We start from the raw sequence: 57,465 nt of genomic DNA, 5'->3' as shown, positions 1-57,465 counted from the left end.
TTTTTTTATGCAGCCGGCGCCTTTAAAAGGCGCTTGCGGCTCTTTATGTTTCATGGTATGTTGTTACTCGAAATTATAGATAGAGGTGTCAATCATATGAGAATGCGCCATAAACCTTGGGCGAATGATTTTCTGGCAGAAAACGCTGACATCGCCATCAGTGATCCGGCCCAGTATAAAGGGCGGTGGAACACGGTCTTTGGCAATGACAACCCGATCCATATTGAAGTCGGTACGGGAAAAGGGCAGTTCATTTCAGGAATGGCCAAGCAGAATCCGGATATCAACTATATCGGGATCGAACTGTTTAAAAGCGTCATCGTCACTGCCGTCCAAAAAGTAAAGGACAGCGGGGCTCACAATGTCCGTTTGTTAAATATAGACGCGGAAACACTGAATGACGTATTTGAACGGGGCGAAATCAAGCGCGTATATTTAAACTTTTCTGACCCGTGGCCGAAAAACCGTCACGAAAAGCGCCGTTTAACATTTAAAACGTTCTTGAAAAAATACGAAGAAGTGATGGGCGAAACAGGTGAGATTCATTTCAAAACCGATAACCGCGGTTTATTCGAATACTCTCTGAAAAGCTTTTCCGAATACGGCCTGCTTCTGACGGAAGTCAGTCTTGATCTGCACAACAGCGATCCGAAGGGCAATATTATGACAGAATACGAAGAAAAATTCTCCGCGCTCGGCCAGCCGATTTACCGGGCCGAAGTTGAATGGAGAACAAAAGACAGACTCTGATGCGAGTCTGTTTTTTTATGCCGCCATTTGCTACCATTACATCAGGAGGGATCAAGATGGAGACATTGAATATTGGGAATATTTCATTAACATGGCTGGACGGCGGTGTAACGCATATGGACGGCGGAGCGATGTTCGGCGTTGTCCCGAAGCCTTTATGGTCGAGAAAATACCCCGTAAATGACAAAAACCAGATTGAATTAAGAACAGACCCGATTCTGATCAGAACAAACGGCCTGAATCTATTGGTTGACGCGGGTATCGGCAGAGGGAAATTTTCTGATAAACAAAAAAGGAATTACGGTGTAACACAGGAATCCAATTTAAAACACTCTCTTCGTGAACTCGGGCTTTCCTGTGAGGACATTCATATTGCGGCGATGACCCATCTTCATTTTGACCATGCATGCGGCTTGACGGAATACAGCGGAGAGGAGCTTGTCTCTGTTTTCCCGAATGCCCGCATTATCACTTCTGCAACAGAGTGGCGCGAAATGAGAAACCCTAATATCAGATCGAAAAATACATATTGGAGAGAAAATTGGGAGGCGGTACAAGATCAGGTCGAAACCTTTGAGAACGAGTATCAGCTGACAGAAGGCATTACGATGCACCACACCGGCGGCCACAGCGACGGCCACAGCGTCATCGTCTTACAAGACGGCGGGGAGACGGCTGTGCATTTTGCCGACCTGATGCCGACGAATGCGCATAAAAATCCGCTATGGGTGCTGGCATATGATGATTATCCGATGACCTCTATTCCGCAAAAGCAGAAATGGCAGACGTTCGCGGCAGAAAAAGACGCCTGGCTGATCTTCTATCACGATGCGATTTACAGAGCGGTAAAATGGGGAGAAGACGGCGAAGTGGCTGCATCTGTCAGACGGGAGAAAAAATAGGCGGATCAATGATTTACCTGTATGAATTTCGGGAATAAAAGCAAACCTAAGACAAATTGCTTTGAAAGGAAGAGACAGGTGAATCAATTTCAAGTGACGAAAGATGGAGAAATCAAAACAACTCTGCGCGGATTAGAAGTGCTTTCTACGCCTTTTTTAAATAAAGGGGTGGCCTTTACACAGGAGGAAAGAAAGGAACTCGGGCTCGAAGGATTTCTGCCGCCGAAAGTATTGACAATCGAAGAGCAGGCGAGGCGGGCCTACGAACAATTCAGTTCGCAGCCTGATGAGCTGAGCAAAAATGTCTACTTGACCGCTCTCCATGATCGGAATGAAACATTATTTTACAGGCTGTTAAATGATCATTTAGGCGAAATGCTGCCGATCGTATATACGCCGACCGTCGGCACCGCGATCCAGCGTTACAGCCACGAGTACAGAAAACCCCGCGGTCTGTATTTGTCAATAGATGATCCTGAAGGAATGCGCGCCGCATTTCAGCAGTTCGGAAAAAATGAAAACATTGACTTAATCGTTGCGACAGATGCGGAGGGCATTCTGGGAATCGGTGACTGGGGCGTCGGCGGCATCGCCATTTCTGTCGGAAAACTCGCGGTGTATACGGCGGCGGCCGGAATTGATCCGTCACGAGTGCTTGCGGTCGTATTAGATGCCGGGACAAATCAAGAAAGCCTCTTAAATGACCCGCTGTACGTCGGAAACCAGCATTCAAGAGTGCGCGGCGAGAAATATGACCGCTTTATTGATGAGTATGTCTCGCTTGCCCGGGAAACATTCCCGAATGCGCTGCTTCATTGGGAGGATTTCGGTACGGCTAACGCCCGCGGCATATTAAAACGGTATAAAGATAAAGTCTGTACGTTTAACGATGACATTCAAGGAACGGGCGCGGTGTCGCTTGCAGCTGTTTTAGCGTGTGCGAAAGCGTCAAAAGTGCCTTTAAAAGAGCATAAAGTCGTCGTCTTCGGCGCGGGAACGGCTGGTATCGGAATTGCTGAGCAGCTGCGCGAAGCCATGGTGCATGACGGATTAAGCGAAGAAGAATCATACAGCCGCTTTTGGTGTATCGACAGAAACGGATTGTTAACGGATGATATGAAGGATTTGCGTGATTTTCAGGTTCCGTACGCCCGCCCTGCTGATGAAGTGAAAGAGTACGGCCGCAGCGGTGAAGGCGGATCAATTGATCTGGCGGAGACGGTGCGTCAGGCCAAGCCGACGATCCTGATCGGCACATCCACCGTCTCAGGCGCATTTACGGAAGAAATCGTCAAAGAAATGGCCTCACATGTCAAACGGCCGGCTATTTTGCCGATGTCAAATCCGACGACATTATCAGAAGCAAAACCTGAAGATTTAATTAAATGGACGGAAGGCCGCGCGCTTGTCACAACGGGAAGTCCGTTTCCGCCTGTTGCGTATAACGGCGTTACCTACCATATCGGACAGGCGAACAACGCGCTCGTATTCCCGGGACTCGGGCTCGGCACGATTGTGACAAAAGCAAGGCTCATTACGGACAATATGTTCGTTGCCTGCGCGAATGCCATCGCCGGTATGGTGGACGTCGGCAAGCCGGGAGCGCCGATGCTTCCGAAAGTGGAGGATCTCAGGACGGTATCGGCAACCGTGGCGGTAGCCGTAGCTAAAGCTGCGATTCAGGACGGTGTAGCGGAAACGGAACCCGAGGATCTGATCCAAGCGGTGCAGGACGCGATGTGGAACCCCGTATATAAACGAATTCGGCCGATGTAACCGAATAAAGCCCAAAACGCTGATGGTTTTGGGCTTTATTTTTTGCTTGTCCGAATTATGAGGCGACAGAATCAATGACATCGACAATCTGGCCTGTTTTTGCATTGACCATAACTTCATATTGCTCCAGTTCGCCGAATGCCGAACGTGTCACGCCGGTTTTGTATACCTGGATGGTTTCTCCGTTTACCTGGTAGGGCTCGGGCTCTGTGTAAATCCATGATCCGTCTATCGGCCCGCGCTGTTTAAAAGCCGCTTTCACGATACGGAGCGCTTTTTCTGAAGAGATATAAGGTTTCATCGCATACTTTTTCACTGCGATGGCAGCGCATAATCCGACTCCTGCACCTAAGAGAAAATGACGTAATTTCAATATGAAGCACCTCCAATTATGTCGTAGTTTTTATTATACAGAAGATGCCAGACGGTGTTAAGTAAAGCGGCGGTTTTACAGCCCATTCAATCTGAGCGCTTGGAAAACGGTTGTTTTTCTAATAAAATAAAAGCATTACATAGAAATGAGGGGAAAATATGAATGAGGAAACGAAAACGCTTTTCCGGACGCTGACGCAGCTTCCCGGCGCACCGGGAAATGAACATCAGGTCCGCTCCTTTATGAAACGGGAGCTTGCGAAATATGCGGATGACATCGTGCAGGACAGACTCGGAAGTGTTTTCGGAGTAAGGCGCGGCGCTGAAGATGCGCCGACCGTTATGGTAGCCGGGCATATGGACGAAGTCGGGTTTATGGTAACACAGATTACGGATAACGGCATGCTGAGATTTCAGACGCTCGGCGGCTGGTGGAGCCAGGTGCTGCTTGCCCAGCGCGTCGAGGTACAGACGGATAACGGACCGATTATCGGCGTCATCTCAAGCATCCCGCCCCACATTTTAACAGATGCCCAGCGCGCAAAGCCGATGGAGATCAAAAATATGATGATTGATATCGGTGCCGATGACAGAGAGGACGCGGTCAAAATGGGGATCAGACCGGGACAGCAGGTCGTGCCTGTCTGCCCGTTCACCCCGATGGCCAACGAGAAGAAAATATTGTCCAAAGCGTGGGATAACCGCTACGGCTGCGGGTTAAGCATTGAACTATTAAAAGAGCTGCACGGAAAAGACCTGCCGAACAATCTGTACGCCGGGGCCACCGTTCAGGAGGAAGTCGGCTTGAGAGGGGCGCAGACAGCGGCCAACATGATTCAGCCTGATCTCTTCTTCGCGCTTGATGCCAGCCCGGCAAATGATATGAGCGGCGATAAGGAGCTGTTCGGCCGTCTCGGCGAGGGGGTGCTGCTCCGCATTCTCGACAGAACGACGGTCATGCACCGCGGGATGAGAGAGTTCGTCCTTGATATGGCGGAAACGCACAATATCCCTTATCAATATTTCGCTTCAGGCGGAGGAACGGATGCCGGACGGGTCCACATATCAAACAGCGGGGTTCCGTCTGCCGTCATCGGCATTTGTTCAAGATACATTCATACAAATGCCGCCATCATCCATGTCGATGATTATGCAGCGGCGAAAGAAATGCTCATTAAGCTGGTCATGGCGAGTGACAAACAGACGGTTGAAACGATCAGAGAAAATGTGTAAAAAAATAAGCAGTCAATAAGTCCCTTTGAATACTTATTGACTGCTTTGTCTAAATTCTGTTTTAAGTGGAATTATGTAGACAATTATTTGTTTTGAATATAAAAGTAAAGCACATTTAAAATAGAAATATGTAACAAATATTGCTTCTCAGATTATTATCATAAATAAAAAATCTCGAACCTTTATTGCACTGATAAACATAGTGTCACAAGAAGTGCTGAACAGGTTGTGTATTGGGTATCATGATGAACATCTAAATCAATTATTTTTGAGATGGACTACCTAAAACTTTTCAGAGAGAATAAATGAAATACCTTACTTACATGAATGGCTGGTGAATTGAACGTAAAGAGGTTCGATTCACCAGCTTTTTTATATAAAAAAGTTAAAACATATAAAATTCCCGCTATTTGAAATTTTAGAATTGTACCTAGTGTAACTCTAATATTACAGGTAATCCTGCTGAAGTCTTAATGACTATAAGTTCATCTGACTTCCTTAATCTAAGCTACTTCAATACTACTAGTCCTCCTGAAGACTGCGATTTTTAAATGATTGAATGAATAATAAGTCTGTAATCTGAATTTATTTTAAATTAACCTTTCAAAAAATAATTGACAGGTTATGGTTATATGAATTATTATCTTTTTAAGGGAATATATACATAATATTACTTATTGTGGATATAATCCTATTAAAAATACAGGAGTGATTAAGTAATGGAATTAACTAGTGAAAAGTATCATGTAGTATCAGAGGAAGAACTAGAAAGAGTAAGAAAACAGCATTCATGGGTTGCAGATCCTATTATTAAAGCATCAGAAGAAATTCTAAATGAACCGTTTTTCAAATGGTTAGAAAATGTACAGCATGTAAAGGACTTAAAATCAGTTGTTACTCAACTCTGGTATCATTCAGCCACTTTTCCGAAAGTTATGGGCGTTATGCTGGGACTTACATCACTTAAAGAAAATCACATGATGCCTTTCTATGCATTACATATTTATGGAGAAGCAGACCATCATGAAATGCTAATGCAATGGATGTTGAAACAAAATATTTTAGAAAATCGAGAAGAAATAGATAGACATATACCTAGTAATGCTACAAATGCTTGTGTTAATCTAGTTTATCAGTTGGCTATTGAACAAGATCGTTCGAAATGGTTGGCATGTTTGAATTCTGGAATAGAAAGATGCTCAAATCACTTTTTTATTAAAATGTCAGAAAAGTTAGAGGAATTGGGGGCGAATGATCCTTACTTCACTGTCCATGTTGAAGCGGACGAACATCATTCAATTTTAGGATTGGAGCACTTAGAAGAGGACCAAAATGAATTTAGACGTGAAGTGGTTATTCGTAAGGCATTAGAGGGAATTTCATTGTGGGGTTTTATGTTAAATTCATGGATTGGTGTTAATAGAATGCCGGAATTTGATCTGGAAGGTAACGTTTTAAATCAAAAAACATGTTGCAAGCATTAACTTGAAATTGATAGTTGATTTTATTTCGGAGGATTTATATGGTTAAAGTATGTAAATCTCATGTGAAAGACATAGTATGCATATTAGATACTCCTCATGTACAAAGAGTTAAAAATTCCAAAGATCAATGCTCAATTTGTAATAAAGAAGCAGAGTATCATTTCTTTTATAGAAATCCATTACAGGAGTACGTTTTGGCACTTAAGGTAAAAACGAAGAATCAGTTAATTATTTAAAACAGATTACTTAAATGAGGATCAGAAGCTACTATAAACCTTAAACTAGACTTTTAAACCGTCGATATAATACTTTTCCAAAACAATTTAGACAAATCAAAAACACCTTTCTGTTGAATATAGGTATATGATATCTATAAGACAACTTGAAGGTGTTTTTTCTATGGAGAAAAGAGTCAATAATATAGTGAAATGAAATGGTGAAAATATTCCTTGAATGTTTTTTCTATTGGCCTCAAGGAAACCTTCTCCTGTTAAATATAAATTAAGGAGAATGCTCTTTGATTCCGTATAAAAGTGATATTCTTGGTGGTTTTCGGAATCTTTCTTAGAATAACACATCATAAATACGAGTATATATTTCCTTGTTTCTTATAGTTAATTGTCACGATTCCTTACTTTATTTATCTTTTTAGATTATAGTCTATGTTTATCGAGAAACTTCAAGTCTAAAAATTAATATACTGAATTTAAACATAATCACTGGTAAACGGTTACTACAATGCAGATACTGTGTAACTTCATTACGTAGGATCTGCAGATAGCTTCAATATCTAAATGATTAACTTTACTTATAGTTAATCATATATGTTATTATCGGTTTGAAGAGTAGCTATTTCACAAAGTCGAGTGACATTTGCATTTTTTATTTGTTCTGCAAGGAGGTATGATTATGACAAAAAAGACAAACATAAAATTTCCTCTCATCTCTAACAATCTTCCTCTTGATCTGGTTAATACTGAGGTGGTCAGTTATGGTAAACGTCATAATTTGTTAAAGTCAAAAGAGGATCTTTTAGAATGGTTAAGGTTAATGAGTAAAGTAACCCCTTTTTTCAATCAATTAACATTAAAAAAAGCACAAGATGAACTGACTACTGTGATGGTTGAAAAAATACTTGAGTTACGATCAACACTAAGAGAAATTTTTGAGAAAATTGCAGATGGTGAAGAACCTGGAGAATCTTTTATCACTTTTTTAGAAAAAAAGATTGAATTGGCTCCATTTACATATAAGATTCTCGATACTAAACTTGCTCGTATTCCAATTGGAAATATTGATGATGCAATTATTTCGCTCATTGCTTATGATGGCTTATCGCTAATATATACAAAAAAGATTAATTTAATTAAGCGATGTGCTAATGAGGAATGTGTTTTATTATTCATTGATAACACTGGAAGGAGAAAATGGTGTTCAATGAAGATATGTGGTAACAGAGAAAAGGTTTCCCGTCATCTTAAAAAAACATAGAACAAATTTTCTTTATTGTATTGTCGAAATCATCTTGCACTTTACTTTAATTTTGAATAATCACATATAAATAAAAAGTTAATGAACAGCCTTATTTCAATATTCTCTTGAGTAAGGTTGTTTGTCTTTTTTAGAAAAAACAATCAATAAGTAACTTAACGGCTTTTACGGAAAATTAAAATGTCGCTCATAAAACAACCAATTTGCAGCTAAAACCCAGTTGAATTATAAAAAAAGGTTAAAGTAACAAACAGGAAAATGATATTTCAAGCGTTCTTAAAAGATCATTTTTGAATAGAAGAACAATCTTTGAAAGAGAGAAGGATTGTAATTTCAGATTTATAACCCTTTAAAATTAAATTGACAGGTTATTTTAATTGTTTTAAACTTAGTGAAAAGGAGGGGTTATATTGAAGATTGAGCAAACAGCAGAAAATCCACAAAGTAAAAAAGGATATTATTTCAAAAAAATGAAAGGAGGAGGAAAAAGTCCTTTAAAAGTAAATGTTAAAGATGCTTCAACAGGCTTATTAGGTGGTTTTATAACAATTTTAATCTTGTCATTGATAACCTATAAAACTGGATCTCTGTGGCTGATGGCGCCTTTTGGGGCAAGTTGTGTACTGGCTTTCGGAGCGTGGAATGCCCCTTTATCACAACCTAGAAATATTATTGGCGGACACTTCATCTCGACATTGACTGGACTTGTTATATATAATCTTCTTGGTTCTCACCCCTGGACATTGGCTTTAGGAGTGGGGCTAGCTATATTTTTTATGGCGGTTACAAAGACTACTCATCCACCTGCTGGAGCGGACCCTATTGTAGTTATTCAAGGGGCGTATGCTTGGAGCTATTTAGCTTTTCCGGTTTTTGTGGGATCTGTAATTATTGTTGCGGCAGCAGTTATTATTAATAACTTGCGAAATAATCGGCAGTATCCCACTTTTTGGTTTTAATCAATTTCAACGAGCAGCATATGTATCCGTTATTGCGCAGATTTCGCTCTCCTTCCTTACATATAAAGAAAACAATATATAGTTAGTTTGAGGTTGAGTAAAATAATTCATGAATGAAGTGAAGAAAAAGAGGGCTGTGGGAATAATTTATTGCGGACAAATTCTTTTGGATTCGAGAAAAAAGTCTGAAAAGTAAGATCTGATACCATTCTATTGTAAATAGGTAAGCAGGACCGCATAAAGGCGGCCTGCTTATTCTGTTTCAAATAAATAAGAGAGTGCTTTCATCGCTTGATTTACGGTTTCGACCGTGATATTCGCTTTTCCGGAAAGCTCTTTCAGCGGATGATGAAGTTCTTTCGGGCGGATGAGAATGAGCGGCTTTCCTTTTGCGACGGCATAAGAAGCATCCATCGCGGTATTCCACTGTTTATATTTCTCGCCAAACAGGGCGATCACAAAATCGGCTTTTTCCATCAGCACCTCTGTACGGAAATTGTTGATATCAGAAGCTCTGGCGTCTTTTAAAACAGAATCGGGCTGCACGCCCATAATCTCTTCTCCGATATTGTCTGAGCGTTCATGGTTTTCCATCGGACCGACAAACGTAATCGGCAGGTTCAGCGCTTTTGCTTTTTGTTTGATTTCATCCCGCCAATCACTGTGGATTTCACCGGCTAAATACACGACAAACTGCATCTTTTGCCCCTCCTTATGTACATATTCAGAATTTCGTACGGCTACAAGCAAAATGGTAAACGAAACTTGCTTGATAATGCAAATGAAATATGATAATGATATTGCATATAGTTGGTCTTGCCGTAAACAGTCTGGTATGATCCAATTGGACAAACATCAGCATATAAAAAACTCATAATCCAGATGGAGGAATGACAATGAAAAAGATTGAAAGCACGGAAGAATTGCAAAAAGCGGTACAAGACGATTGGGCGGTATTTATGTTTTCAGCGGATTGGTGCCCGGACTGCCGCTTTGTGGAGCCGTTTCTCCCTGAGCTGGAAGCGGACTTTCCTGAATTCACTTATTACTACGTAGACCGCGATCAATTTATTGATACATGCGCGGAATGGGAGATTTACGGCATTCCGAGCTTTGTTGTGTTTAACGGAGGAAAAGAAGTGAACCGCTTCGTCAGCAAAGACCGTAAAACAAAAGAAGAAATTGAGCAATTTTTAACCGATTCCCTTGCTAAAGCATAAAGGAGGCCACGGGCTTTGAAAATGACGTCAAGGAAGCTGGCGGATTTATTAAAACAGCGCCTGCAGCACGAGAACCGATCCTTCTTTTTTGACAGAGAAAAAGACACCCTCCGTGTTGAGGATCAAACGACCAAAAAAGGCATCACATTGGAGCTCCCGCCGATCATTGCGAAATGGGAGACGAAAAAAGAAGAAGCGATCGACGAAATCGTCTACTATGTGTCAGAAGCGATGGAGGCGATGGAAGGCAGCGGACAGGAGATGTCCGGAAAGGAAGCCGGAATCTATCCGGTCATTCGCTCCACGTCATTTCCCGATCAAACGAGCGACGGCATTCCGCTCGTGTATAATGACCATACGGCCGAAACGAGAATCTACTACGCGCTTGATCTCGGTAAGACGTACCGCTTAATTGACAGCCGTATGCTCGAGAAAGAAAACTGGACAAAAGAACGCATCAGGGAGACGGCGTCATTCAATCTCCGCTCTCTTCCTTCGGTCGTGAAACAGGATACGGTTGCGGACAATTATTTTTATTTTTTCAGGGCGAATGACGGCTATGACGCCAGCCGGATTCTCAATGATTCGATTCTTCATGAATACAAGCAGGCCGCTGAAGGCGAATTGGCGATTTCCGTTCCGCATCAAGATGTATTAATACTTGCTGACATTCGAAATGAATCGGGGTATGATATTTTAGGGCAAATGTCCATGAGCTTCTTTGCAAGCGGCACGGTGCCGATTACGGCCCTTTCATTTCTGTATAATGAAGGCAGACTGGAACCTGTGTTTATCATGGCGAAAAGCCGGCCGAAAAAGGATTAGAAAGGATTTTTCTTATGAACGCTTTTTACAATAAAGAAGGTGTGGGAGATACGCTTCTGATCTCTCTTAAAGATGCAGCACGCGAAGAAATCGGCTATGAAAGAGAAGGCGATGTCGTCAGAATCTTTAACAAAGAAACAAAAGAAACGACGGGCTTTAACATTTTTAACGTGTCTTCTTACTTACAGATTGAGGACAACGGCCCCGTCGCTTTGTCTGAGACATTCGTTCAGGATGTGAATGAAATACTGAACAGAAACGGCGTTTCAGAAACGCTGACGGTTGACCTTTCTCCGAAATTTGTTGTCGGTCACGTTGAATCGAAAGAAAAACATCCGAATGCGGATAAACTGAATATCTGCCAAGTGAATGTCGGAGAGGAAACCCTTCAAATCGTTTGCGGCGCGCCGAACGTGGACAAAGGGCAAAAAGTCGTCGTCGCTAAAGTCGGTGCGGTAATGCCGAGCGGACTTGTGATTAAAGACGCTGAATTAAGAGGCGTTCCGTCAAGCGGCATGATCTGCTCCGCGAAAGAACTCGCTTTGCCGGATGCGCCGGCGGAAAAAGGGATTCTTGTTCTTGAAGACAGCCGCGAGGCCGGCGAAGCATTTCAATTCTAACTCCCATAAATAAGCGCACAGAATCGAATGATGTGAGAGAAAGCCGTTAAGCAGGCCTGCTTAACGGCTTTCTTCAGTTGGGAGCTTAATCTTTTCTGAGCCGCCCGGCAATGGTATACTAAATATCGTCCCAGACTACTAAAAAGGGAGTTAGAGAGTGATTAAACATGAGTTGGCTGAATAAATTTTTTGACTTATTTTTAGGTGAAAAAGAAGAAGAGCATGAACGTGAACCGAACACGCATGCCCAAATCCCGAAACAGCACATACCGGATCAGCCAGAAGGCAAATTAACGCGCATGGAAGATCCTAAAATATATTACGAATATCCGAAAGGGAATTTCCGCTTCCCGGTCGTTCCGGACGGCTATAAGCGAACGGAGCAAAACCAAAGACAGCGGGAAAGGCACGAACGCCGCCAGCCGTCCCGGGGTTATGCCGCCGGGAAGGAGCAAACCGAGCGGAAACAGCATACACATAAAGAGCCTGATGCCGTGAAAAAGCCCTTTAAACCGTCATCCATTCCTTCACCGGTTTACGGCTTTCAATCTCAGCACAGCATCAAAAAAGCGCCTATTTCCGAAAAGCGGCGTGAAGAGAACGTAACATTGCTGTCAGAGGAGCAATTTGTTCCGCCAAAATCCGGTCAGGAAACGGAAAAAGAGCCCGTCTTCACAACATCCGGCATAACAAAACAGACGAATGACCGGCCAGACCCGTTTGCGAAACAAGAAACGGAAGAAATCCAGGCCGTTAAAAAAGAGGAGCTTCACACCGAGGCAGAGAATGCAAAAGAGCAAGTGTTTGCAGCACCAGAACCGCAGCAGGCTGAAGAGCGGGAGCACACCGAAAGCGCGGAGTCTGCCGGCTTTACAGAAGAACAAGAGCATGAACAAACCCGACCGCAGCCTATTAAAGAGCCTGAGTATGAAGCATCCCGAACGGCTGAAAACACAGAGGAATATCAGGAGCCTGAGCCGGAAAAAGCACCTCCTTTTGAAACCGCAGAAGAACCGGTGTATACATACACAGAACCCGGATACGATGAGGAAGTTCAGCCGCAGTCTGAAGACAAGCCCGAATCAGCTGAACCCGACGCGAAACAGGAAGCAGACTCTCAGCCTGAGTACAATGAAGCAGAGCGGCATTCAGACTTCGAGTCTGAACCTGCAAGCATTGAGACGGCTGATGCCCCGTCCCGGCTCGCCGAGGAAAAAACGGAGCATCACGGACAGCCTCAGACTGTGAGAAAAGCGGAGCGGCCGAAAGAGCGCAATGTTCCGTTTAACGTCATGATGCTTAAAAGCGATAAACACAAGCAGACGAAGACGCCAGAGGGCGGAGCGAGCTATGTCTTTCCGAATCTGTCGCTTCTGGACGTACCGCCGGCGCAAAGACATGACGACCAATCGTGGATTGAAGAACAGCGCGAGCTTTTAAACGTTACGCTGAAAAACTTTAATGTGCGCGCCCAAGTCGTTCATGTCACACAAGGCCCGTCCGTCACACGTTTTGAAGTGCATCCTGAGCCCGGAGTGAAAGTGAACAAAATTACAAACTTAGCAGATGATATTAAACTGAGCCTATCTGCCAAGGATATTCGGATTGAGGCGCCGATTCCCGGTAAAAACACGATCGGCATTGAAGTTCCGAACCGCGTAAGCAAAGTCGTCGATTTAAGGCAGATGATCAGAAGCGCCGCTTTCAGGACGAATCCGTCTCCGCTTACAGCCGCGCTCGGTGTCGATATTTCCGGAAACCCGGTCGTCATTGATTTGAAAAAGATGCCGCACGGGTTGATAGCGGGTGCGACAGGATCGGGAAAAAGCGTCTGCATCAATACCATTTTGGTCAGTCTGCTTTATAAGGCGGATCCGAGTGATGTCAAAATGCTTCTGATTGATCCGAAAATGGTCGAGCTTGCGCCTTATAACCAAATACCGCATTTGGTCAGCCCCGTCATCACGGACGCCAAAGCCGCGACCGCCGCGTTAAAATGGGTTGTGGAAGAGATGGAACGGCGGTATGAACTGTTTGCCCATTCGGGTGTGAGAGATATCGGCCGCTTTAATGAATTAACGGCCGATCATAAGACAGGCGAAAAGCTCCCGTACCTTGTAGTGGTCATTGATGAGCTTGCCGATTTAATGATGGTTGCGCCGAACGATGTGGAAGAAAGCATCGCCAGAATCGCGCAGAAAGCGAGAGCCTGCGGTATTCATCTGCTTGTCGCGACACAGCGTCCGTCTGTCGATGTCATTACCGGAATGATCAAGGCGAACATACCGACGAGAATTGCATTCTCCGTCTCAAGCCAGGTAGATTCCAGAACGATCATCGACATGGCGGGAGCGGAAAAGCTGCTCGGAAAAGGCGACATGCTGTACTGGGAAAACGGTACCGGAAAACCGGTGCGCCTGCAGGGCAACTTTGTGTCCGACAGAGAAATTGACCGCGTCGTCTCTCATGTCAGAAAACAGCTGCCGCCTTCTTATTTGTTTGAACAGGAAGAACTGATCAGGCAGGGAACCGCCCTTAAGGAAGAAGACGAACTGTTTCCTGAGGCGTGCCAATTCGTCGTGGAGCAAAACAGTGCCAGCACCTCAAGCCTTCAAAGAAGGTTCAGAATCGGTTATAACCGCGCCGCGAGGCTGATTGACATGATGGAAGCCGAAGGCATGATCTCAGAAGCGAAGGGCAGCAAACCGCGTGAAGTGCTGATTACGGCCGCTGACATTTCTCAAGAATAAGAATATCGTTCATTTTTCTCACAAACATGGTATGATAGTGGATGGACCATCAAAACTGCATCACTGTCACGCGCTGAAATATCATGCGGCAGGTTTAATCAAAAAGAAAGTTACAGATACTGACGATAACGTAAAAATAAATGGAAGCGCCGCTGTGCGGGCTTTTCGCCCGCTGCGGTCGCAAAATGAAATGAGCGTCATATACTGGGGAACAGATAGACGTTTGTTGGAGGTACGATTATGACTGTTTATCATTTTGTTGGAATAAAAGGGACAGGTATGAGCCCGCTTGCTCAAATCCTGCATGATACGGGGTATCAGGTGCAGGGATCGGATATCGAGAAGCAGATTTTCACTCAGGCTGCCCTTGAAAAAAGAAATATCCCGATCTATCCGTTCAGCGCCGATAACATCAAACCCGGCTTAACGGTAATCGCCGGAAACGCATTTCCTGATTCTCATCCGGAAATCGCAAAGGCGCTCGCTGAAGGGATTCCTGTCATCAGATATCATAAATTTTTAGCTGAATATATGAAAAAATATACAAGTGTCGCAGTAACGGGCGCACACGGCAAGACGTCCACAACGGGCCTCTTGGCACACGTGATGCAGCAGGCGAAGCCGACTTCGTTTCTTATCGGGGACGGGACGGGCAGAGGAAATGAAAGCAGCGAATACTTTGTATTTGAAGCTTGCGAGTACCGCCGTCATTTCTTAAGCTATCAGCCTGATTATGCGATTATGACGAATATTGATTTTGACCACCCTGATTATTTCGCCAACATTGACGATGTGTTTGATGCTTTCCAAAACATGGCGCTTCAAGTCAACAAAGGCATCATTGCCTGCGGTGATGACGAGTACCTGCCGAAAATTCACGCCAATGTGCCTGTCGTTTATTACGGCACGGGAGAAGAAAACGATTTTCAAGCGAGAAACATCGTAAAAAATACGGAAGGCACGACATTTGACGTCTTTGTCCGCAATACGTTTTACGATACGTTCTACATCCCGGCATACGGCCATCACAATGTCCTCAATTCCTTAGCGGTCATTGCGCTCTGCCACTATGAAGAGATAGACGTGAACATGATTAAGCTCGGACTTGAATCATTCGGCGGCGTCAAACGCAGATTCAATGAAAAAGTGATCGGCAGCCAGGTACTGATCGACGACTACGCCCACCATCCGACTGAAATCAAAGTCACGATTGAGGCGGCGCGCCAAAAATATCCCGAACGTGAAATCATCGCGGTATTTCAGCCGCATACGTTTACACGGACGCAATCATTCCTGGATGAATTCGCAGAAAGCTTAAGCGCGGCCGACCGCGTGTATCTGTGCGACATTTTCGGCTCTGCCCGCGAGAACGTCGGCAAGCTCACGATCACGGATCTTCAGGAAAAAATCGATAACGCAGAACTCATTGAAGAAAATGACACATCCGTGTTAAAAGCGCATGAAGGCGCAGTGCTGATCTTCATGGGCGCCGGAGACATTCAAAAATATATGAGAGCCTATGAAAACGTCATAGCGTAACAAAAAAGCAGTGGGGCTCTCACTGCTTTTTTGCGCGTGCTGCAAAAGGGATTTACCGATAAACGGAGAAATAGTATACATACAGACCTTTCATATATGTTTATCATTTTGAGAATTGGGTATATACCACTATATCCTGCATTATAAGGAGGTATTAGATGATCATCATTCTTTACTTAAGCGTCGCACTCATTGCCGTTGCATTTCTCATCCTCGTCATCTATCTGTCCAAAACATTAAAGTCCGTGCAGATGACTTTAACAAACGTAGCCTCGACTTTAGACGGCCTTGAAGGGCAGATGAAAGGCATTACCGCAGAGACAGCCGAGCTGTTACATAAGACAAACCGTCTCGCGGAAGACATTCAGGAAAAATCAGAGAAATTAAATACGGTTGTCCATGCTGTTCAGGAAGTGGGAACTTCCGTCCAGCAGTTTAATACATCCATAAAGCAGGCAGCAGGTTCCGTTACGGCCTCTGTAAGAGAGAATCAGGATAAGATCAGTCAGGTTGTCACCTGGAGCCAGGCCGCTATGGAAATATGGGACAAGTGGAAGCAAAAGAAAAAAACATCGCTTTAATCATAAGAAAAATCCACTAAGGAGGAATCATAATGAGCAAAGATGGAATCAATAGTAAGGATTTTTTAATCGGAACGCTGATCGGGGGAATTATCGGCGCGACAACGGCGTTGTTTCTGGCGCCTAAATCAGGTAAGGAGCTGCGCGACGATCTCGGCAGTCAGGCTTCTGCGTTAAAGGATAAGACGGACAGAATGACGGCCGATGCGAAAGAAAAAGGCTCTCAATATGTCAGCATCGCCAAGGACAAAACTTCTAATATCACCCAGCTGGTAGCTGATCAGTCAGGCCAGATTATGAATAAAGTGAAGGATTTAAAAGACCGTTCTAAGAGCACACTAACCGAGAAAGCCGAAGAGACGAGAAGCGAAATGCAGGACACGGCCCAAAGCATCAAGGCCGAAGCGGAAGACGCCGGGGAAAAAGCCGGTCAGGCAAATCGCTGACCTTCAATAAGGAGAGATAACCGACATGACAAAACAGCTGATATCATCTGAAGAAGAGTTCAAAAATGCCGCTGAGAAAGAAAACACGCTCGTGTTTTTGAAACACAGCACAACCTGCCCGATCAGCCAAGCCGCGTTTCAGGAGTTTGACGCCTTTGCATCGGAGCATTCAGAAGTACCTTCTTATTACCTGCATGTGCAGGACAGCCGGCCGCTTTCAAACTATATCGCCGAGACATACGGCGTGAAACATGAAAGCCCGCAAGTATTCGTCATTACAAACGGCGAAGTGAAATGGCACGCGTCTCATTCACAAATCACAAAAAACGCAATAGAGCAGCACCTTTCATAATTGCTGGCCGCCGGTTGATACCGGCGGTTTTTTTTTTGAAAAAAACTATTGATCATTTCAGCCGGATCATGTAGGATATCAATATATACTGCTTCAACGCATAAAAGCTTAAAAGCGTTTTGGTGATAAAGTCGAATGTGAAAAAATTTATTATTTCATATTCCTATTTTCGCATAACTGTAGTAAGATGCATGTTAACCATTAAAATAAAACATAGCATAGAAGGGATGAAAAAGATGAGCAACAAGGAATTAGAGAGCCTAAGACAGCAGGCAGACGCACTAAACTTAGAAATCCTTAAATTAATCAATGAACGCGGAGCCGTTGTAAAAGAAATCGGTAAAGCAAAGGAAGCACAGGGTGTCAACCGATTTGACCCTGTCAGAGAGCGTACAATGCTTAACCGCATTATTGAAAGCAATGACGGCCCATTTGAAAACTCAACGATCCAGCATATTTTCAAAGAAATTTTCAAAGCCGGACTTGAACTTCAAGAAGAGGATCACAGCAAAGCGTTGCTCGTCTCCCGGAAGAAAAAAGCAGAAGATACGATCGTTGACATTAAAGGCGAAAAAATCGGTGACGGCGATCAGAGATTCATCGTCGGACCTTGTGCCGTAGAAAGCTATGAGCAGGTTGCCGAAGTCGCGGCCGCCGCGAAAAAACAAGGCATTAAAATCCTGCGCGGGGGCGCGTTTAAACCCCGCACAAGTCCGTATGATTTCCAAGGTCTCGGCGTAGAAGGCCTGCAAATTCTTAAACGCGTCGCTGATGAATATGACCTCGCGGTGATCAGTGAAATCGTAACGCCCGCCCACATTGAGCAAGCGATTGATTACATTGACGTCATTCAGATCGGCGCGCGGAACATGCAAAACTTTGAATTGCTGAAAGCCGCCGGCTCCGTTAAAAAGCCGGTATTGTTAAAACGCGGTCTTGCCGCAACAATTTCAGAATTTATCAATGCAGCTGAATACATCATGTCACAAGGAAACGACCAAATCATTCTTTGTGAACGCGGAATCAGAACGTACGAAACGGCAACGAGAAACACGCTCGACATTTCTGCCGTGCCGATTTTGAAACAGGAAACTCACTTGCCGGTGTTTGTTGACGTCACACACTCAACAGGCCGCCGTGATCTCCTGCTTCCGACAGCAAAAGCGGCGCTTGCGATCGGCGCTGACGGCGTGATGGCCGAAGTTCACCCTGATCCTTCCGTTGCCCTGTCAGACTCTGCGCAGCAGATGGATATCCCTGAATTCGAGAAATGGCTGAACGAATTAAAGCCGATGCTGAAAGTAAAAGCATAATACAATGTTCCGCTCTTTAAAGGCCGCCTCGCGCGGCTTTTTTTCGTATCTTCATTTTATTTAATTATAAAATGAAAGTGAACGTTTTCATCACTGGGAAAAACGTGTATAATTTCATGAGAGATATTTAAATTTGATGAATAATGAAAAATAATGTACACTACTGACTTACGCTTACAATCATAAACGACAGAATGCGAAATCGTACGACATTTCTTTACATAAAGTGTTTATGCTATAGATAAGGATAAGTGTATCCAGTAAAAGGAGTGGTTTCAGTGAGCAACATTACGATATACGATGTGGCCAGAGAAGCAAATGTCAGTATGGCGACTGTTTCCCGCGTCGTGAACGGCAACCCGAATGTAAAACCGACGACCAGAAAAAAAGTATTGGAAGCCATTGACCGGCTCGGCTACCGTCCGAACGCGGTGGCAAGAGGGCTTGCAAGCAAAAAAACGACAACGGTCGGCGTCATCATCCCTGATATCTCAAGCATTTTCTACTCGGAACTTGCGCGTGGAATTGAAGATATCGCGACGATGTACAAATATAATATTATTTTAAGCAACTCGGATCAAAATCTTGAGAAAGAACTGCATCTGTTAAATACGATGCTCGGCAAACAAGTGGACGGTATCGTATTTATGGGCGGCAACATTACGGACGAGCATGTCGAAGAATTTAAGCGCTCTCCTGTGCCGATCGTCTTGGCGGCATCAGTGGAAGAACAGGGCGAGACGCCTTCTGTCGCCATTGATTATGAACAGGCGATTTATGATGCCGTTAAGCTTTTCATTGATAAAGGGCATCGTGATATTGCATTCGTCTCTGGACCGATGCAAGAGCCGATCAACCGTTCGAAAAAACTGCAAGGGTACAAACGGGCGCTTGAAGAAGCGGCGATTCCGTTTAACGAGCAATTCGTAGCGGAAGGCGATTACACTTATGATTCCGGTATGGAGGCGCTTCAAAGTTTGATGGGCCTTGACCGGAAACCGACGGCGATTCTTTCTGCGACGGATGAAATGGCCCTCGGCATTATCCATGCGGCCCAAGATCAAGGTCTTTCGATACCTGATGATCTTGATATTATCGGTTTTGACAATACGAGATTGAGCCTGATGGTCCGCCCTCAGCTTTCAACAGTCGTGCAGCCTACGTACGATATCGGCGCCGTGGCGATGAGACTTTTGACAAAACTGATGAACAAAGAGCCGGTTGAAGAGCATATCGTCGAATTGCCTCACCGCATCGAATTAAGACAATCAACCAAGTCATAAAAAAACGGAAAAGCAAGCTTCACTCTGAGGGGTGGAATCTTGCTTTTTTACTTGAGTAAGGAGAAGATATGAAACGTTTTGATTATCTGACGCCCGTTGGCTTTATGTTAGGCTGTATTATCGTCGCAATCGGTATTCTGTCAGGGACGGGACTGGCGGGAATCAGTTCATTTTTGGATCTGACTTCTTTTTTAATCGTCACTGGCGGCCTTGCTGCGGCGATTTTTATCAGCTTTCCGCCGAGGGATTTAAAGAAAACCCCTTCTGTTCTGAAACAGGTATTCTCCCGTCAGGATGACAATGTGAAAGAGCTTGTCAGAGTATTTGTCAGCCTTTCGGAGCAGGCGCGCAGGCAGGGGCTGCTGTCTCTGGATGACCAGGCGCGGGAGATCAATGATCCGTTTTTAAAAAAAGGGCTTTTGCTTGCGATTGACGGCTGGGACGAGGAAACGATCCGGCTGGTGATGGATTCTGAGATCGCCGCAATGGAAGAAAGACACAGAAAAGGAAGACGCGTTTTTGAAAAAGCCGGTGATTTCGCACCCGCCTGGGGAATGATCGGGACGCTCGTCGGACTCGTTCTTATGCTCAAAAATTTAAATGACCCGCATACCCTCGGACCGAACATGGCCGTTGCGCTATTGACGACGCTGTACGGAGCGCTGCTTGCCAATTTGGTGTTTATTCCAATCGCGGCAAAACTTGAAGAAAAAACGGAAAGTGAAATTTTCATCAAACAGGTCATGATCGAAGGGGTTGTCGGCATCCAATCGGGCAAAAATCCCCGCAACCTCGAAAGTCAGCTCGTCGTCTTCAGCTCAAGAGAAGACTGGCGTAAAGGACAGCCTGCGAACAAGAAAAAGGGCGCTGTCCATGAAGCTTAGAAAAGAGCGTTTTGAAAGAAGAAACAAACCGGAACATTCCGGCGGTTCACCAAGATGGATGGTGACGTTCGCTGACTTGATCACGCTCATTCTCGTGTTCTTTATCTTGCTTTTTTCGATGTCGCAAATAGACGCGGAAAAATTTCAATCTGCCGTTTCATCGATTCATACAAACGGCGGCGGGGGTGAACCGGCGTCATCAGACAAAGCAAACGAAAATAAAGAACAGGATTTGCTGTTACAAAACGTGAAGACATACATAAAAGCGCATCATTTGAGTTCCAAATTGACGGCGAAGCGCGATGAGCGCGGAGTGGTTCTTGTGCTGCAGGAGGCCGTTCTGTTTCAGACGGGAAAAGCGGATGTGCTGAAAAACGCCGAGCCGGTTCTGCATCAGATCGCGGTGCTTTTAAAAACAATTCCGAATGACATACAGGTAGAAGGCCATACGGACAGCCGCCGGATTTCCACCTATCAATTCCCGTCGAACTGGGAGCTGTCGTCTGCAAGAGCGGCGAGTGTGATCCGGTATTTTACCGCGAATGAAGACTTTTCCGCCAAACGGTTTATCTCTGCCGGGTATGCGGATACGAAACCTGTGAAGGACAACAAAAGTCCCGGACATATGAAAGAAAACCGCCGTGTAGAAATTGTGATCAAAAAAACGACCTCCTCATAAGGTCGTTTTTTATTTTGTTTTATACCGCTGCTCAGACCGGATGGCAAAAAGAGCTTTTTCCACGGTTTGGGCATTTTTTTCTGAAATTTCTTCTTTACGGGGAATCGGAGGATATAATTGTTCAGGATCACTCCAAAAAGCGGGCAACGTGCAGGGGGAATGCTTCTGCCATTTATCAATCCATTTCTGCGGTATGCGCTCCCCGGGATCAATCCCTTTCATCTCAAGCCAAATGCGGCTCCATGCTCTCGGGACGACTCTCCAAATATCGTATCCGCCGCCGCCGACCGCGATCCATCTGCCGCTGCAATATTGATGGGCTAATGAATGAGCGAGCCGCGGGATCTCCTGATAAATGGAGATTGTATTGGACAGGTGTGTCAACGGGTCGTAATAATGGGCGTCCGCACCGTTTTGGGTAAGTATGACATCCGGCTTAAAAAAAGCCGCGATTTCTGAGGCGGCCGTTTTGTAAGCGTGGAGAAAGGAATCGTCCTCTGTGAAAGCGTCCAGCGGAATGTTAAAAGAATAGCCGTAGCCTTGCCCGCTTCCTTTTTCCAGTACCTGCCCCGTCCCGGGAAATAAATAACGCCCGGTCTCGTGAAAAGAAACAGTGCAGACATCAGACCTGTCGTAAAACGTAAATTGAACGCCGTCGCCGTGGTGGGCGTCTGTATCAATGTATAACACTTTTGCCCCGTAGTTCTTCTGGATGTATTGGATGGCCACGGCGCTGTCATTATAGATACAAAAGCCTGACGCCCTGCCGCGGAAGCCGTGGTGAAGGCCGCCTCCTAAATTGCAGGCGTGCCTGGCTTGTCCCGTCATGACGTAATCAGCCGCCGTTAAGGTGCCGCCCACCAGAAGCGACGCAGCTTCATGCATGCCGGCAAAAACGGGGGTGTCTTCCGTTCCGAGACCGTAGCTTTCTCCTTCTGCGGCAGGGAGCCGGCCCGCACCCGCAAGTTCCACCGCCTGTATATAATCCTCTGTATGAACGAGAGCCAGCTCTTCTTTAGAGGCCGTGCGCGGAATGACGATGTCTCCTTCGTCAAACGCGTCCGCCGCCTGAAGCAGATCGTATGTTAAAAGCACGCGCTGCTGATTGAACGGATGATCCTGATGAAATTGATACGTCTGATAAGAAGGCGAATAAACAAAAACGCTGTCTTTCATGGCTGATCCCTCAAATGCTTCGGCCATAAGACATTGTATCCGGCTTCATGAACGGCACGGATAAAAGGGAGCGGATTCATCGTCTTCACCCGGAAGACGAGAATGTTCGACCCGGCGGAATCATGGGGATAGACGAGCACACTCAGGATTTGAAGCTGAAGATCACGGCACAAGCAGCTGAGATCAGCAAGGCTTTTTGTCATATCCGTCACCAGGATTTCCACCTGGGATCCCGGCTGGGCCGCGCCTGTCAGGCTGACGAAAGTCCGGAGCACGTCGGTTTTCGTTAAAATGCCCGTCAGCTTATGGTTTACCGTAATCGGCAGACAGCCGATGCCGTGCTCATAAAAGGAGGCGGATATTTCTTCCACAAAGTCAAGCGGATGGGCGCAGATGACATCCCGCTTCATAATGGTCTCCACTTTGTTTGTCAGAAACGCGCCGCGTTCCTTTTGTTCAAAGCTGCCGGGGCCGGCCTGTTTAATGTCTCTGTCTGTGACAATACCGGTGACGTGCAGCTCGTCGTCGATGACAGGGAGATGGCGGATATGATATATCTTCATTTTCCGGACGGCTGTTTCAATGGAGTCGTGTTTTGAGACGGTGATGACGTCCCGTTTCATGATTTGTTCTGCAATCATCTTTTTATCCCCTTTGTATGTCAGTCAATACATAAATCGCTGATAAAAACGAAGCCTGTCGAACTGTTCAATTGACTCCTGACTGACGTGCCTGCCGATGCGGGCCATCAGACAATTGGCCGGATGAGAGCTGATTTCCGGTTCATCCGTTGCAAACCAGACAAGACCCCCGGCATTCATCATCTTTTCCATGATCTTTCTGTATTCCCACACATCTTTTTTCATTCCTTTTAAATCCCAATGCCAGTAATATTCCGTCGTCATGATGATGTACCGTTCCATCTGTTCATCCATCATGCTGACTGTCAGCAACGTTTTTCCGACAGAACAGCCCCTGTAGCCGGGAGCGACCTCGATCGCACCGAGTTCAAGGAGGTCTTCCATATTTCCGTCAGACCACCGTTCAAGCGGATCAGGATATAAATACGTCACATAGCCGATAATCGTCTGTCCGTCCCTGGCGATAATGATCCGACCTTCAGGAAGCCCGGCGATCTCGATTAACGCTTTGTGCTGTTCATGAGGAAGGCGAAAGGCTGTCAGGCCTTCATGAAACTCATACTGTGCTAGGTCCTTTGGAGGAACGGGCCCTTCTACCAATAGAGGGCCGGCTGCTGTCTGAATTGATGAAGAATGGTACGTTTTATGATGTTTCACTGATTCACCGCCTGTCGGTTCTTAATAAAAACACATCTCTCTTAAGCATAACAAAATATAAAGCGTTTTCAATAGTGTTGTAATTTATATTTTAAAAATTGAGAAAACTGTGAACATCTACTATAATTAGTCTATAGATAAGCAAAGGGGGATGTTGCATGAATTTGAAAGCGTTGCCGGCGGAAAAGGGGAATTATCATCTGCGAAATTATGAGGAAACGTACCGCAGCTTCGATTGGAAAGAGGTCGAAGCGGAGTTTTCCTGGCATCAGACGGGGAAGCTGAATGCGGCGTACGAAGCGATTGACCGTCATGCCGAATCATTTCGAAAAAACAAAGTAGCGCTGTATTACAAGGACGCAAACCGGGATGAAAAATACACATTTAAAGAAATGATGGAGGAATCGAACCGGGCGGGAAATGTACTGAGACGGTATGGAAACGTGGAAAAAGGGGACCGCGTTTTTATTTTCATGCCGCGTTCGCCGGAGCTTTACTTTATCATGCTCGGCGCAATTAAAATCGGTGCGATCGCCGGCCCTTTATTTGAAGCGTTTATGGAAGGCGCCGTCAAAGACCGCCTGTTGAACAGCCAGGCAAAGGTTGTCGTGACGACACCTGAACTGGCCGAACGGATTCCGGCGGACAGCCTGCCCGACCTCGAGCATATTTTCATTGTCGGCGGCAGCAAAGAAGCGGGAGATAAAATCATCCATTATGATAAAGCGGCTGAGGGAGAAAGCACGAGACTTGATATTGAATGGATGGACAGAAGAGACGGCTACCTGCTTCACTACACATCAGGGTCTACCGGAACGCCCAAAGGTGTGCTCCATGTTCATGAAGCCATGATTCAGCAATACCAGACCGGCAAGTGGGTGCTTGATCTTAAAGAAGACGATATTTACTGGTGCACTGCGGACCCGGGCTGGGTGACCGGGACGGTGTACGGGATATTTGCGCCGTGGCTGAACGGAGCGGCGAACGTGATCGTCGGCGGCAGATTCAGTCCGGAAAACTGGTACGGCACGATTGAGAAGCTCGGTGTCAGCGTCTGGTACAGCGCTCCGACGGCTTTCAGAATGCTTATGGGCGCCGGAGATGAAATGACATCCAAATTTGACCTTACTTCACTTCGTCACGTCCTGAGTGTCGGAGAACCTTTGAACCCCGAGGTCATCAAGTGGGGACATAAAGTATTCGGCAAGCGCATCCACGACACGTGGTGGATGACAGAAACGGGCGGACAGCTCATCTGCAATTATCCTTGCATGGAGATCAAGCCGGGCTCAATGGGGAAACCGATTCCGGGAGTGGAAGCGGCGATCGTTGACAATCAGGGAAATGAGCTTCCGCCGTACCGAATGGGAAATCTCGCCATTAAAAAGGGCTGGCCGTCGATGATGGATTCCATTTGGAACAACAAAGAGAAATATGATTCTTATTTTATGCCGGGCGGCTGGTATGTTTCCGGAGATTCTGCTTATATGGATGAAGACGGTTATTTCTGGTTCCAAGGCAGAGTCGATGATGTCATCATGACATCCGGCGAGCGCGTCGGCCCGTTTGAAGTCGAAAGCAAACTTGTTGAACATCCGGCGATTGCCGAAGCCGGCGTCATCGGAAAGCCGGACCCTGTCCGGGGAGAAATTATTAAAGCGTTTATCGCGCTCAGAGAAGGGCATGAGCCATCCGATCAGCTGAAGGAGGACATTCGCCTCTTTGTAAAACAGGGGCTTGCCGCGCATGCCGCACCGCGGGAAATTGAATTCAAAGATAAACTTCCGAAAACACGGAGCGGAAAAATCATGAGACGTGTGCTGAAGGCGTGGGAGCTGAACCTGCCAGCAGGCGACCTGTCCACAATGGAAGATTAAAGACGGCGTTGACATCGTATTTTATTTATGTTAAAAATGAGTAAGCTTCATACGAAAAGGTTTTGATTGAGACAAGTAGGATATCTGATTGTTCCAGAGAGCTGATGGCCGGTGAAAATCAGCACATAAGATATGCCGAATACACTCATGAACCGCTTTTGCGAACAAAGCTATTCCAAGGCTTTCAGTAGTGAAAGAACGGACACGGTCCGTTATCAAAAAGAGTGATAAAAGCTTTTTTATGTTTTTATTAGTAGGGTGGTACCGCGATTATATCGTCCCTTCGTTTTAAACGAAGGGGCGTTTTTTATTTTCATAAACAAAGGAGCAGACAAAATGACTAACTTATTAGAGGATTTATCATTCCGCGGCTTAATCCAGCAAATGACGGATGAAGAAGGACTGAATAAACAGCTGAGCGAAGAAAAAATCCGTTTATACTCAGGGTTTGACCCGACGGCTGACAGCCTGCACATCGGACACCTTCTGCCGATATTGACACTGCGCCGTTTCCAGCTTGCAGGCCACCATCCGATTGCGCTTGTAGGCGGCGCGACGGGACTGATCGGCGATCCGAGCGGCAAAAAAGCGGAGCGTACGTTAAATACTCAGGATATCGTTGTCGAATGGTCGCAAAAAATTAAAAATCAGCTTTCCCGATTTTTAGATTTCGAGGCGGGAGAAAACCCCGCTGTCATAGCGAACAACTTTGATTGGATCGGAAAGCTGAGCATCATTGAATTTCTCCGCGACGTCGGAAAGAACTTCGGAATTAACTACATGCTTGCGAAAGATACTGTAAGCTCAAGAATTGAAACCGGAATTTCTTACACGGAATTCAGCTACATGATCCTGCAATCCTACGATTTTCTGAATCTGTACAGAGAAAAGAACTGCAAACTCCAAATCGGAGGCAGTGACCAGTGGGGCAACATCACGGCCGGTCTTGAACTGATCAGAAAATCAGAAGAAGAAGGGGCGAAAGCTTTCGGTCTTACCATTCCGCTCGTCACAAAAGCTGACGGCACGAAATTCGGCAAAACGGAAGGCGGCGCCATTTGGCTTGATAAAGAAAAAACATCGCCGTACGAATTCTACCAGTTCTGGATCAATACAGATGACCGCGACGTCGTCAAATACTTAAAATACTTTACTTTCTTGTCAAAAGAGGAAATTGAAGCTTATGCTGAAAAAACGGAGACGGCTCCTGAGAAAAGAGAAGCGCAGAAACGTCTCGCTGAAGAGGTGACGGTTCTTGTACACGGCCGCGAAGCGCTTGAGCAGGCTGTTCATATCTCCCAGGCGCTGTTCAGCGGCAATATTAAAGAGCTTTCTGCTCAAGACGTCAAGGTAGGATTTAAAGATGTACCTTCGTTTGAAAAAGACCGCTCTGAAGAACTGTCTTTAGTAGACGTGCTAGTGGAATCTAAATTATCGCCTTCAAAACGGCAGGCCCGCGAAGACATTCAAAACGGAGCTGTTTACATTAACGGCGAGCGCCAGACGGACATCGGGCATCTTCTGACTGCGGAAGACCGCATTGAAGATCAATTTACCGTACTGCGCCGCGGAAAGAAAAAATACTTCCTGATCACGTACTGAAAATAAAAAGCAGTCCGGCCGCTCCATGCGGCAGGCTGCTTTTTTATGTTTTGTGAATACTGCACGGGGAAATGAGTACAGTACATGGTATAAGCAAAACAGGGAAGGGGTGCTGCGCCGTGAATTTTATGTTTACCATCGCCAAAGAAAGATTGCAGCGGGATCATTGGGAACAGCAGCAAAGCATAAACGCCGAAGCCGAAGCCGAGGAATCAGAGACGGAAGAAGAAAATCCGATATCATAAAGGTAAAGCCTCCATTCTGCGGAATGGAGGCTTTTGATTGTCACCATATCAGTCTGACGGCGGCCATCAGCACGACTCCTGTGATGACCGTGATGGATAAGCTTTTTGTCAGCATCGCGCAAAGCAATGTCGGGATGAGAACGATCATTGCTTTCCAATCAAAGGTCAAAGCGCTGTTTGTTTTCACAATCATGCTTTCCGTTACCAGAGCCGTCAAAATGCAAAGCGGAATAAAGGAGAGCCATTTTAAAGCCAATTCAGGCATCTGAATGTTCCGGACAAATATAAACGGAACAATGCGCGGCACAAGTGTAACAATCATGCAGCCGAGTATAATCCAGATCATTTGTGTGCTGATGCTCATTTGTCCGTCACCACCCCGATCGTTGCCACAATCACGGTTGAGACGATGACCGCGATGTGTGACGGGACGAAATACGATAACAAGACCATAAAAATGATCATATAGAGAATTAAGGAGAGGCTGTGCTTCAGCTTTTCCGAAGCGGATGACTGCAATTGCAGCACAAGCAGCGCCGCGAACATAGCGGGCAAAGCAAAGTCCAGGCCGAGCGCGTAAGGATCAGATATCCATTGCCCGAGAAGCCCGCCCATCACGCAGGAAATAACCCAGCACATGTAAGCGGTTATATTGAGGCCGTTCATCCACTTATCGTGTAACCTGCCGTTCTGAGCCGCTTTGTTCACCGCTACTCCGAAAGATTCGTCAGTAAGCAGAGCCCCGAAGCCGATATTTTTCGCCAGAGAGTATTTCGTGAAATACGGCGCGATGGTCAGGCTCAGCAGAAGGTGCCGCAGATTGACGATAAACGTCGTTAAAATAATGGCGGAAATCGGACTCCCGGAAACAAGGAGCGAGCAAATAATAAATTGGGCGGCGCCGGCATAGACACACAAGGATAACAAACAGATTTCAAGAATGCTTAGATGAGAGGCAACGCCGACGATGCCGAAAGCAAAACCGATGCTCATATAGCCCAGCAGCGTAGGCACACAATCCCGCACCCCCTGTAAAAACGTATCGTTCATTTCCCGGGAAACGGCGGTTTTTTGCACTTCTGTGTTAATCATTTTTTATACTCCTTTCATAGAGATTATAATGATAACGACTAATGAAAAAATCAAAGAAAATACGGTTCACATTTATATGAACCGATTTCCGGTGACGACATGAAATAACGAATGGTTTTGTTTCATCAGGCCTTCAACTTTTTCAGCCCCGACTTCTTTCACAAGCTCTGCGAACATCAGATCGTGCCTCATATATTCCATGGCCACGAGAACGAGAGCGGGATCTTCTGATTTAATGGCCCAGGCATTCGTCTGCGGAGAAAAATTGGCGATTAAGACTTCTTTATTATCTCGGGCAGCTATCGTTAATCTTCCGCCCATCCGTTTCTCCGCCACTTCAGGAGACATATTATGATTTGTCGTATTTCCGAGCTTCACTTCCGGAGGGCCGAACACAATCGAAAAGACGGGCAATTGTTCGGCGGCGCGTTTATTAGCGGCTTCTTGAATAAAGGGAATCTGCTGTTCCCAGACAGACAGCCACAACTCTTCCTCGGCTTTTTCAATCATATCCTTCATCTCATTGATGACATGATCATTCGTGCTGATGCGGCGGATGACATTCATCTCCTGCTCGCTTTCCAGCGCCAATAACTTTTCCTCAAGGTAGCCGAATGAGTTCTCGAAATCGTGCCGGAGCCGGTCGATTAATTCCTTTCCGGCCAGCGGGGCATATGTAACCGGATCAGACGGTACAATATGGACAGCGCCTTTATCAACTAATTTCCCCAATACCTCATAGATCATTGAGCGGGGGACGCCTGACCTTTTGCTGATTTCATATCCGGTAACAGGCGAGTGTTTCAACAAGCCGATATATGCTTTACATTCATATTGAGAAAATCCAAACTTCTGTAATTCTTTCAGAACATCGTCCATAAACATCCTCCGTAGTGGTTATTCATGAAACTACTATAATGTAAGCGGTTATATCTTGTCAATGGGACTTGAGTGCTGAAAGAAAGGTTCGCCTGTTTTGTCGCTTTCCAACTTAGTTTATGATGAGTTACATGTATGGCTTTTGTGAAAAACGTTGCCGTAGACCCACACGAATGCCGTTTGATACGATAAATACAAGAAGTCAAAAAGAGGAGGATCACGGTGGAAAACACCTCTAAAATCGCTTTTTTATCGGTTATAAGCAATTCCCTGGTCGTCATGCTCAAAATAGTGGTGGGGATAATAACCGGATCTGTCGCTATACTTTCTGAAGCCATTCATTCTTTTTTAGATTTGATCGCCGCCTTCATCGCCTTTATCTCCGTCAGGATTTCAAAAAAGCCGGCTGATACAGGGCATCCGTACGGTCATGGAAAAGTCGAGAATCTGTCGGGGACCATCGAGACGATTCTGATTTTTGCGGCAGGGATTTGGATGATATATGAATGCATTCAAAAACTGGTGAACCCGGCGCCGGTTCATCTGCCCGTATTGGGAATTGTTGTGATGCTTGCTGGGGCTCTCATTAATTTGATCGTTTCGAAGTTCGTAAAAAGAGAAGCCGAAAAGGTTAATTCCGTGGCAATGAAATCAAATGCCCTGCATTTACTGACTGACGTGTACACATCATTAGGCGTAGCGGCAAGCCTTTTGGTCGTTACCTTAACGGAGTGGTACATACTTGATCCCATTATAGGTATGGTGCTGGCGGTGTATATCATATATGAAGCGTTTAAATTAATGAAAGAAGCATTCCCGCCGCTGATTGATACCCGTTTGTCGGAAGAGGAAGAAAAAACAATTTTAAAGATTATCGAAACATTTCAACAGGAATTTATTGAAATTCACGATTTTCGTACAAGACGCTCCGGCCCGCAAGAGTATATTGATTTTCACCTGGTCGTAGCCTCTCACGTGACGATTAAAGACGTGCACGACCTGTGTGACCGCATTGAAAGAGATATTACGGATGAATTCAAACAAGCACAGGTAATGATTCACCCCGAGCCGGAGAGCGAGAGGAAGAAATAAATCGATCTTATGTTTGCGTTTGTTCCCGGCAAAATGCCTGCAAAAGGCCCGTTCCCACGGGTCTTTTTGTTGTATAAATGTCCATTTCTCGCTCATATGAGAGAGAAGCTTATACACGTGAGGGATACATTTCATACGTTATGTTGTAAAGAAAAAGGGAGGTGAACAGAATTGAACGCTATTTCTGTTAAAGAAATTGAACATGGAGTTGCCGTTGCGGAAAGAGAAGGTTTAGGGGAGTATTTATACCAAGAACCGGTTTCCAAAAAATGTTCGGGCCGTTCCCGCAGCAGAAAACGGACACACCGCTCCCGCAGCAGAAAACGGAGTCATCACCGGACACACCGCTCCCGCAGCAGAAGACGGAGCCATCACCGGACACACCGCTCCCGCAGCAGAAGACGGAGCCATCACCGGACACACCGTTCACGCAGCAGACGGTCCCATCAAAAACGTACCCGCAAGCGCTGTTTTAAATGCTGACTGCAGACTCTATTACAAGTAACGGAGATCTGCTATAATGGCAAGAGAACTGCATAAAAGATCCGGTATCATCATCTGCGGACACTGAACTGACAACATGGCGCTGTTTGTTCGTGTCCGTTTTTTGTGTCAAAAAAAGATGCCGGAGGATAAAAAGGAAGGGATGACGCCGAATGAAGCTGAATGAGGACTTTTATAACTCTGAAGGAAAGACAGTCTCTTCGCAAAACATAAGCAGCAAGCTTTTGCATATCACGGACAGCGGGCATATCAGCGTTGACTTCATCAGCATAAGCAGGCTGCGGAAGGCTTCAAAAATCGCGATCTTAGGTGACAGCGTCGCCCGGGGGCTGCGTGCGGAATACGGCTTTGGTGACATTCTGAAAGACCGGACAGACGCTGAAATAACCAATCTGTCTGTCAGCGGCGTTAATATGAGCAACAACGGAAGCGATAACATTTATCAGCAAGCGCTTAAAACAAAAGGACATGATGTCATTATTGTCCAGGGAACAGATGATGATTGGTGCAACCACATTCCCATCGGCACAGATGAAAAGGATATCACCACATTTTACGGAGGCTTCTGTCAAGTGATTCAGCAGCTGCGAAGCGGAAATAAAGGCGCGAGCATCATTGTGGTGACCCCAACGAGACAAGCAAAAATATCAAAAGGAAAAATCGTCCGCCGTGATACTGATAAAAATAAACTGGGCCTGAAGCTGGCTGACTATGTGAAAGCCCAAAAAGAAGCCTGCACACTCCTCTCTGTACCGTATGCCGACCTGTTTGATACAGATCTCATCGACCCGTATAATCCCGCTTTCCGAAGCATGTGCATGTCAGAAGGTCTTCATCCGAACGAGAAAGGGCATCAAATCATATTTCAGGAAATCTGCCGGAATTATTATTACTATTATGGGTAACACAGCGCTAACAGATTATTTTCGGCCTTGCTTTTCTAAAAGCTCAATTATTCTTTGAGATGCGTGTTTTTGCGCTCTCAAAAGCGAGACGATATTACCGGTAAAACCGATTAAAATGATCAGCAGCAAAATGATCATCCACATAAGTGAACCTCCCGTCGAGTGTTGAAAAACCCACTCTTTATTTTACTTATTATGGATGGGGAAGAGAATAGGTCTAACTATTGGTGTTTCTTTATCAATCCATAAAAAAATGCACAGACTGAACGGGTCTGTGCATTTTTATTCGCTTATTTCAGCAGGTTCAATGATTCACGATTAAAGGCTTCCAAATCGTCAGGCGTTCTGCTCGTTACGATGTTATGGCTCACGACGACTTCTTCATCTTTATAATGTGCGCCGGCATTGATTAAGTCTTTGCGGATGCTGCGGAATCCCGTGATATCTTTTCCTTTAAGAAGGTCGGTATCAATCAGCAGCTGCGGGCCGTGGCAGATCGCGAAAACGGGTTTCTGATTTTCCACGAATGCTTTAGTGAATTCACCCGGGCGGTCATCTCCGCGCAGAAGATCCGGTGAAAAGCCTCCGGGAATCAATAACGCATCGAATTCCTTTGGGTCTGCGTCTGAGATCGCTTGATCGATCTTTACTTTCTCACCGTGCTTGCCCGTCACTTCTTTCCCTGCTTCTAAATCTATTGTCACCACACTGTGGCCCGCTTCTTTAAATGCTTCCGCCGGGCTTGTATATTCAATATCCTCAAATTGATCTGTCATCAGAACTGCGATTTTTTTGCTCATACATCATGCCTCCTGTGAATTTGTATATGACAAGAATATCAGGCGGATTGCCGCCTCACAACGTATTTGCTTGAAGATACGGCATGAAAAAAAGACCCCTCTGAAAAAGAGGAGCCAAAAGGTACGGAGGTCTGCTGAAACTTACGTGTTTAACTTGAGATAAGGCAAGAAATCGAACCAATTACTTTTTGCGTCTTTTTTTATCCTTTTTACACCCGCATTTCCCCGGATCGCCCGGATCAATGACTTCGTGAATTGTTTCTTCCTGATAAACGTGGCGGGGAACATAACGGATATGTTCTCTGTTAATGTGTTTGATGGGATGGACGTAAACCACTTCTTTGTCAGTATACTTGTCAGTCACAATATACTTAGGGTCACAGTAATACACTTTCGATTTTTTACCCATTCATCTCACCTCCCGTACTTTATTAAATGCTGAAAAGGAGGGTTTTGCATCGGACAAGTACACCATGGCAAGTCCACAATTTTTCAGCTGCAATTTCGTTTTTCTGGTTTTTCCTGAAGCCGTCTCAAATTGGTATGGCTAACCCTTTTTGAACGGGGAAATCTATAAAAAAGAATTCAAAAACGATTCTTTTCTCAGGTCAATCGAGATGCATACATCTTTAGGGGGATTTCAGAATGCTCGATGAAAAAACGATTGAAATCATTAAAAGCACAGTGCCGGTCTTAGAAGAGCATGGTGAAGAAATCACAGGCCGATTTTATGACCTGCTTTTTCAGCATTACCCTGAGCTGCTGAATATCTTTAATCAGACGAATCAAAAGAAAAAAACACAGCGTACGGCCTTGTCGAATGCTGTGATTGCGGCCGCAGCCAATATTGACCGGCTGGAAAACATAGTCCCCGTCGTCAAACAAATCAGCCATAAGCACCGGAGTATCGGTGTTAAGCCCGAACATTATCCGATTGTTGGAAAGTACTTGTTAATCGCGATAAAGGATGTGCTAAAAGACGGGGCTGCTCCTGAGGTCATTCAGGCATGGGAAAAAGCATACGGCGTCATTGCAGATGCTTTTATCGGAATTGAGAAGGACATGTATGAACAAGCGGAAACGCAAAAAGGCGGCTGGAAAGACGATAAGGCGTTTAAAATTGATAAAAAGGTAAAAGAAAGCAAAGAGATAACGTCGTTTTATTTAAAACCGGAAGACGGACAAGTTCTCCCCGAATTCAAAGCGGGACAGTATATCAGTGTAAAAGTATACATTCCGGACACAGGCTATACGCATGTCCGCCAGTACAGTTTGTCGGATGTATCCGGTAAGGATTATTACCGGATTTCCGTGAAAAAAGACGGAATTGTTTCTTCATATCTGCATGACCAATTACACGAAAAGGATTCAATTGAGATCAGCGCTCCGGCCGGGGATTTCGTATTAGACCCTGATTCCAAAAAGAATCTGGTTCTCATCAGTGCCGGTGTCGGAATTACCCCGATGATCAGCATGTTAAAGACGGTTGCCAAAACCCAGCCGCAGCGAAACGTTCTCTTTATCCATGCGGCAAGGAGCGGAGAGTATCATGCGCTGCGGCATGAAGCTGAAGAAGCCGCAGAACACTCATCTGTTGACACCGTCTTTATTTACAGCGAGCCGTCCGAACAAGAACGTTCAGAAAATATTCGTTTTCGGGAAGGTCGGATTGACAAACAGCTGTTAGAAGAAGTGATGACAGATAAAGATGCTGATTTTTACCTGTGCGGATCCCCGTCGTTCATTAAAGAAATGAAAAAACTGATTTCTGAATTCAATACAACGCCGGAATCCATTCACTATGAATTATTTGAACCGCAGCTGAGTATGGTGTGATTGAAGAAGGAAGGACGATGATTTTAATGTATGAAGCACCCGGGTTGGGTGCTTTATTATTCTAGATAACAGAACGAACAGGGAATTAGAGCGGGTTGTCCCGTCGATGGCTGCCGCTGAGTATGTCGGTTTGGATGATATAGGCACGCACACGCTGAGGAAAATATTCGGGTACCATTTTTACAAGCAAACAAAAGATGTTGCCATGCTGCAGGACGGACAACCCTTCGATTCATTGGAATCAATCAGGATGCCATGAACAACGCTATGAAGAAATTCAAGATATAAGCAGGCTCATCTCATAAACAAGATGAGCCTTTTTTTTTGCATATTTTTATTGATTCCCTTCAAAAAGCATATGTGGAATTCATTTTAGTCATATTGCTTGAAAACAAGGGTGGCGAGGGCTGACGGGCTTCGGGCAGTTGCACAGTATATAACATATGGGTAATTCGTGGATAAATGTGGATACTTCCTGTAAATGTTATATAATAGGGGAAAAGTTTAGGAGTGAAAAATTTGAACTTTGATACGAAGTATCTTATTAGGTGGGGAATACCAGGATGGGTATTCATTATGTTAATAAGCTTGCCAATCTTATTTTTATATCATAATGAATTACTTAAATTAAAAATAGATATATCCAAGACCTTGGGTCTTTTTGTATCATTAGCTTTTTTCGGAGTAACTATCGGATACATAATGCAACAAATTCACTTTTCTAGTCGGTGGTCTAAAAATAAACAAATCATAGATGAAGCTGCTAGAATGATAAATGCTGTTGAGGAGCACGTTAAGGGTGTAAGTCTGTTTGAGTGGGGCGAAAATCATCATCAAGATTATTATGTATTTGAATATGTTTGGCATAGGGGGTTATTGAGATTAAAAGATGCTCAAAGAGATTATGTAGCTGATCGATATAGGCATATACTTAGCACAATTCATAGTTTAGGTACTCTTAGAGTTTCTCTGGTGATTTCCTTTGTGATTAATTTGGTCACTTTAACAAAATATAATTTTGATAGTTATTTTAATTCAACCTTCAATCCAAATATGTATATATTCAATTTAGTTATATTTATAATTTATCTTGGACTTATAGGTTGGTTGTTTAAAGTAGTATCAAAAGGTTACGAGCATTATTCAGCTAACTTAAATGCGTTTCAAGGTTATTTTTTGAACGAGCTAATAAATTGGGGTACTCTCAAAGAAAATAAGCAACAAGAGGAAGAGGAAGAAGTAGAAGTCAGTTATTAAAATGGCACAAACTTGGCAGAATAACGGCACACCATTTTCTTTTAAGTGAGGTATTATGGTAATAGGTAATAAATTTAAGAAGGTTCTCTGGTTCTCAAGAAAGCAGATAATAATTATAGTATTCTTCTCGATCCTATGAGAAGAGATTATAGGAGGATTAGTATGAAAATAAAAATCATTATGGATAGTGGTAAAGAATATGTAACAGTGAAATTTGAATCAAAAGAAGACTTAGCGACTAAATTAGGACAATCACCAGATGAGGTTTTGTATTTTTCTGTAGATGATGAAGAAAAAATATATTTGAATGCAGAACACGTCTCCTCTTTTGAAATTCTAGATTAGCATCCTTCGGGTGCTTTTTTGTTGCATACAATCGAAGGATTTCAGGGGAAAGGGAGGACTACTGCGAACAGCATAAGAGAACCACGCAAGCCTATGACCAATACCGGGAATCATCAGCTGCCAAACGGGGGTATAACAGCAAGTGGAGGCAGGCGCGCGCTGGCTACCTGTCCAAGCATCTGTTATGTGCTGTCTGCTTAATGCAAGGAAGAAGAACCCCGGCGACAGTTATCAATCATATCGTTCCGCATAAAGGCGGTATGAACCTCAAGTAAATGGGCCCTTATGCGCCTCGTGTCATGGCCGGTAGACAACGACGGAGGATGGAGGATTTGGGAACAGAACATCAAATGAAAGAATGTACAAATTCCCCAAGACTAAAAATTAAATTCTTTTGCGTACACTTAACTTCATCTGTTTCGATGTTATTGTCTTCACTGTCATATACCGAGCATAAAAGAAAGATGGGTAAAAACAAATTTGTGAAGCTTGTGTGTTTAAAAAAGATAGGAGGATGTAACCCCCTATCTTCTCATTCTTCCTATTCTGATTAACTCCCCAATAATTGATCCAGCGATGAAAATAATCAATGGGACTGGAGTGAATTTATTACCCAAAACGCCCATGTAAACAAAATAACATGCACATAAAACAAGGAACAGTAGGATATATCTTTTTAATATCCTGTTAATATTAGACGTTGTTTTTTCTTGTTGCATATTTTTTCACCTCGTTTTTATGGTCGGCAAGTTGATGGGATTGGCCTGCTTCCAAAGAATTTGGGACTGTCTGCCGTTTTAAGGACTTTCTTTCTTTTAGAGTCTTCGTAGAATTTTGTTCTATTAGCATAAGGGTATGCGCTGCATTTAAAGGCATAACGATATTGGAATACTGTATAGTATGCAGTTGTTTGGGTACCTGCTAAAAACCCTACAATAGCGAATACTACGTTGTAAGGTGTTTTTGTTATTGTTGAAATAGCTGTGGCTGCCACACCGACAGAAACGCCTTTCAAATTGTATTTATAATTGTATTTCCCCATGTATTTTCCACCGGGCGGTATCTTCATAGTTGACATATTAGAAGAAGAAAATACCCCATCTCCCTCCATAGTAAGGTTAAAATCGACCTCACCGTTTTTATAAAGTGTGTTTGTTTCGTTGTTGTATTCAAATTTTGTAACTGCCCCATTTTCCTCAGTAACTTTAGCTTTATTCACAGCTGGGTCAGTAAAGTCGTAAGAATAGACATACTTTTCCCCATCAATCTCAAAAACATTCTCACCTACAGTATCATTTGACATTGATGCAGGGATGTTCAACATTTCATTGCTTTCTGCTTTGGCTTTAAAGTTGGGCATAATACCTACAACCAATGCAGTGACCAAAAACAAAAGTAAAGCTGACCTGAATTTCTTCAAACAATCACACTCCCTATTGTATATTCGTTACGACCTAAATTATACCGGTATTGTTATTTTTTAAGAATAGGGACAGCGAAGTGTAAATTCGACAATGGAGATAAATAGTCCGCTATAATACCGTTCTGAAAAAGTGGGTAAATAGCCTTTTTTTGTAATTGCGCGATGTCGAAAGAGAAAATTGCGTGATGTCGAAAAAAATCCTATTAATTACATTTTATGTTAAAGGTATGCTAGAATATTGTTTGAGAAAATTTAGAATATTTGTAGAAAGAGGGGTTTATCTTATGAGTAAACTGGCTTCTGAATGTGTTGCAAATATATTAAATGATTGGTATATCGCGATAAAACAACAAGACGCTGAGTCTGCTGAGAAATATTTTGAAGAGGTCAAACCATTGTTTGATGAGATGGAAGAGGATCAGGAAGTTTTGATGTATTATTCTTTGTTGGAGGAAAGGCATAAAATGCTTTTGTATCAGGTGAAAGGGGAGGAGCTTCCGCCTCATTCATATTTTAATGAAAACCACGCTGAGGAAATAAAAAAAACAGACCATATGATTGAATATTATTTCTTTCTATTTGAAGCGTTATATGAGTCGCACAAAAGGAATTTTGAGAAAGCAATTACTTTGTTCAAAATAGCCGAGAAAAAATTGAAAGATATACCCGATTGTATAGAGCGGGCTGAATTTTATTCGAAAGTGGCGTCTATGTATATGATGCTGCGGCAGAGTCTAATTTCTTTGAATTATATCAATGACTCTGTACAAATTTATAGAGAGAACGAAGGCTATAAACGAAAGCTTGCCACGTCTCTTATGATTGTCGGGCAAAACTACACTGATTTAGGGCTTTACGAAAAAGCGGAGGAAAGTTTTTTAGAAGCAATCAGAATTTCGAGAGTTCTACACGATTCACTATTTACCGCATTAATACATCATAATTTAAGTATTACATATTCTGCAGCAAATCGTTCCCAAGACTGTATAAATGCCTTGAAAAAAGCCATCAGAAATAAAGATTGGAGGGACTCGGTTTATTATATAAATTCCCTGTATATGTTTCTGAAAGAGCTTTATAAAATAGGGGATGTAAATAAAATGCCATATTATTATAAAAAGACAAAGGAATATTTTAAACGAAAAGAGAATAAGGTGTATGAGGCTAAAATAAATATTATTTACGGACTTCTGCAGCAGGATCAGAGTAAAAGCATTGAAACTTGTCGAGGTGGTATTTCTTACTTATATGAAGTAAATGACCTTGATAGCGTCTTTGATCTTTCTTTGGTTATTTCAGAACACTGTGAGAAGCATGGACTCTATAAAGAGGCGCTTGAATTTTCTAAACATGCTATTTTAGCCGAGGAGAAAATGAGGCACCTGGAGGGATTGTAATTGAAAAAAGTTATTCTTTGTGCAGCTCTCACCTTCGTTACGTTAAGTGGTTTAGCTGCAGTCAAAATGAATCATGCATCATCGGATGTTAAGATAACAGAGCGCCCGGTCGGTACTCTGCAATTAGCAGAGCGGCCGGTTGGCACATAAAAAAAGCCCCTGTCCGGGGCTTTTTTTAATAAAGAGAGGGAGCATCTGTCCACCATTCTGACAGCCCAAAAGAAAAACCCTAGAAATGTTGATATAACAACGTTTCTAGGGTTTAATCCAATGCTCTTTAAAGAGCGTTTTACTTAACGGGAGTAGAACTCAACGATAAGCGCTTCGTTAATTTCCGGAGCAAGCTCAGAGCGCTCTGGAAGACGAGTGAATGTACCTTCAAGCTTTTCAGCGTCGAAAGTAAGGTACTCAGGAACGAAGTTGTTTACTTCTACAGATTCTTTGATGATAGAAAGGTTTCTTGATTTTTCGCGAACACCGATTGTTTGACCAGGTTTTACTTGGTAAGACGGAATGTCAACGCGGCTTCCGTCAACAAGAATGTGACCGTGGTTAACTAATTGGCGAGCTTGACGGCGAGTGCGTGCAAGACCGAGCTTGTACACAACGTTATCAAGACGTGCATCTAAAAGAATCATGAAGTTTTCGCCGTGTTTACCAGTCATTTTTGCAGCTTTGTCAAACAATGTGCGGAATTGACGTTCGTTTACACCGTACATGTGACGAAGTTTTTGCTTTTCTTGCAATTGCAAACCGTATTCTGATAGTTTTTTACGCTGTCCCGGACCGTGGGGACCTGGTGCGTAAGGGCGTTTTTCTAATTCTTTACCTGTACCGCTAAGAGAGATTCCTAAACGGCGGGACAGTTTCCAAGATGGACCTGTATAGCGAGCCATAATGTGACTCCTCCTTTGGTTTTATTTTGTGGAAAATAAAAACCGTCTGTTCGATCCGACCGTGCACATTTTGTTTTCATGTATCCTCGCTCCAGCAGCAGAGAGTTACACGATACACCTTACAGCTAAGGAACAAAATGCAAACACAGAAGCTGAACAAAAAGGCTGCAATATTTCACACAAAGAACATTATATGATTTTTCCCCGCCGCCGTCAACCATTTCTCCATGAAGAGTGCAGGTTTATGATATAATGTACAAAAATGAGTAGTACATGTTTAGGTGATAAAAATGAAAAAACAAACAATTGATGAAGTGACGGCCTTTCATCAGAAAATGCTTTCTTTTTTCTTAACGAAATCTGAATCCGTCTCATTATCCGACTCGCTGTTATGGCTGGCCTCAGCTCTAGAATCCTGCTTTACATCTCTTTCATTGACCCTTTCACCGGCAGAATCAACACGTTTCACCATAAAAACAGAAGATGAACCGCATTATGCTCCGCTGAAAGAGAGTGACGGCCGTTTTATGATCAGGAATCAGACGTCCGGCAGATCCTTTTATCTGCGCTCGGAAGGCGGGCTGCCGATCCCGGAATCATTGCCTGAGATCGTTACTCAGTTTATCAATCAATCTGTGAGACAAAGCGGGCTGTTTGACAAAACGAAGCATCAGCGGAAAATTCACAGAATGACAGAAATGTTCCATTCGCTTTTGGATCAAAATGAGGTTTTGGAAAAACTGCAGGCAAGTTTGAGTACGGCTTTCCGGTCTTTCCGCTTTTCACTGTTTATCACGCAGGATCAGGATACGGACAGACAGCTTCCCGCAAAAGAATTACATATGGACGGAAAAGATGCCGACCCGTCTGCCCTGAAGGTTTATTTATCGGGGAGACTGCTCAGAAAAGGCAGGTCATCTGCTTACCTGCCGATCAAAGGCCAGCAGGGGACTTACGGGGTTCTGAAGACGGAGGGGCTGCAGGATGCCGTTCTTTCGTGCAGTACTCTCAGTGAAATGCTGCTGCTTGCGGGCGCAGCGGGAAAAGCATTTGAAAATGCGCAGCTCTATGAGCAATCGAAAAAAAGCATTGCGAATCTGGAGCTCATTAATGAAACATCGCGCCAGCTGAATCAGCGCCTCAGACTCACTGACACGATGCGGGAACTCGCCGCCATTATGACCCAATCATTTCATGCGGAAGAAGTGGCTTTTTTTCATATTGATCATTTTGAGACGCAAAATCTGCTTCCGGGACATACCGCTTTTTTTAAGACAGAACGTGCGAACCCGTATATCAGCATTGTGAAAGAAAAGCTGTTCGAGGGAGAAAAGGGCGTGTTTATCGGCAGCGGAAAGACTGTATTCGGCGAAAACGGCTTCGGCTCGCTGATGGCGGTGCCGATGATCGAAAATGACACCGTCTTCGGGTTCGCGATTTTATTGAAAAAGGATTTGTATGCTTTTACGTTTGAAATGTATAAGCTTTTTCAAGCGCTCATTCACCATGCGACATTGGCGGTCACGAACTCCATGCTGCGCGACAGGCTTGAGCATCTTGTTCAGACAGACCAGCTGACGGAGCTGTATTCAAGAACCTATTTGGATGAGAAAATTCAATACAGCATGAAAATTCATAAACGGGGTGTATTCATCCTCGTTGATATCGATAATTTCAAAACCATTAATGATACATACGGTCATCAAACGGGAGATTCGATCCTGATTCAGGTGGCCTCCGTTATGAAAAACCATATTCGTGAGCACGATGTCGCTGCAAGGTGGGGGGGCGAGGAGCTGGCTGTCTATCTGCCGAATATCAACGTGTCATCCGGAGAACGCATCGCTAAAAGGCTTGTTCGCGCCATCCGGGAAAACACCGAGCCGCGCGTGACGATTTCCTGCGGCGTTTCCTGCTGGTCAAAGACAGGCCCGATGCCGTTGAAAATGCTCGTTCAGCAAGCGGACGAGGCGCTTTATATCGCCAAACGGAACGGCAAAAACCGGCTGATCATCCATCAAAACAGCACGACGACATAAAAAAGGAGCCGGCCTGCCGGCCGGGCTCCTTTTTTTATCCTAATCGTTTTTCAAGCGTTTCAACAAACTTTGCTAAATAGGCTTCGTCCGTTTCATCAAAACGGTTTTTCACAGGGCTGTCAATGTCCAGCACACCGATCACTTCACCGTTTACGCGGATCGGGAGGACGATTTCTGACTGGGAAGCCGCGTCACAGGCGATATGTCCCGGGAACGCATTCACATCGGCAATCCGCTGCACGTCGCCGTTAGAGTAGGCAGTGCCGCATACGCCTCTGCCGAACGGAATGCGCACACAGGCAGGAAGCCCTTGAAACGGTCCGAGCACAAGCTCGCCCTCTTTAGCGAAGTAAAACCCCGCCCAGTTGACTTCATGTAATGAATGGTATAAAAGCGCTGATGCATTCGCGTAATTTGCGATCGCATCCGTTTCATCTTCTGTCATGGCTTCGAGCTGTTTAAGCAGAAGCTGATAACTTTTTTCTTTATCTCCGGATTGTTTTTCGACATGAAACATGGAAAACCCTCACTTTTTCTATAATATCAAACAAAGTTCCGGCCGTTCTGCCGGCATTTGTCGAGAAGTTCTTACAGGAACGGCGCCTTTCTGCTTGAATTGTTACACATAAAGGGGTGAGCCGTATGAAAGTAAGCACCAAAGACAAAATTATTAACGCCGCTGTCCAGCTGTTTAACCAAAAAGGTTATTCCGGCACGTCCGTCCGTGAAATCGCAAAGTCAGCTGATGTAAATGTTGCGCACATCTCCTACTATTTTAAAGGGAAAGGCGGATTAATGGAACATTTAGTTTCCGAGTTTTACGAAGGCTATACTGAAGCGCTGGAAAAAGCCGCCGTCAGTATGAACGGTGAAGACGCGCAGGAACGCATCCTGCGGGTGATTTTCGATATTTTATCCTATCAGCACGATAACCGTCAATTAACGCGGTTTGTGTACCGGGAAGTGACGATTGATTCCGTGCTTATCAGGGAAATTATGTCTACTTACTTAATGAAAGAAAAATATATTTTCCAGCTGGTGATTGAAGAAGGGCAGTCACGCCACAGACGGCTGACGCTGCCCGTGCCGCATTTTATTCTGCAATTGAAATCCCTCTTGATGATGCCGTATCTTCAGCCTCAATACATTACGGAGGTGCTCTATATGCAGCCTCATGAACCGTACTTTTATAAAAGGTATTTTGAAGAAGTGAAGATATGGATCGAAAGCGTGTTCCGACGGCCTGATGCGGCGCTTATGAAGTAATGATGCTTTTGTACGTTTCATAGGAACTGCCGACATCTTCCGCTTGATGGGCGTCCGACCCGAATATGAGCGGGATTTTTTTTTGCTTCGCCGTCTCAGCCATCCAATCCTCCATGTATACTTCCCCGGCAAACTTCTTTCTGAGCCCGGATGTATTCACATCCAGCTCCATTCCGTGTTCTTTCACGGCGTCAAGACAGCGGGCCGCAAGCTCTCTTATTTGAGGTGACATGCTGTAAGGGAAAAGGCGTGCGAATTTTTTGACGAGCGTGATATGGCCGACCCGTTTTGGCTTAAAGGGGCCGAGAGGTGTTACAATGGAAGAATACACAGTTTCATAGTATTGTTCATATACGGCTTCAACGCTTCCGAAGTGGTCGGCAAGCTGCCGAAACGCATGCTCGTCAAAATCGAGGCAGATATAAGACGGACCGGTCTTCAAAAAATGAACGGATAAAATGCCGTCATCCAGTGAGGGGCCGTACGTGTTCAGAAACGCCGCGGTTTCCTCTTCATACCCTGTGATAAAATCAGTTTCTAGCCCGGTCAGAATGCTGATTTGTCCATCATATTCCTTTTTCAGCTGTGAAAGCCGCTCCAAATAAACCTCCATCTGTCTGAGATCCATCGCGCTGTCCTGAAGCGGTACGGGATCTTGAAATGACGGAGGAAGGGGGGCGTGCTCTGTAAATGTGATCGAGTCAAAGCCTCTTTCCAGGGCCTTTTCGACATATTCTTTCAGCGCATCCTTCGAGCCGTGAGGGCAAAAAGGCGTGTGGATATGAGCGTCTCGTTTTTCCATTTGTGTCACTCCATTAAAAAATTGCAGAATCCTGCCGAAATTATGCAAAAAGTTTTTGATTTCTGGTCAAAAAATGTTGGTTACATGGTATCATAATAACAATGAAAACGACAGATTTTCTCAATACATATATTGAAATCTTTCTGAATACATAAAACACCCTGACAGATTAAGAGAACAACAAGGGGGCTCATTATGGAGTTAGTCATCGGATTATTGGTTATACTGCTCGCGCTCTTTGCGGCGGGCTACTTTTTCAGGAAAAAAATTTATACGGAAATTGACCGGCTGGAGTCATGGAAGATTGAAATTTTAAACCGTTCGATAGTGGAAGAAATGTCCAAGATCAAACATCTGAAAATGACCGGAGAGACGGAAGAGTTCTTTGAAAGATGGCGCGAAGAGTGGGATGAAATTGTCACAGCCCATCTGCCGAAAGTAGAAGAGCTCCTTTATGATGCCGAAGAGAACGCCGACAAATACCGGTTCAAAAAAGCGAATCAGGTGCTTGTCCACATCGACGACCTCCTCACTGCAGCCGAATCAAATATAGAAGGCATACTGCGTGAGATCAGCGACCTTGTGACGAGCGAGGAAAAAAGCCGCGGAGAGATTGAACAGGTGCGTGAGCGGTATTCAAAAGCGCGAAAAAACCTTCTGGCGTACAGCCATCTCTACGGAGAGCTATATAACAGCCTGGAGACGGATCTCGACGAAATCTGGAGCGGCATAAAAAAGTTCGAAGAAGAGACGGAAAGCGGCAATTACATCAAAGCGAGAAAAGTGCTGCTTGAACAGGACCGCAGACTGGATCAGCTTCAAACATACATAGATGACGTTCCGAAACTGCTCGCGGACTGTAAACAGACCGTGCCGAACCAGATTGCCAAGCTGAAAGACGGCTACCGGGAAATGACGGAAAAAGGCTACAAATTGGAGCATATTCAAATCGAAAAAGAGCTGGAGACACTCACAAATCAATTGAAACGGGCCGAAAGCGCGCTTTTGGAAGAATTAGATGTCGACGAAGCGTCCGCCATTCTTCAGCTGATTGATGAAACCATTCAATCGATGTATGAACAGCTGGAAGGCGAAGTGGAAGCCGGACAGTCCGTATTAAGCAAAATGCCTGAGCTGATCATCGCGTATGAGAAGCTTGAGGAAGAAAAAGACCGCACAAAAACCGAAACGGAGCTCGTCAAGGAAAGCTATCAGCTGACGGCGGGAGAAATCGGCAGACAGCATGCTTTCGAAAAACAGCTGGAAACGATAGGCCGGCTCCTTGAGCAGGCGAGAGAAAAGCTTGACGGCGAGCATGTCGCTTACTCGCTGCTGATTGAAGAAGTCGAGGCCATCGAAAAGCAGATGGAAGAGGCTCAGAAAGAACATGCCGAATACCGTGAAAATCTGCAGGCGCTCAGAAAAGAAGAACTGCAGGCGCGGGAAACGCTGATGCATCTTCGGAAAACCATTTCTGACACGGCCCGAATGCTGCAAAAAAGCAACGTGCCGGGAATTCCTGAACAAGTCAAGGACAAGCTCGAGACGGCAAATCATCATATAGAAGAAACCGTCAGCCAATTGGAAGAGCTGCCGTTAAACATGGAGGAAGCCGCCAAACATCTGACCGAAGCTGAAAAGGTGGTTGCGGAAGTCAGCGAAGAGGCGGAAGAACTTGTGATTCAGGTGAAGCTGATTGAGCGGATCATCCAGTACGGCAACCGCTTCCGAAGCCAGAATCATATTTTATCCGAACAGCTGAAAGAAGCGGAACGGCTGTTTTACGCTTACAGCTATAATGAAGCTTATGAGATGGCGGCAGCTGCTGTTGAAAAAGCAGCTCCCGGCGCCGTGAAAAAAATTAAAGCTGATCAATCTGCTTCATAGACGCACAAGCAAAAACTGCACCCTGATGGAAATCAGAGGTGCAGTTTTTTTGTTTCTCACGGAATATAAAAAGCGCCTATGGCTGATATACATCAAACCGCAGGCGCTGAATGTTACGATTTTGCTTTATTTAATTCGATGGGCGGGCTGATAAAAAACGTGATGATGCAGCCGATGATCGCTCCGGCAATGCCCGGAAGCACCCAGCCGATTCCCATGCTGTAAAGCGGAAGATTTGCGTTTAAGAATGAATCTAATGATCCGAGCGGAATGCCTGCTGCCTTCAAACCGTCCAGGATACTGAACAGTCCCGTTCCGATCAGGCAGGCGATATAGACTTCGCGTCTTTCCTTAAAGATTTTATCAATAAAGGAAAGGACGATAATGACAATCGCCAGCGGGTAAATGGCTGATAAAATAGGAACTGAAAATGCAATAATCTCAGCAAGTCCGAAATTTGAAATCGCCAGACTGAACAGCGTGACAATCGTAACCACCATTTTGTATGATAAAGCGGGAATCAATTTTGAAAAATATTCGCCGCAAGATGTGACAAGCCCGATGCTTGTCGTTAAACACGCAACGGTGATGGCGGCGCCGAGAACGATGTTTCCCAGTGAACCGAACAGGTAATCAGATGAAGCTGATAAAATCTTTGCGCCTTCGCCGAGCGGCCCGACAGCGTCCGTGCTTGTCGCTCCCAGATAGGCCAAAGATAAATAAATGAATGTCAAACCAGCCGCTGCAATCAGACCCGCTTTAATACAAGCGGCCGCGAGCGCTTTACGCTGGGTGACGCCCCTGCTTTTAACAGCGTTGACGACAACGACGCCGAAGACGATTGAGGCGAGCGCATCCATTGTTTTATAGCCTTCCAAAAATCCTTTGAACACCGGCGTTCCGGAATATGCCTGATGTACGGCGCCCAGCCCGCCCATCGGAGTGACGATGGCTTTTACGACAATGATTAAAATGATACCGAATTTAATGGGAGTCAAAATCTTTCCGACTCTGTCCACGATTTTGGACGGGTTAAGAGCTAAATAATACGTAATAGAAAAAAAGATCAACGTGAAAACAAATAAAGATAATCTTTCCGGAATGCCGCTTAAAAACGGAACTGCACCGATTTCATATGAAACGGTTCCGGTTCTCGGAATCGCGAAAAGCGGCCCGATTGATAAATAAAGCACAACGGTGAAAATAGTGCCGAATACCGGGTGAGCTTTATCGGCAAGTCCTTTCGCGTCTTTGCCCGTTAATGCGATGGCGATAATACCTAAAAGCGGCAGTCCTACGCCGGTCAGTAAGAAACCGCCCATCGCTTTCCAGACATTATGCCCCGCCGCTTGCCCAAGCTCCGGCGGATATATCATATTTCCTGCCCCGAAAAAAAGTGCGAAAAGCATGAAACCGATAATAACGGTATCTTTGACAGGTAGTGAGTGTTTCATAAAAATCCTCCTAAATACTATGTTGAAATATTCTGTCAATTAATTGTCAGATAATATAACAAAATGAACATTACTTATTATATGGCAATGTACAGAGAAGTCAATACTCGATTTATTGCAAATTTCTATTTACTTTTGTTATGGTAGCATAAATATCATACGATGTACCGTTTTCATAAAAGGAGTAAAAAAAATGATATATTTAGACAACAGTTCAACGACCGAGCCGTATGAAGAGGTTTTGGAAGTGTATAAACAGACGAGCAGCCGTTATTTCGGCAATCCTTCGTCTCTGCACCAGTTAGGAACTGAGACGGAACAGCTCCTTGAAGCGGCCGCTCAGCAAATAAAAAGAACCTTACGTTTAAAAAATTATGATATTGTATTTACATCAGGCGCGACTGAAGCGAATAACGCTGCGTTAAAGGGAGCGGCCTGGGCAAACATGAGTAAAGGAAGACATATCATTGCTTCGGCGATTGAGCATCCTTCTGTGACGGAGACGCTTGATCAGCTGACAGAGCTGTTCGGCTTTGAAGTCACATATCTTCCGGCCGATCAAAACGGCTTCGTTTCTTTGAAAGACGTCAAATCGGCTATCAGGCCGGATACGATAATCGTCAGCGTCATGCATGTCAATAACGAAGTCGGCTCCATTCAGCCCGTAAAGGAAATCGGCGGGTTTTTGAAGCAGCACCGGAATATTCTGTTTCATGTTGATCATGTGCAGGGCATTCATAAAGTTCCTCTGTCTATAGAAGAAGCGGGCATTGACCTTTGCACCGTTTCAGGGCATAAGTTTCACGGCTTAAAAGGGACCGGAGCGCTTATCGTCAAAGAAGGAACGCGGCTCATTCCGCTTATAACGGGCGGCTCGCAGCAAAAAGGCGTCCGCGCCGGAACAGAACACACGGCAGGCGCCGTTTCCCTTGCGAAAGCGATCAATCTTTCCGCGCGTGACATGAATGAGCGGCTTTCTTCCGTGGAGGCTGCCAAGAATGCGCTCATGGAAAGGCTGAGCGGGACGGACGGGGTCGTCATCAACACTCCCGCCGAAAATAGCGCGCCGCATATCATTAATTTTTCCGTTCCGGGTGTGAAGGCGGAAGTGCTGCTGCACATGCTTGAGGAAAAAGGAATATATGTCTCCACAACCGCGGCATGTTCGGCAAGAGAGCACAAACCGAGCCGTGTTCTTCTGCAAATGAATAAAGGCGAACAGATTGCATCAAGCAGCATCAGAGTCAGCCTGAACTTCAGCCATACGGCTGACATCACGGAGCCGTTTATGGCCGCGCTGGTGCCGGCTGTTCAAAAACTAAAAAAAATGATGAGGTAGCATATGAATTACGATCATATTTTAATCCGTTTTGGTGAAATATCCACAAAAGGAAAAAACAGACGCAGTTTTATTGAAAGATTAAAACAGAATATCCGCCTGGTATTAAAGGATTATAAAAAAGTAAAATACTTTTCAAACCGGGACCGGATGTCAATTACACTTAATGGAGAAAACCCGGAGGAAATTTGTTCCTTATTAAAGAATATATTCGGCATTCAAAGTTTCAGTCTCGCAATTAAATGCGAAAGCAAGCTGGAAGACATTAAAAAAACGGCTTTAGCCGCGATAGAAGGCGAATATAAACCGGGGAATACGTTTAAGGTCGAGACCAAACGGGCTTACAAGCAGTTTGAATTAGATACGAATGCGATGAACGCTGAAATCGGCGGCCATATTTTGAAAAACACGGATGGATTAACCGTCGATGTGAAAAATCCCGATATTCCGCTTCGGATTGAAATCAGGGAGGAAGCGACATTCCTGACCATTCGTAACGAAAAAGGCGCCGGAGGCCTTCCTGTCGGTTCCGCGGGTAAAGCGATGCTGATGCTTTCCGGCGGTTTTGACAGTCCGGTAGCCGGTTTTTACGCGATGAAACGGGGATTATCAGTTGAAGCCGTACATTTCTTCAGTCCGCCGTATACGAGCGAACGGGCAAAGCAGAAAGTCATGGATCTCGCGGGATGCCTCGCGAAGTTCGGCGGCAGTATGACACTTCATATCGTGCCGTTTACAAAGACGCAGGAACTCATCCAAAAACAAATCCCGGAAAACTATACGATGACGGCGACGCGGCGTCTTATGCTGCAAATCGCGGACAGAATCAGAGAAGAACGAAAAGCGCTCGCGATCATTACGGGAGAAAGCCTCGGGCAGGTAGCGAGCCAGACCCTTGAAAGCATGTATGCGATCAATGCCGTGACGGCAACACCGGTTTTGCGCCCTTTAATCGGAATGGACAAAACAGAAATCATCGAGAAATCAAAAGAAATCGGCACTTATGAAACAAGCATTCAGCCGTTTGAGGACTGCTGCACCATCTTTACGCCGCCAAGTCCGAAAACACGTCCGAAAAAAGAAAAAATCGAGCACTTCGAAAGCTTCGTTGATTTTGAACCGCTGATTGCAGAGGCCGCTGCCGGTATCGAAACCATCACTGTTTACTCAGAGCAGGAAGCTCACGATAAGTTTGCCGGCCTGTTTTAAAACTGTATACAATTACCAAAGTTTTTTTGAATGAAGACATGTGTTTTATCACATTCTATACTCACAAGGAGGTGATACACATGTCACAATCAAACAGCGGAAACAGCAACCAGCTTTTAGTGCCAGGCGCTGCTCAAGCTATCGACCAAATGAAGTACGAAATCGCTTCTGAATTCGGTGTAAACCTTGGACCGGAAACAACTTCTCGCGCCAACGGTTCTGTCGGTGGAGAAATCACAAAACGTCTTGTCTCTTTTGCTCAGCAAAGCATGGGCGGAAGCAGCCAGCAGCAGTTTTAATCACAACTTCACATAATGGCTAAGAGAGCGGGGAATTCCCCGCTCTTTTTTCATGAGTATAGATAGAAGCGGGAAGCAATTTATGCATATTTTTATTGTAATGGCCTATGTTTATGTATAATGGGGAAAGAAAGTGAGGAGTTGTTCGTGTTAAAACGAGAAGATTTAATCGCCCCAAAGAACTATAACCTTGTAAATGAAATCGAAAAGTTCAGCCGTTCCAAAGAGAAGAACGCGCTTATTTGGGAAGATCAAACAGGCGGCAAGAAAGTCTGGACGTATGAAAAATTGATGGAAGAAACGAATAAAATCGGAGCCCGCCTGAAAGGTCTCGGATTTGAAAAAGGCGATAAGCTGATTGTCATGGTTCCGAGAGTGCTTGAAGCGTATGCCGTTTATTTAGCGATCTTAAAAGCGGGGATGGTCGTCATTCCTTGCTCGGAAATGCTGCGCGCCAAAGACCTTGAATACCGGATCAAACACGCCGAAGTGAAAGGCGCTATCGTTTTTCCTTCATTTATAAACGCGTTTGACGAGGTGAATACCGAGCAGCTGGTGACATTGTCAATCGGTGAAAATGATGCCGGCTGGAAAAACCTCCTAACGATTGAAGCGGACGGAGACAGTTTTCAAACAGCTGATACAACAAGAGAGGACATGGCGTTTTTGTCCTATACTTCAGGCACGACCGGCCAGCCTAAAGGCGTTGTACATACACACGGCTGGGCCTTTGCCCATTTAAAAACATCAGCCGGTGCATGGCTGGATATTTCCGAAGACGATACAGTGTGGGCCACCGCGGCGCCCGGCTGGCAGAAATGGGTGTGGAGCCCGCTGCTCGCCGTTCTGGGAAGCGGCGCGACAGGATTCATTTATCACGGCAGATTCAACGCCAAGACGTATTTAGAGCTGCTGGAGCGCCATCAAGTAAATGTCTTCTGCTGTACCCCGACGGAATACCGCCTGATGGCAAAAGTGGAGGAGCTGGACAAATATGATCTTTCTGCTCTTCACAGCGCAGTTTCTGCGGGTGAGCCATTAAACCGGGAAGTCATTGACGTATTCCGGAAGCATTTCGGCATTAAAGTGAGAGACGGATACGGCCAAACGGAGAGCACCCTGTTAGTCGGCGTCCTGAAGGATATGGATATTAAGCCGGGAAGCATGGGCAAACCGACCCCCGGAAATCAAGTAGAGATTGTAAACGATAAAGGCGAAATATGCGAAACAGGCGAAACGGGCGATATCGCCGTACATTTGAGCACACCGGCTTTATTCAAGGAATATTATAAAGATCCCGAAAGAACGAAAAAGCAGATTCGCGGAGATTACTTTCTTACAGGAGACCGCGCGAAAAAAGACGAGGACGGCTACTTTTGGTTTGAGAGCCGCAATGATGACATTATCGTCAGCTCCGGATATACAATCGGGCCTTTTGAAGTAGAGGACGCGCTCGTGAAGCATCCGGAAGTGAAAGAATGTGCAGTCGTGGCAAGCCCGGATGAAATCAGAGGTTCAATCGTAAAAGCTTATGTCGTTTTACAAGACGATGAAAAGCGCAGTGACGAACTTGTCAAAGAACTGCAAAACCACGTAAAAACAATTACGGCGCCTTACAAATATCCGAGAGAAATTGAATTTGTCGAAAGCCTGCCGAAAACGGCGTCCGCAAAAATCAGACGTGTGGAGCTGAGACAGCGTGAAGAACGGCTGAAGGCTGATAAAAAAGCATAATACAGGATAAAGGGTGAGCGGGGATGAAAGCGATTTGGCACGGCGGCACCATCTATACAATGCTTGACAAGAATCATGTCACTGAAGCCGTTTATACCGAAGAAGGCGTCGTCAGGCAGACGGGCAGCTACCGGGAGCTCCAAGGAACATACGGTTCGCCTGATACGGAGGAAATCGATTTACATGGAGCTGTCATGTTCCCGGGGTTTACGGACAGTCATATGCATTTAATCGGACACGGGGAAAAACAGCTTCGCCTCGATTTGTCGCAGCTGACGTCAAAAGAAGCGATCCTGCGGGCCGCAAAAGAAGCAGAGCGTGAATTGGAAGATGGCGAATGGCTGATCGGCGAAGGCTGGGATGAAAACCTGTTTGAACGGCCGGATTACGTCACGAAGCATGACCTTGACCCGCTCTTTCCCGACCGCCCCGTCCTGCTGAAGCGGGTATGCCGGCACGCCGTTGCGGTTAATTCGGCCGCATTGCGCGAGGCGGGAATTACAACCGAAACACCTGATCCAAACGGCGGGATTATCGTCCGGGACGGCACCGGTCCGACAGGCCTTCTGCTGGATAAAGCCCAAGAGCTTGTGACACAGGCCCTTCCGCCCGTCTCACTTCACTATGTCAAACGCGCGCTTCAAACGGCGATTACGGACTGCTGGTCAAAAGGCCTGACAGGCGGGCATTCAGAAGATCTGGCATACTACGGAGACGCGTCCGTTCCCGTTGCCGCGTACGAGTCTTTAACCGGCAGCGGCCTTTATCCTTTTCGCGCCCATCTGCTCGTTCATCACGAAGCCGTCGACAGCTGGAGCGCTCTGGATAAATCGACCGGACCTTACCTGGAATACGGAGCGATGAAAATTTTTGCTGACGGCGCGCTCGGAGGCAGAACCGCTCTGTTGAAAAAGCCTTATCATGATGATCCGTCAGTTTCCGGCGTTCAGGTGCACGATGACGAGACCCTTGCCGCTCTTGTTTATAAAGCGAGAGAGAAAGGAATGGAGATCGCCGTGCACGCGATTGGCGACCTTGCATTTGAAAAGGTGCTCGATGTTATCGAAAGATACCCGGCAAAGCCCGGACAGCTAGACAGGCTCATTCATGCGCAAGTATTAGATGCCGGATTGATTGAAAGAGCCGCCCGGCTGCCGATCGGACTTGATCTTCAGCCGCATTTTGTGGCCAGTGACTTTCCGTGGGTGATTGACCGGCTCGGAGAAGAGCGGATGAAAACGGCTTTCGCCTGGAAAACACTGCTGTCAAAAGGGCTGCTGTGCGCCGGAGGCTCAGACGCCCCGATTGAGCCGGCCGATCCGCTTCTGGGCATTCAATCGGCTGTGCTCCGTACAAGCAAGCAGCATCCGGAAGGTCCGGCCTATTATGAAAAAGAGTGCCTGACCGTGTACGAAGCCATTCAGCTTTACACGGAGGGAAGCGCGGCCATCATCCATAAAGAACATAGCCGCGGACGGATCGCCCCCGGCTATGATGCCGACTTTACCGTACTCAGCGGTGATCCGTTCGGGATGGATCCGAAAAAGCTTCATGAATTGGAAGCTGTCAAAACCGTCGTCGGCGGCCGTATCGTATATGAAAAAGAGGACAGGCAGTGATGCCCGTCCTCTTTTTTTATGATAAAAATGATCGCTTTACTTTTTCCCAGAAAGAGTTGTCTTTCAGTTTCACCGTTTTGATTTTTTTATCGGATAGTGTAATCTCAACCTTTTTGACATTCCGCGTGCTGAGCGCTTCATTATCAAGCCCGATAATCGGATGCTCATTGCCGTCCTGGACCACCTGCAGTGTCAGCTTCCGGTCTGAGCTTAAAATAAACGGAGATCCGAGTGTACGGTATGTGTTGTTGTTCAACGACGCCAGTTCGGATACCTGCATGCAGGAAATCAAAGGATCAACAACGGCGCCTGAGACAGACTTATTGTAGGCGGTGCTGCCCGTCGGGGTGGAAATGATCATCCCGTCTCCTCTGAACGTCTCAAAATGAAGATCATCAATTAACACATCCATCACAAACGTTTTAATAATGCTTGAACGGATGGAAACCTCGTTTAAACAGTGAAAATGATTGCTGCCGTCCACCGTTACGTGAATGAGCGGGTATTTTCTGACCTCAAGCTGTTCCGCGGTCATGCTGGCCGCCATTTTTTCAGGCTCATCGCTGTGAAAATCACAGTACAAATGGGCTTTCCCTTTTTTAGCGATGCCGACATACAGGCAGTCATCACGGAATCCGGTTTTTCTGACGGCTTGCAGAAATGAGCCGTCGCTGCCGATGCTGGCGATAATACCGGCATCCTCCGGGTGAGCCGCAACTGTAAAACCGTGCGATTCAGCAAGCTGCTTCAAAGAGCTGACTTGTTCTTTTGTTTCGTTGTTTTGTTTGTGAAAAAAATAAACATTGCGGCGAAGATCGGTCATATCCCCATTCCCCTTTGCTGTCATATTTACGTTTTTCTCCCAGCAGGTATTGTGTTAAAATACCTGTGGCAATAGTGTAACATGTTTCCTGTTTATCCGTTAAGAGAAAGCGCTTCATGAAAAAAATGAATCTTTTTTTACGGGGGAACGTACGAATATTGACAGAAAAGGAGGAGAACAAATGAATGCAAAAAGATGGATTGCGCTCGTCATCGCGCTCGGCATTTTCGGCGTATCGGTCATTGCAAGTGTGACCGTCGGGGTGCTGAAGAATATCGGAGATACAGGGTCTGACTTTGCATCACTGACAGATGACACAGAGGAAGTGACGCTGGATAAGGGCAGCCCCGGCAGTAAAATCGCCGTGCTTGAAGTGGACGGCACGATTGAGGATAACGGCGGGTCCGCTGGCCTGCTCAGCTCAGGCGGGTATGATCACAGATCATTTTTAAAACAGGTTGAGCGTGCGAAAGAAGATAAAAGCGTCAAAGGAATTGTACTGAAAATCAATTCCCCCGGCGGAGGCGTTTACGAAAGCGCGGAAATACATAAAAAACTGGAAGAACTAAAGAAAGAAACGAAGAAACCGATTTATGTATCCATGGGCTCCATGGCGGCATCGGGAGGCTACTATATTTCAACGGCCGCCGATAAAATCTATGCTTCACCGGAAACGCTCACGGGTTCACTGGGCGTCATCATGGAAAGCGTCAATTATTCCAAGCTCGCCGATGAACTCGGCATCAAGTTTGAAACCATTAAAAGCGGCGCGCATAAAGACATCATGTCCCCGACCCGCGACATGACGAAGGAAGAAAGAAAGATCATGCAGACAATGGTCAACGATTCTTATGAAGGATTTGTCAATGTCATTTCAAAAGGCCGGCACATGTCAAAAGCGGATGTGAAAAAAATTGCCGACGGCCGTGTTTACGACGGCAGACAAGCGAAAAAAATCGGCCTCGTTGATGAGCTCGGTTTTTACGATGATACGATCAGCGCGATGAAAAAGGACCATAAAAATATGAAAAACGCTTCAGTCATCACATACGAGGAAGGATTCGGATTAGGCTCGCTCTTTTCCATGAGCGCAGCGAAAATGTTTAAAAGCGAAATTGATTTTCTGAATATGAAAGAACTCATTTCGCAATCCGGTTCGCCGCGGATGATGTATCTCTATGCAAAGTAGGGGGGAAGAAAGAATGGACGCGACTTACGAAGGCTTTCACGGCAAAGAAGAGGAAGCCGAACAACAGAAGGCGCCCGAGCAGGCATATGCGGGCTTTTGGATCAGGTTTTGGGCGTTTCTTCTTGATTGGCTGGTGGTCTGGGGACTTAACCATCTCATCGTTTCACCGATTTTCACGCTGATGAAGCTCCCGGCAACAAGCGGAATGTTTACAATCTCAGCTTATTCCGTCACAACCCTGATCGTCTACCTCGCCTATTTTGTGTTCATGACGAAATGGTTTCATCAGACACTCGGCAAAATGGTCTTCGGGTTAAAGGTCACTTCTTTGACGCCCGGAAAGCCGCTGACTTGGAGCACCGTCATTTTCAGAGAAGCGGTGGGGCGTTATATCGATAAAATCTGGATTCTCTATATCGTCATTGCGTTTACGCCCAAAAAGCAGGGCATTCACGATTTGATCGCCGACACAACGGTGATTCACGAAGCGCTGTACCGCAAATAAAAGCAGTAAACCCGGAATAAACGTCCGGGTTTATTTTTTTGGGTTTTGGCGATAATGCTGCTAAGGAAGTGAAGCTTATGGGATATGCCGCAGCAGCTGTAATTCTCATTCTCATTTTGGTCTGGCTGCTCATGAGGATGAAAATCTATCTGACTTTCGAATATCTTCACGATAAAGATAACGACAAACTGACGTATAAACTCTCGGCCTTATACGGGCTGGTCCGTTTTAAAAAAACGCTGCCCGTCATTAAAGTAAACAGCGAAGACGCGTCTATTGATGTCAAACAGGACACGAAATCAGAAATGAAAGGTCAGAAAAAAGAGAAGAAAAAAATCACATATGAAGATGTCAAACAGAGCATTCACAGAATAGAAATGATTCTGCACCAAGTCTTTCAGATGCGCCAAATCGCCGCCTCATTTCTTGCGGGAGTCCGTGTTACGAAGTTTGAATGGGTGACGGTTATCGGAATAAAAGACGCCGCCGTTACGGGAATCGCCGCCGGCGGATTGTGGGCCGTAAAGGGAGGCCTTACGGCGATGCTGTATGATCATCTGCGTTTCATACATAAACCGGTGTGCGAAGTCATTCCGTCTTTTCAAGTGCCTGCATCCAAGACGCATTTGCAGTGTATATTCTTTTTTCGTTTTGGACATCTTATAGGTGCAGCTTTCAAATTGCTCAAATACGGGCGGAACGGACTTTCTATCATACGAAAGAAACAGCCGGTTCCGGTTGCTTCAAAGAATGATTCATCAGTTTAAGGAGGAGCGCATATGGCAGACCACCCCATTCAAGGTTTAATGAAAACCGCTATGGAAAATTTAAAAGAAATGATTGACGTGAATACAATCATCGGCGATCCTGTTGAAACGCCTGACGGCAGCGTAATCTTAACGGTTTCAAAGGTCGGATTCGGATTTGCGGCGGGCGGAAGCGAGTTTGGAGGAAAGCCGGCTGAAAAAAGAACCGATGATGATGAAAGAAAAGAGCAGAAGCTCCCGTTCGGCGGCGGAAGCGGCGGCGGAGTATCCATTACGCCGATTGCGTTTCTGATTGTCGGAACAAACGGCGTGCGTATGCTTCATTTAGACGAAAACACCCATCTGATTGATAAACTGTTAGACTCCGCGCCTCAAACGATTGAACGCATCCAGCATATGTTTAAAAAGAATGAAAAAGGCCGGAACCAAAAAAGAACGGATATCGATTTA

The 57,465-nt window shown here is 45.2% G+C and carries 59 protein-coding genes, 3 pseudogenes and 1 other annotated feature (1 of these 63 running past the window's edge); of the genes and pseudogenes, 45 read left to right on the top strand and 17 right to left on the bottom strand.

Annotated elements, in window-relative coordinates; translation table 11 throughout:
- Positions 1–96 precede the first annotated feature (96 nt).
- From trmB to ACWJJX_RS14470, 3 genes are all read left to right on the top strand, one after another.
- Positions 97–750, top strand: a complete 654-nt coding sequence (trmB, locus tag ACWJJX_RS14480; RefSeq protein WP_003152359.1) for a tRNA (guanosine(46)-N7)-methyltransferase TrmB — start codon at positions 97–99, stop codon at positions 748–750.
- A gap of 56 nt (positions 751–806) precedes the next feature.
- Positions 807–1,652, top strand: a complete 846-nt coding sequence (locus ACWJJX_RS14475; protein ID WP_367069124.1) for a YtnP family quorum-quenching lactonase — start codon at positions 807–809, stop codon at positions 1,650–1,652.
- Positions 1,653–1,730: 78 nt separating this feature from the next.
- Positions 1,731–3,428, top strand: coding sequence for an NAD-dependent malic enzyme (locus ACWJJX_RS14470; protein WP_024085698.1), 1,698 nt, complete (start codon positions 1,731–1,733; stop codon positions 3,426–3,428).
- Between the two features lie 55 nt (positions 3,429–3,483).
- Here ACWJJX_RS14470 and ACWJJX_RS14465 read toward each other — a convergent pair whose 3' ends face one another.
- Positions 3,484–3,801, bottom strand: coding sequence for a PepSY domain-containing protein (locus tag ACWJJX_RS14465; protein WP_003152366.1), 318 nt, complete (start codon positions 3,799–3,801; stop codon positions 3,484–3,486).
- 158 nt (positions 3,802–3,959) lie between these two features.
- On the opposite strand from ACWJJX_RS14465, the gene ACWJJX_RS14460 reads away from it, so the two are divergent.
- From ACWJJX_RS14460 to ACWJJX_RS14445, 4 genes are all read left to right on the top strand, one after another.
- Entirely contained in the window at positions 3,960–5,033 is a 1,074-nt protein-coding gene (locus tag ACWJJX_RS14460) for a M42 family metallopeptidase (RefSeq protein WP_003152370.1), read from the top strand.
- A 719-nt stretch (positions 5,034–5,752) separates the two neighbouring features.
- A complete protein-coding gene (locus ACWJJX_RS14455; protein ID WP_159354477.1) occupies positions 5,753–6,517 on the top strand; it encodes an iron-containing redox enzyme family protein in 765 nt (254 codons plus the stop codon).
- Between the two features lie 909 nt (positions 6,518–7,426).
- Positions 7,427–8,008 carry a CGNR zinc finger domain-containing protein gene (locus tag ACWJJX_RS14450; protein WP_454023066.1) on the top strand — a complete coding sequence of 194 codons (582 nt, stop codon included), beginning with the start codon at positions 7,427–7,429 and terminating at the stop codon, positions 8,006–8,008.
- 470 nt (positions 8,009–8,478) lie between these two features.
- On the top strand, positions 8,479–8,967 hold the full coding sequence (locus ACWJJX_RS14445; RefSeq protein WP_026092269.1) for an HPP family protein: 489 nt from the start codon (positions 8,479–8,481) through the stop codon (positions 8,965–8,967).
- A 252-nt stretch (positions 8,968–9,219) separates the two neighbouring features.
- On the opposite strand, the gene ACWJJX_RS14440 is transcribed toward ACWJJX_RS14445, so the two are convergent.
- Complete coding sequence (locus tag ACWJJX_RS14440; RefSeq protein ID WP_071391484.1) at positions 9,220–9,666, bottom strand: YtoQ family protein; 447 nt, start codon at positions 9,664–9,666, stop codon at positions 9,220–9,222.
- A gap of 197 nt (positions 9,667–9,863) precedes the next feature.
- On the opposite strand from ACWJJX_RS14440, the gene ACWJJX_RS14435 reads away from it, so the two are divergent.
- The 12 genes from ACWJJX_RS14435 (at position 9,864) to motS (ending at position 21,459) form a co-directional block, all read left to right on the top strand.
- Positions 9,864–10,187 (top strand): thioredoxin family protein, encoded by a 324-nt coding sequence (locus tag ACWJJX_RS14435; protein ID WP_003152373.1) that lies wholly within the window; start codon positions 9,864–9,866, stop codon positions 10,185–10,187.
- Positions 10,188–10,202: 15 nt separating this feature from the next.
- Positions 10,203–11,012, top strand: a complete 810-nt coding sequence (locus tag ACWJJX_RS14430; protein ID WP_454023065.1) for a DUF1444 domain-containing protein — start codon at positions 10,203–10,205, stop codon at positions 11,010–11,012.
- A gap of 14 nt (positions 11,013–11,026) precedes the next feature.
- Positions 11,027–11,632 (top strand): YtpR family tRNA-binding protein, encoded by a 606-nt coding sequence (gene ytpR / locus ACWJJX_RS14425; protein WP_003152375.1) that lies wholly within the window; start codon positions 11,027–11,029, stop codon positions 11,630–11,632.
- A 167-nt stretch (positions 11,633–11,799) separates the two neighbouring features.
- Positions 11,800–14,382, top strand: a complete 2,583-nt coding sequence (locus tag ACWJJX_RS14420; protein WP_454023064.1) for a DNA translocase FtsK — start codon at positions 11,800–11,802, stop codon at positions 14,380–14,382.
- A gap of 240 nt (positions 14,383–14,622) precedes the next feature.
- Positions 14,623–15,921: a UDP-N-acetylmuramate--L-alanine ligase gene (gene murC / locus ACWJJX_RS14415; protein ID WP_032873626.1), complete on the top strand. Its 1,299-nt coding sequence runs from the start codon at positions 14,623–14,625 to the stop codon at positions 15,919–15,921.
- 158 nt (positions 15,922–16,079) lie between these two features.
- Positions 16,080–16,502 carry a DUF948 domain-containing protein gene (locus tag ACWJJX_RS14410; protein ID WP_003152378.1) on the top strand — a complete coding sequence of 141 codons (423 nt, stop codon included), beginning with the start codon at positions 16,080–16,082 and terminating at the stop codon, positions 16,500–16,502.
- A gap of 32 nt (positions 16,503–16,534) precedes the next feature.
- Positions 16,535–16,948, top strand: coding sequence for a YtxH domain-containing protein (locus ACWJJX_RS14405; RefSeq protein WP_003152380.1), 414 nt, complete (start codon positions 16,535–16,537; stop codon positions 16,946–16,948).
- Positions 16,949–16,973: 25 nt separating this feature from the next.
- The gene (gene ytxJ, locus ACWJJX_RS14400) at positions 16,974–17,300 is read left to right on the top strand and encodes a bacillithiol system redox-active protein YtxJ (protein ID WP_017418385.1); all 327 of its coding nucleotides are present in this window, start codon (positions 16,974–16,976) and stop codon (positions 17,298–17,300) included.
- Positions 17,301–17,536: 236 nt separating this feature from the next.
- Positions 17,537–18,613 (top strand): bifunctional 3-deoxy-7-phosphoheptulonate synthase/chorismate mutase, encoded by a 1,077-nt coding sequence (locus ACWJJX_RS14395; protein ID WP_003152383.1) that lies wholly within the window; start codon positions 17,537–17,539, stop codon positions 18,611–18,613.
- Between the two features lie 278 nt (positions 18,614–18,891).
- Positions 18,892–19,896, top strand: a complete 1,005-nt coding sequence (gene ccpA, locus ACWJJX_RS14390) for a catabolite control protein A (protein WP_003152385.1) — start codon at positions 18,892–18,894, stop codon at positions 19,894–19,896.
- A 68-nt stretch (positions 19,897–19,964) separates the two neighbouring features.
- Positions 19,965–20,780 (top strand): flagellar motor protein MotP, encoded by an 816-nt coding sequence (motP, locus tag ACWJJX_RS14385; protein ID WP_156735661.1) that lies wholly within the window; start codon positions 19,965–19,967, stop codon positions 20,778–20,780.
- Entirely contained in the window at positions 20,770–21,459 is a 690-nt protein-coding gene (motS, locus tag ACWJJX_RS14380; protein WP_070082224.1) for a flagellar motor protein MotS, read from the top strand. Before motP ends, motS begins: the two co-directional genes overlap by 11 nt.
- A gap of 9 nt (positions 21,460–21,468) precedes the next feature.
- Here the strand turns inward: motS and ACWJJX_RS14375 are convergent, their stop codons facing one another.
- The 3 genes from ACWJJX_RS14375 to ACWJJX_RS14365 are packed head-to-tail and all read right to left on the bottom strand — an operon-like array spanning position 21,469 to position 23,933.
- Positions 21,469–22,635 (bottom strand): acetoin utilization protein AcuC, encoded by a 1,167-nt coding sequence (locus ACWJJX_RS14375; RefSeq protein ID WP_071391487.1) that lies wholly within the window; start codon positions 22,633–22,635, stop codon positions 21,469–21,471.
- The gene (locus ACWJJX_RS14370) at positions 22,632–23,276 is read right to left on the bottom strand and encodes an acetoin utilization AcuB family protein (RefSeq protein WP_226565833.1); all 645 of its coding nucleotides are present in this window, start codon (positions 23,274–23,276) and stop codon (positions 22,632–22,634) included. The genes ACWJJX_RS14375 and ACWJJX_RS14370 overlap by 4 nt, the downstream gene beginning before the upstream one ends.
- 24 nt (positions 23,277–23,300) lie before the next feature.
- The gene (locus ACWJJX_RS14365) at positions 23,301–23,933 is read right to left on the bottom strand and encodes a GNAT family N-acetyltransferase (protein WP_003152390.1); all 633 of its coding nucleotides are present in this window, start codon (positions 23,931–23,933) and stop codon (positions 23,301–23,303) included.
- 158 nt (positions 23,934–24,091) lie between these two features.
- Here ACWJJX_RS14365 and acsA point away from each other — a divergent pair, with 158 nt between their 5' ends.
- The 3 genes from acsA to sr7p all read left to right on the top strand — a co-directional run bounded on the left by acsA (position 24,092) and on the right by sr7p (position 27,657).
- Positions 24,092–25,810: an acetate--CoA ligase gene (acsA, locus tag ACWJJX_RS14360; protein WP_454023063.1), complete on the top strand. Its 1,719-nt coding sequence runs from the start codon at positions 24,092–24,094 to the stop codon at positions 25,808–25,810.
- A 53-nt stretch (positions 25,811–25,863) separates the two neighbouring features.
- Positions 25,864–26,096 (top strand) — a binding site (T-box leader).
- A 50-nt stretch (positions 26,097–26,146) separates the two neighbouring features.
- A complete protein-coding gene (tyrS, locus tag ACWJJX_RS14355) occupies positions 26,147–27,412 on the top strand; it encodes a tyrosine--tRNA ligase (protein WP_025853300.1) in 1,266 nt (421 codons plus the stop codon).
- Between the two features lie 119 nt (positions 27,413–27,531).
- Positions 27,532–27,657, top strand: coding sequence for a small protein SR7P (gene sr7p / locus ACWJJX_RS14350; RefSeq protein ID WP_255219922.1), 126 nt, complete (start codon positions 27,532–27,534; stop codon positions 27,655–27,657).
- Positions 27,658–27,697: 40 nt separating this feature from the next.
- On the opposite strand, the gene ACWJJX_RS14345 is transcribed toward sr7p, so the two are convergent.
- The 3 genes from ACWJJX_RS14345 to ACWJJX_RS14335 form a co-directional block, all read right to left on the bottom strand.
- Positions 27,698–28,021 carry an AzlD domain-containing protein gene (locus ACWJJX_RS14345; RefSeq protein WP_003152394.1) on the bottom strand — a complete coding sequence of 108 codons (324 nt, stop codon included), beginning with the start codon at positions 28,019–28,021 and terminating at the stop codon, positions 27,698–27,700.
- Complete coding sequence (locus ACWJJX_RS14340; RefSeq protein ID WP_077722711.1) at positions 28,018–28,749, bottom strand: AzlC family ABC transporter permease; 732 nt, start codon at positions 28,747–28,749, stop codon at positions 28,018–28,020. Before ACWJJX_RS14340 ends, ACWJJX_RS14345 begins: the two co-directional genes overlap by 4 nt.
- A 72-nt stretch (positions 28,750–28,821) precedes the next feature.
- Entirely contained in the window at positions 28,822–29,628 is an 807-nt protein-coding gene (locus tag ACWJJX_RS14335) for a TrmB family transcriptional regulator (RefSeq protein ID WP_017418381.1), read from the bottom strand.
- A 222-nt stretch (positions 29,629–29,850) separates the two neighbouring features.
- Here ACWJJX_RS14335 and ACWJJX_RS14330 point away from each other — a divergent pair, with 222 nt between their 5' ends.
- The 4 genes and pseudogenes from ACWJJX_RS14330 to ACWJJX_RS14315 all read left to right on the top strand — a co-directional run bounded on the left by ACWJJX_RS14330 (position 29,851) and on the right by ACWJJX_RS14315 (position 32,129).
- Entirely contained in the window at positions 29,851–30,720 is an 870-nt protein-coding gene (locus ACWJJX_RS14330) for a cation diffusion facilitator family transporter (RefSeq protein WP_070082220.1), read from the top strand.
- 171 nt (positions 30,721–30,891) lie between these two features.
- Positions 30,892–30,942, top strand: a pseudogene (locus tag ACWJJX_RS14325) (hypothetical protein); the annotation flags it as partial.
- Positions 30,943–30,989: 47 nt separating this feature from the next.
- Entirely contained in the window at positions 30,990–31,196 is a 207-nt protein-coding gene (locus ACWJJX_RS14320; RefSeq protein WP_454023062.1) for a hypothetical protein, read from the top strand.
- 180 nt (positions 31,197–31,376) lie between these two features.
- Positions 31,377–32,129 (top strand): SGNH/GDSL hydrolase family protein, encoded by a 753-nt coding sequence (locus ACWJJX_RS14315; protein ID WP_029973317.1) that lies wholly within the window; start codon positions 31,377–31,379, stop codon positions 32,127–32,129.
- 15 nt (positions 32,130–32,144) lie between these two features.
- Here ACWJJX_RS14315 and ACWJJX_RS14310 read toward each other — a convergent pair whose 3' ends face one another.
- The 3 genes from ACWJJX_RS14310 to ACWJJX_RS14300 form a co-directional block, all read right to left on the bottom strand.
- A complete protein-coding gene (locus ACWJJX_RS14310) occupies positions 32,145–32,273 on the bottom strand; it encodes a hypothetical protein (RefSeq protein WP_255219918.1) in 129 nt (42 codons plus the stop codon).
- Between the two features lie 146 nt (positions 32,274–32,419).
- Positions 32,420–32,929 (bottom strand): type 1 glutamine amidotransferase domain-containing protein, encoded by a 510-nt coding sequence (locus ACWJJX_RS14305; RefSeq protein WP_025285115.1) that lies wholly within the window; start codon positions 32,927–32,929, stop codon positions 32,420–32,422.
- Between the two features lie 181 nt (positions 32,930–33,110).
- Positions 33,111–33,338, bottom strand: coding sequence for a hypothetical protein (locus ACWJJX_RS14300; RefSeq protein ID WP_003152402.1), 228 nt, complete (start codon positions 33,336–33,338; stop codon positions 33,111–33,113).
- 236 nt (positions 33,339–33,574) lie between these two features.
- Here ACWJJX_RS14300 and hmpA point away from each other — a divergent pair, with 236 nt between their 5' ends.
- From hmpA to ACWJJX_RS14275, 5 genes and pseudogenes are all read left to right on the top strand, one after another.
- Positions 33,575–34,765 (top strand): NO-inducible flavohemoprotein, encoded by a 1,191-nt coding sequence (gene hmpA / locus ACWJJX_RS14295; protein ID WP_454023061.1) that lies wholly within the window; start codon positions 33,575–33,577, stop codon positions 34,763–34,765.
- 109 nt (positions 34,766–34,874) lie between these two features.
- Positions 34,875–35,053: pseudogene (locus ACWJJX_RS14290) on the top strand (site-specific integrase); the annotation flags it as partial.
- 231 nt (positions 35,054–35,284) lie between these two features.
- Positions 35,285–36,022, top strand: a complete 738-nt coding sequence (locus ACWJJX_RS14285) for a BA5345 family protein (protein WP_166706019.1) — start codon at positions 35,285–35,287, stop codon at positions 36,020–36,022.
- Positions 36,023–36,184: 162 nt separating this feature from the next.
- Positions 36,185–36,367 (top strand): hypothetical protein, encoded by a 183-nt coding sequence (locus ACWJJX_RS14280; RefSeq protein WP_088461261.1) that lies wholly within the window; start codon positions 36,185–36,187, stop codon positions 36,365–36,367.
- Positions 36,368–36,405: 38 nt separating this feature from the next.
- Positions 36,406–36,677 (top strand): annotated as a pseudogene (locus ACWJJX_RS14275) (HNH endonuclease).
- 426 nt (positions 36,678–37,103) lie between these two features.
- On the opposite strand, the gene ACWJJX_RS14270 reads toward ACWJJX_RS14275, so the two are convergent.
- Positions 37,104–37,787: a hypothetical protein gene (locus tag ACWJJX_RS14270; RefSeq protein ID WP_454023060.1), complete on the bottom strand. Its 684-nt coding sequence runs from the start codon at positions 37,785–37,787 to the stop codon at positions 37,104–37,106.
- 287 nt (positions 37,788–38,074) lie between these two features.
- Here ACWJJX_RS14270 and ACWJJX_RS14265 point away from each other — a divergent pair, with 287 nt between their 5' ends.
- Positions 38,075–39,187 carry a response regulator aspartate phosphatase gene (locus ACWJJX_RS14265; RefSeq protein ID WP_454021502.1) on the top strand — a complete coding sequence of 371 codons (1,113 nt, stop codon included), beginning with the start codon at positions 38,075–38,077 and terminating at the stop codon, positions 39,185–39,187.
- Positions 39,188–39,337, top strand: coding sequence for a PhrK family phosphatase-inhibitory pheromone (locus ACWJJX_RS14260; RefSeq protein ID WP_162886258.1), 150 nt, complete (start codon positions 39,188–39,190; stop codon positions 39,335–39,337).
- A gap of 143 nt (positions 39,338–39,480) precedes the next feature.
- Here the strand turns inward: ACWJJX_RS14260 and rpsD are convergent, their stop codons facing one another.
- Complete coding sequence (gene rpsD / locus ACWJJX_RS14255) at positions 39,481–40,083, bottom strand: 30S ribosomal protein S4 (protein WP_003152406.1); 603 nt, start codon at positions 40,081–40,083, stop codon at positions 39,481–39,483.
- Positions 40,084–40,373: 290 nt separating this feature from the next.
- Between rpsD and ACWJJX_RS14250 the strand changes: the two genes are divergently transcribed.
- Entirely contained in the window at positions 40,374–42,122 is a 1,749-nt protein-coding gene (locus ACWJJX_RS14250; protein WP_003152407.1) for a sensor domain-containing diguanylate cyclase, read from the top strand.
- A gap of 34 nt (positions 42,123–42,156) precedes the next feature.
- Here the strand turns inward: ACWJJX_RS14250 and ACWJJX_RS14245 are convergent, their stop codons facing one another.
- On the bottom strand, positions 42,157–42,639 hold the full coding sequence (locus ACWJJX_RS14245) for a GAF domain-containing protein (protein WP_454023059.1): 483 nt from the start codon (positions 42,637–42,639) through the stop codon (positions 42,157–42,159).
- A 125-nt stretch (positions 42,640–42,764) separates the two neighbouring features.
- Here ACWJJX_RS14245 and refZ point away from each other — a divergent pair, with 125 nt between their 5' ends.
- Complete coding sequence (gene refZ, locus ACWJJX_RS14240) at positions 42,765–43,388, top strand: forespore capture DNA-binding protein RefZ (protein WP_007408038.1); 624 nt, start codon at positions 42,765–42,767, stop codon at positions 43,386–43,388.
- On the opposite strand, the gene hisJ is transcribed toward refZ, so the two are convergent.
- Positions 43,378–44,190 (bottom strand): histidinol-phosphatase HisJ, encoded by an 813-nt coding sequence (hisJ, locus tag ACWJJX_RS14235; protein WP_069473539.1) that lies wholly within the window; start codon positions 44,188–44,190, stop codon positions 43,378–43,380. The two genes, refZ and hisJ, sit on opposite strands and share 11 nt — an antisense overlap.
- A 195-nt stretch (positions 44,191–44,385) precedes the next feature.
- Here hisJ and ezrA point away from each other — a divergent pair, with 195 nt between their 5' ends.
- A complete protein-coding gene (gene ezrA / locus ACWJJX_RS14230; RefSeq protein ID WP_029973330.1) occupies positions 44,386–46,077 on the top strand; it encodes a septation ring formation regulator EzrA in 1,692 nt (563 codons plus the stop codon).
- A gap of 113 nt (positions 46,078–46,190) precedes the next feature.
- Here the strand turns inward: ezrA and brnQ are convergent, their stop codons facing one another.
- Complete coding sequence (brnQ, locus tag ACWJJX_RS14225) at positions 46,191–47,531, bottom strand: branched-chain amino acid transport system II carrier protein (RefSeq protein ID WP_003152412.1); 1,341 nt, start codon at positions 47,529–47,531, stop codon at positions 46,191–46,193.
- 193 nt (positions 47,532–47,724) lie between these two features.
- Between brnQ and ACWJJX_RS14220 the strand changes: the two genes are divergently transcribed.
- From ACWJJX_RS14220 to ACWJJX_RS14200, 5 genes are all read left to right on the top strand, one after another.
- On the top strand, positions 47,725–48,870 hold the full coding sequence (locus tag ACWJJX_RS14220) for a cysteine desulfurase family protein (RefSeq protein ID WP_285979021.1): 1,146 nt from the start codon (positions 47,725–47,727) through the stop codon (positions 48,868–48,870).
- 3 nt (positions 48,871–48,873) lie between these two features.
- On the top strand, positions 48,874–50,079 hold the full coding sequence (thiI, locus tag ACWJJX_RS14215) for a tRNA uracil 4-sulfurtransferase ThiI (protein ID WP_032858466.1): 1,206 nt from the start codon (positions 48,874–48,876) through the stop codon (positions 50,077–50,079).
- A gap of 80 nt (positions 50,080–50,159) precedes the next feature.
- Positions 50,160–50,378, top strand: a complete 219-nt coding sequence (locus tag ACWJJX_RS14210) for an alpha/beta-type small acid-soluble spore protein (protein ID WP_003152415.1) — start codon at positions 50,160–50,162, stop codon at positions 50,376–50,378.
- Positions 50,379–50,525: 147 nt separating this feature from the next.
- Positions 50,526–52,112, top strand: a complete 1,587-nt coding sequence (mbcS, locus tag ACWJJX_RS14205) for an acyl-CoA synthetase MbcS (protein WP_454023058.1) — start codon at positions 50,526–50,528, stop codon at positions 52,110–52,112.
- Between the two features lie 23 nt (positions 52,113–52,135).
- Positions 52,136–53,731 carry an amidohydrolase gene (locus ACWJJX_RS14200; protein ID WP_454023057.1) on the top strand — a complete coding sequence of 532 codons (1,596 nt, stop codon included), beginning with the start codon at positions 52,136–52,138 and terminating at the stop codon, positions 53,729–53,731.
- A gap of 16 nt (positions 53,732–53,747) precedes the next feature.
- Here ACWJJX_RS14200 and ACWJJX_RS14195 read toward each other — a convergent pair whose 3' ends face one another.
- Positions 53,748–54,554, bottom strand: a complete 807-nt coding sequence (locus ACWJJX_RS14195; protein WP_003152418.1) for an NAD kinase — start codon at positions 54,552–54,554, stop codon at positions 53,748–53,750.
- 181 nt (positions 54,555–54,735) lie between these two features.
- Here ACWJJX_RS14195 and sppA point away from each other — a divergent pair, with 181 nt between their 5' ends.
- The 4 genes from sppA to ytfJ all read left to right on the top strand — a co-directional run.
- The gene (sppA, locus tag ACWJJX_RS14190; RefSeq protein ID WP_003152419.1) at positions 54,736–55,743 is read left to right on the top strand and encodes a signal peptide peptidase SppA; all 1,008 of its coding nucleotides are present in this window, start codon (positions 54,736–54,738) and stop codon (positions 55,741–55,743) included.
- A 13-nt stretch (positions 55,744–55,756) separates the two neighbouring features.
- Positions 55,757–56,248, top strand: coding sequence for an RDD family protein (locus ACWJJX_RS14185; protein WP_017418361.1), 492 nt, complete (start codon positions 55,757–55,759; stop codon positions 56,246–56,248).
- 77 nt (positions 56,249–56,325) lie between these two features.
- Positions 56,326–57,015: a DUF2953 domain-containing protein gene (locus tag ACWJJX_RS14180; protein WP_063636778.1), complete on the top strand. Its 690-nt coding sequence runs from the start codon at positions 56,326–56,328 to the stop codon at positions 57,013–57,015.
- A gap of 12 nt (positions 57,016–57,027) precedes the next feature.
- On the top strand, positions 57,028–57,465 hold the 5' portion of the coding sequence (gene ytfJ, locus ACWJJX_RS14175; RefSeq protein WP_003152423.1) for a GerW family sporulation protein. It continues 3 nt past the right edge of the window; only the first 438 of its 441 coding nucleotides appear in the window; its start codon is at positions 57,028–57,030; its stop codon lies beyond the right edge, outside the window.

The sequence above is a fragment of the Bacillus sp. YH3-2-B2 genome (assembly GCF_053663335.1).
This window is presented reverse-complemented; position numbering and strand designations above follow the sequence as displayed.

Coding starts and splice junctions, on each gene's coding strand:
- ACWJJX_RS14335 (WP_017418381.1), bottom strand. CDS start 29,628: ATGGACGATGTTCTGAAAGAATTACAGAAGTTTGGATTTTCTCAATAT.
- ACWJJX_RS14305 (WP_025285115.1), bottom strand. CDS start 32,929: ATGAGCAAAAAAATCGCAGTTCTGATGACAGATCAATTTGAGGATATT.
- murC (WP_032873626.1), top strand. CDS start 14,623: ATGACTGTTTATCATTTTGTTGGAATAAAAGGGACAGGTATGAGCCCG.
- ACWJJX_RS14450 (WP_454023066.1), top strand. CDS start 7,427: ATGACAAAAAAGACAAACATAAAATTTCCTCTCATCTCTAACAATCTT.
- motP (WP_156735661.1), top strand. CDS start 19,965: ATGAAACGTTTTGATTATCTGACGCCCGTTGGCTTTATGTTAGGCTGT.
- ACWJJX_RS14460 (WP_003152370.1), top strand. CDS start 3,960: ATGAATGAGGAAACGAAAACGCTTTTCCGGACGCTGACGCAGCTTCCC.
- ACWJJX_RS14320 (WP_454023062.1), top strand. CDS start 30,990: ATGTTCGGGCCGTTCCCGCAGCAGAAAACGGACACACCGCTCCCGCAG.
- sppA (WP_003152419.1), top strand. CDS start 54,736: ATGAATGCAAAAAGATGGATTGCGCTCGTCATCGCGCTCGGCATTTTC.
- motS (WP_070082224.1), top strand. CDS start 20,770: ATGAAGCTTAGAAAAGAGCGTTTTGAAAGAAGAAACAAACCGGAACAT.
- ytpR (WP_003152375.1), top strand. CDS start 11,027: ATGAACGCTTTTTACAATAAAGAAGGTGTGGGAGATACGCTTCTGATC.
- ACWJJX_RS14180 (WP_063636778.1), top strand. CDS start 56,326: ATGGGATATGCCGCAGCAGCTGTAATTCTCATTCTCATTTTGGTCTGG.
- ACWJJX_RS14435 (WP_003152373.1), top strand. CDS start 9,864: ATGAAAAAGATTGAAAGCACGGAAGAATTGCAAAAAGCGGTACAAGAC.
- ACWJJX_RS14345 (WP_003152394.1), bottom strand. CDS start 28,021: ATGAGCATCAGCACACAAATGATCTGGATTATACTCGGCTGCATGATT.
- hmpA (WP_454023061.1), top strand. CDS start 33,575: ATGCTCGATGAAAAAACGATTGAAATCATTAAAAGCACAGTGCCGGTC.
- ACWJJX_RS14185 (WP_017418361.1), top strand. CDS start 55,757: ATGGACGCGACTTACGAAGGCTTTCACGGCAAAGAAGAGGAAGCCGAA.
- ezrA (WP_029973330.1), top strand. CDS start 44,386: ATGGAGTTAGTCATCGGATTATTGGTTATACTGCTCGCGCTCTTTGCG.
- ACWJJX_RS14195 (WP_003152418.1), bottom strand. CDS start 54,554: ATGACCGATCTTCGCCGCAATGTTTATTTTTTTCACAAACAAAACAAC.
- rpsD (WP_003152406.1), bottom strand. CDS start 40,083: ATGGCTCGCTATACAGGTCCATCTTGGAAACTGTCCCGCCGTTTAGGA.
- ACWJJX_RS14310 (WP_255219918.1), bottom strand. CDS start 32,273: ATGTGGATGATCATTTTGCTGCTGATCATTTTAATCGGTTTTACCGGT.
- hisJ (WP_069473539.1), bottom strand. CDS start 44,190: ATGGAAAAACGAGACGCTCATATCCACACGCCTTTTTGCCCTCACGGC.
- ACWJJX_RS14455 (WP_159354477.1), top strand. CDS start 5,753: ATGGAATTAACTAGTGAAAAGTATCATGTAGTATCAGAGGAAGAACTA.
- ACWJJX_RS14440 (WP_071391484.1), bottom strand. CDS start 9,666: ATGCAGTTTGTCGTGTATTTAGCCGGTGAAATCCACAGTGATTGGCGG.
- refZ (WP_007408038.1), top strand. CDS start 42,765: ATGAAAGTAAGCACCAAAGACAAAATTATTAACGCCGCTGTCCAGCTG.
- ACWJJX_RS14445 (WP_026092269.1), top strand. CDS start 8,479: ATGAAAGGAGGAGGAAAAAGTCCTTTAAAAGTAAATGTTAAAGATGCT.
- ACWJJX_RS14405 (WP_003152380.1), top strand. CDS start 16,535: ATGAGCAAAGATGGAATCAATAGTAAGGATTTTTTAATCGGAACGCTG.
- ACWJJX_RS14245 (WP_454023059.1), bottom strand. CDS start 42,639: ATGTTTCATGTCGAAAAACAATCCGGAGATAAAGAAAAAAGTTATCAG.
- thiI (WP_032858466.1), top strand. CDS start 48,874: ATGAATTACGATCATATTTTAATCCGTTTTGGTGAAATATCCACAAAA.
- ACWJJX_RS14395 (WP_003152383.1), top strand. CDS start 17,537: ATGAGCAACAAGGAATTAGAGAGCCTAAGACAGCAGGCAGACGCACTA.
- ACWJJX_RS14210 (WP_003152415.1), top strand. CDS start 50,160: ATGTCACAATCAAACAGCGGAAACAGCAACCAGCTTTTAGTGCCAGGC.
- ACWJJX_RS14315 (WP_029973317.1), top strand. CDS start 31,377: ATGAAGCTGAATGAGGACTTTTATAACTCTGAAGGAAAGACAGTCTCT.
- ACWJJX_RS14370 (WP_226565833.1), bottom strand. CDS start 23,276: ATGATTGCAGAACAAATCATGAAACGGGACGTCATCACCGTCTCAAAA.
- acsA (WP_454023063.1), top strand. CDS start 24,092: ATGAATTTGAAAGCGTTGCCGGCGGAAAAGGGGAATTATCATCTGCGA.
- ACWJJX_RS14280 (WP_088461261.1), top strand. CDS start 36,185: ATGAAAATAAAAATCATTATGGATAGTGGTAAAGAATATGTAACAGTG.
- ACWJJX_RS14475 (WP_367069124.1), top strand. CDS start 807: ATGGAGACATTGAATATTGGGAATATTTCATTAACATGGCTGGACGGC.
- ACWJJX_RS14420 (WP_454023064.1), top strand. CDS start 11,800: ATGAGTTGGCTGAATAAATTTTTTGACTTATTTTTAGGTGAAAAAGAA.
- brnQ (WP_003152412.1), bottom strand. CDS start 47,531: ATGAAACACTCACTACCTGTCAAAGATACCGTTATTATCGGTTTCATG.
- ACWJJX_RS14410 (WP_003152378.1), top strand. CDS start 16,080: ATGATCATCATTCTTTACTTAAGCGTCGCACTCATTGCCGTTGCATTT.
- ACWJJX_RS14200 (WP_454023057.1), top strand. CDS start 52,136: ATGAAAGCGATTTGGCACGGCGGCACCATCTATACAATGCTTGACAAG.
- ACWJJX_RS14265 (WP_454021502.1), top strand. CDS start 38,075: ATGAGTAAACTGGCTTCTGAATGTGTTGCAAATATATTAAATGATTGG.
- ACWJJX_RS14250 (WP_003152407.1), top strand. CDS start 40,374: ATGAAAAAACAAACAATTGATGAAGTGACGGCCTTTCATCAGAAAATG.
- ACWJJX_RS14340 (WP_077722711.1), bottom strand. CDS start 28,749: ATGATTAACACAGAAGTGCAAAAAACCGCCGTTTCCCGGGAAATGAAC.
- tyrS (WP_025853300.1), top strand. CDS start 26,147: ATGACTAACTTATTAGAGGATTTATCATTCCGCGGCTTAATCCAGCAA.
- ACWJJX_RS14375 (WP_071391487.1), bottom strand. CDS start 22,635: ATGAAAGACAGCGTTTTTGTTTATTCGCCTTCTTATCAGACGTATCAA.
- ytxJ (WP_017418385.1), top strand. CDS start 16,974: ATGACAAAACAGCTGATATCATCTGAAGAAGAGTTCAAAAATGCCGCT.
- ACWJJX_RS14300 (WP_003152402.1), bottom strand. CDS start 33,338: ATGGGTAAAAAATCGAAAGTGTATTACTGTGACCCTAAGTATATTGTG.
- ACWJJX_RS14220 (WP_285979021.1), top strand. CDS start 47,725: ATGATATATTTAGACAACAGTTCAACGACCGAGCCGTATGAAGAGGTT.
- trmB (WP_003152359.1), top strand. CDS start 97: ATGAGAATGCGCCATAAACCTTGGGCGAATGATTTTCTGGCAGAAAAC.